Consider the following 57,671-nt stretch of genomic DNA (forward strand, 5'->3'; position numbering starts at 1 on the left):
GCCAAAATTGTTCAAATTGTGGTGAGGGGGTCCCCAAAAAATTACCAGAAAGAACTCATTATTGTGCCAATTGCTGTGTGATTATTGACCGCTATTTGTTTGCGGAGCATGACAAACGGAAATGCAGTAATAAATATTAAAAATAGGGCGGTAGGGCATTCCGTTTTTAAAGCACGCGCTTGTCCGACGGGGTACCGGGACTGAGAAACGAGAAGCCTACGCCATACCTTAAGGTTGGCGTGGGAGTATGTCACATATCATACATCATTTCAGGAGCGGTTTTAAAGTAAACAGATAGTTCAAAGCCGCTCCTACCATAGTAAAGTTTTTCAGTATTTACCGAAAAGCGACGTTGAATGCCCCCGTGTTTTAACCGGGGGATGAAAACAAGGGAGTCGTTTAGACTAGACAACTAAAGTTTTCCTGTGCTATCATTTTTAACAAAAAGTAAGTAGAATGCTAGGTATTAGCCTTAGCCAACTGTGTAGGGGCACTTTTACCTGTCCCCAAAGAATATATCTTTGGTCAGCTAAGAATAGACGAAGCAACAGGATAAATCCGTGTTGCGTGGTATCTACTTAGAATCCCTGTGACTTGAATCCGGGGAGTAGTCAATCAGAATCACGATTTACAGTATGAGGGGAAAAAGCAGGCAGACAAATGGCAACATATTCTGCTCCCTCAGCACCAGGTGTACTGTATTTTACCCATTCTCCTTTGCGAGCTATTACTGCTTGGCCAGCACTAACTTCTAACTGACCGCCTTCAAACTCAACACATAGTTTTCCCTTTAGTACCAGAGTAAATTCATCAAATTCTGGCATTTGACCTGGTTCCATCCAACCACTTGGAGAGCGCATTTGAGCAATACTAATAGCATCTGTTTGACTATTGACACGACCAATATACTCATCAATTTGCTTCGGTTTATTACCTGTAGGTTCAATCCGAGTTGGTTTTTCAATCAATTGTGGCATGATTTTTATACACTCTAGTTGGGGTTAACTAACATTAAAGGCTGATTATATTCTACAGGTTGCCCATTTTCGATTAAAATTTCTACTATTTGTCCAGATACCTCTGCTTCAATCTCATTCATAACTTTCATCGCTTCAATAATACAAACTACTTGGCCAGAAGTAATTCGATCGCCCACTTCTACAAATGATGGTTCATCAGGAGCAGGAGCGCGGTAAAAAGTGCCCACAACTGGAGATAAAATTTCTTCAAATTTGCTTGAGACTGTAGGAGGTGTTCCTGGAGTCATAGGAGAAGTTTTGGTTGCTGTTGTGTTTAATTGGGTAGCACCAGGAGAAACAAATTCGGAAGGGTCAGTCCCATCGGCAGAAGACAATGAGAGGCGATCGCTAAATGAAGTTCCTTTACGTACTGTTAATTCCAAATCTCCACTTTTTAAAGTCAACTCCGAAATATTAGTTTGGTCTATTGCTGTTAGTAGTTCTCGCAGTTGATGTAAATCTAATTGCACTGTTTTTATATCCTCATTTAATCGGCGTTCAACTCAATTAATTAATATTGAATAAAAAGAAGAGTTTATTACTGTCTTAGTATAGATGTAGAAGTGTGAAATTCAAAGCCATAATTTTTTTTACTTACAGAAGTTAGCTTGAAATTTAGGTGATAGCATAATTACCATATACTTATTAATCAAAAAACAATGTAGAAGTTTCTAGAAAAATACAAGGGGCTTAATTCCTGCCATAAATACTGAATTATACTTCTTAATAAAACCAAAATTAAAATGAATTCTAATTTATTTAATTAAAATTTTACCTATTTTTTCTCTCTCTCAAGTACATCTGAAAATATGATCAAGGGGCTTTGTGCGGCAGTAATTCCGCACATTTATTAAGCCCTGTAAACAGACCTCAGAATTACGCAATCAATGCATAACTTACCTTCTACAATAAATCTAGTTTTCTACTATTACTCTCTACCCAAATAAGAATCATTTCGAGTATCGATCTTAATCCGTTCTCCTTTAGATATAAATAAAGGAACCATAATTTGAGCCCCTGTTTCGACAATAGCAGGTTTACTACCACCAGTAGCAGTATCTCCTTTAACACCAGGGTCAGTTTCAGTTACTTCTAAAACTACTGATTTGGGTAGTTCCACTTCTATTATTTGTTCGCCCCACTGAATAACATTAACCTCCATACCTTCAGTTAGATACTTAACACCTTCGCCAATTTGTTCTGAACTTAAACTGGCCTCCTCATAGGTTTTCATATCCATAAACACAAATTGGTCAGCATCTTTATAAGTATGCTGCATTTCTCTCTTGTCCAAAGTAGCTTGAGGTACTGTTTCACCAGCTCTAAATGTTCTTTCCACTACACTACCAGTTTGTGAATTTTTGAGCTTTGTTCGGACAAAAGCAGAACCTTTGCCTGGTTTAACGTGCAGAGATTCTACCACCCGCCAAACTGAACCATCCAATTCAATAGTCACACCGGGGCGAAAATCATTACTAGAAATCATATAACAACGTTATTGCGGTTTTTAATTAAATTATCAGATTAGAACTTAACATTAGACATCGTACAATATTCGGGAGTCAGAAAAATTGTCAAATATCGTGGGAGTAGAAAGCAATTTTTAGCACCTCGTCAAAATAATTTTATGTAAAATCTCTGATGTCTGGCGATCAAAATCAAAAGTTTTTTTCTCTCAGACATATTAAGGCATATAATAGTACGTTATGTTCTTAAGACAATAAACTTGAGTTATTTGCGCAGCATTCCCCTAGGAAAAGGCAACAACTCTAGAAGGCAAAATGTCTTAACCTTAAATGCGTAATATCATGTCCGGGTAATTAGTGATTAAAAAAACTTTCTCCTTCTATTCTTCTTTCTTTTCTCCTGACTCCTGACTCCTGACTTCTGAATTCTAACTCCTGAGTCGTTTATTTATAACCCACATTCCGCACTTCAATTTGTAATATTCTAAGTAATATATAATTCTGTAGCTTGGTAGGTATTTATACTATGCAAATCATCTCAATTACTTTTTCGTTGATCAAATTCTGAGTAAACAATTAATCATAAATACTTACTTGATTGTTTACTCAATCACGACAGCTATGATTTTCTCCTAAATTCTGAGTTCTGAGTTCTGAGTTCTGACTCCTTCTTATAAACTACATTTTGTGGTGCGGAATGTGGGTTATAACTGTTCAACCGGACATGACATAACACTATATCTCTATATCTATTGCCTATTGCCATACATCAACAAAACTAACTGGCGACCAAATCTAAAACCTAATTTTTCCCCCCAAAAATCCTATGAGTGTGGACAGCCATGTAATATTAGTAAGGGAATAAAAATTCATAAGTATGCTAAATCTACACAATTCCGTAATTAACACTTGTAAACGCTTGCTTAAAACTGGCATTCTAGCACTATTACTTTTCACTTTGTCTGTTGGTCTTAGTGCTGCTTGGTGGGACTTTGGTGGTGGCACAACAACTCGTGAAAGCCGTTTGCCCCAGGGCGATCCGATTACCGATGGTAAGGCATTATTAAGGTATGCTCTACCGATAGACAATGAACCAGTGCGTAAAATACAAAGCAGTCTGGAAGATATTTCTAATAGACTGCGAGGTAAACGTTGGACTCCTGTTAGTAGTGATATTGCTGCTGCATCTAGGGTTCTTAATATTAGTAAATCTAAGTTATTAGCTAGTGTTCCTGAGTCGAAACAATCTGAGGCAGAGGCCATAATTGAACAACTTGATCAGGGCATTATTAATATTCGAGAAGTTGCTGAAGCTAAAGATGGGGAACAAGTATTGGAGCAACGGGCACAACTACTGGCATTAGTGGGTCAGCTTGAAGAGTTGATGCTAGAAGGGTTTCCGTTTGAAGTTCCTTCAGAGTTTGTTAATTTACCTCAACTCAAAGGTCGCGCTACTATTAAGATGGAAACGGAAAAAGGTTCTTTGACTTTGGTTGTTGATGGTTATAGTGCCCCTATTACTGCTGGTAATTTTGTAGATTTAGTTCAGAGGGGTTTTTACGATGGCCTAGAGTTTATTCGCTCAGAACAGTCTTATGTTTTGCAAACTGGAGATCCTCCTGGCCCAGAAGTTGGTTTTATTGACCCTGATAGTGGTGAGTATCGTAATATCCCACTGGAAATTTTGGTCAAGGGAGATGAGGAACCAATATATAGTTTTACTTTAGAAGAAATTGGTCGTTTTCGGGAACAACCTGTTCTACCTTTTTCTGCTTATGGTACAGTGGCAATGGCTCGTCCTGAATCTGAAAATGATGGTGGTTCTTCTCAATTTTTCTTTTTCTTATTCCAACCAGAGTTAACGCCTGCAGGAGTAAATTTACTGGATGGTCGTTATACGGTTTTTGGTTATGTTGTGGAAGGGAAAAAGATTTTGGAAAAATTAGGTAAAGGAGACAAAATTATTTCTGCGAAGGTAGTTGCTGGATTAGAAAATCTTGTTGAACCTGAAGCTTAAAATAATTAGGTCAAACTGAGTCTAAAATTAGGGTAATTGGATAATTTAGTGACTAAAATTATCTTGAGATTTTAAGACTAAGCTACCAATTACTCTAATTAGTTTAAATCATAAAATTTCTAGCTATAAAAATAGAAAAAATTTAGGATAACTAGGGCAAAGATAATAAATATTCATTTATTTTATTGCACTACTCTTAATAAGCTTAATAGGTAAAAAAAAATTACTATACATCCATAGTTTTGGTAAGGATTCAGCCATTATTTGAGTAATATTGAGTTATGAGCAAGTAGCTAATTTATTTCAAACTTTTAATTCTGTTAAATCTTTTAACTTTGACTCCTTCTTTAAGGGCAATTAAGTTAATAGTTTATGGCTGATAGCTGACACCTGAATGCTTATTAGTTTTGTTTTTTATTCTGCATTTTGCTCTACCTAATATTCTAAATTTATCCCTCGGATTTTTGGTTTATTCTGATTTATTACTTCTTACTTCTTTCTCTTTTTGATCGAATGGCTATTATCGAATTCGTAATACTCACAGGATTAGGAATTATATTAGGTGGATTTATTTTTAATATATCTAATGATAGGCAACAACAGCGTATTTTAGATGATGCTTTTTACAGATTACTAGAACTACAAAATGGTAAAATTTCTTTGATTCAATTAGCTGCTGCTGCTAAACTTGATGCTCAAATAGCTCAGAAATATCTTGAACGTCAAGCACAAGTTTTTACCGCAACTTTAGAAATTGACGAGCAAGGAGATACATTCTACAGATTTCCTAAACTAAGTTTACCTTCTGTTTTAGATAAACAACAATGGTAAGGAATTAGGTCTGAGGTGTTATTATTGAGATTTTATAACAAGTCTGAAACAAAGCATTTTACAAATAATTTGAGTAATTAAAAGATTTTCATTCGTTATGTCTGTTTGACTGAAAATAGAGATTACCCTCATAAATTTTGAAAGACTATTTACCGAAAAATTGTGATTTAAAGCATCCCCTTTTAACCTACATTCCGCACGACAAAATGTAGCAACCGAAGAAGGAGTCAGGAGACAACCCACCCCCGCCCCTCCCAGGAGGGGAACTCAGGAGACAGAATTTTAGAAGAAAATCATAGCTGCCGTGATTGAGTAATCATGTATAGCAAGTATTTATGCGTAAATTTTTTACTCGGAATTTGATCAACGAAAAAAGTAATTAAGATGATTTGCATAGTATAAATATCTACCAAGCTACGGATTTATATACTACTTTTAATGTTACGCTCTTGACGTGCGGAATGTGGTTTTTAAAGCTATCCCTGATCAGGAACTCCTGAAAATCTTGTGGGAAGCAGGGGAGCAGGGGAAAAGGGAAGAAAGAATCATAGTAGATAGGAAAAACTACTTAAGTTATCAAAAAAAATGTACTTTTTCACACACTTTTTCTCTCACAAAAACCTTGGAAAGACTTATAGATAACTTGTCTATTTTGTCAATCTTTATGTTAATAAAAATGTTTATAAAGCATAGCCTTTTAAAAGGATAAAAGCGGTCGAGGGATGTCGAGGTTTCCTTGCTATATCCAATCGACCAAGAGAAGAAAAATTTTCCTTTTAGTCAATCCTCTTCTTTTAAAGGAAAGAATTGTTAATAATTAATTATTAATTATTAATTATTAATTATTAATTGTTGAACCCTACTCCCTAATTAATAGTCCAAATCTTGGATAAGGCCAAAAGCGAAATATAGCCCTACCTATAATATTTTTCTTAGGCAAAAAACCCCAAACATGAGAGTCATTACTATTATTACGATTATCTCCCATCACAAAATATTGATTTTCAGGAACTTCGACTGAAATTGGCAAAGTATATTCAGGAGGTTCAGCAATATAATTTTCAGTCAGCGGTTGGTCATTTATATACACTAGACCATTCTCAATTCTAATAGTATCTCCTGGCAGGCCAATAACTCTTTTGATAAAAGCTTGATTTTTAACATAACCATAGCGTTGTAACTGTTGGGGTGGTTGAAAAACAATAATATCCCCTGCTACTGGTGGATGAAAATGATAAGATACTTTTTCCACCACTAGGCGATCGCCTACTTCTAAAGTAGGTATCATTGAGTCTGAAGGTATATATCTTGGCTCTGCAATGAATATTCTGACTAATAAAGATAAGCATAAAGCGATCGCCAAAACTTTAATATTTTCTTTTTGTTCTTGCCATATTTTTAACCACCAGGGAGTTGTTGAGTTAGTTGTTATTGGTTGATTTAAGGATTCTTTTTCTGATGTCATTTCTATAATTTTATTCTTGAGTATTTCTATACTATAGCAAAACTCCTGGGAATGAGAATTTATCTATTCTAAATATATATAGTAATCCTATTTCGGTTGCTGGTAAAAATATCTTTGAATTTAAGAAACAGGAAATAGGGGTAAAAGCTTGAGAGTTTTTATATATCCTAAAATTTTTTACAAATGATTTATGATTGCTATAGTACTATGATTTTTACCTACTATATACAATACATATATTAAAATTGTGGCGTTGCTGAGGGGCGGGATGAATCTTTTTTAAACAGGTAAATCTCATGCTTAATACTTCTTTTTTATCCAAGCATACAATTCATCCCACAAATATGCAAAGCCTCTCCTTCTATTCCTCTTTCTTCTTCTTTATTCCTTCCTGAGGACTGAGTTCTGACTTCCCCTCCTGGGAGGAGCGCGCGGGTGGGTTGACTCCTAAGTAATTAAGGTTAATATCATACACGCTATTCAGCAACGCCAAAATTGTTTATATAATCTGAAAGATTAAAATATTGGCTATATATTTTCTCCTTTTTCAGGGGGTTATGTGAGATATTCCGTAGCGATAATTATTCTATTTCATATAAAGTAATCATCAATAGTATAATTAGTGTAAATTTGTAATTTTTTCACAAATTTACCACTCGATCTATTCTTTATAATTCTATGCTGATTCAATTCAGTGTTGGTAACTATTTATCTTTTAAAAAAAATGTCACTTTGAGTATGGTGGCGACAGAGGTGACTGCCCAAAATAACAGTGTTGATGAAAATAATATTTTTCAAGTTGATGATGAATTAAATTTGCTGAAAAGTTGTGCTGTTTATGGCGCCAATGCTAGTGGCAAAAGTAATCTAATTAAAGCATTAGATTTTATGCGTCGGTTTGTGCTTAATTCTTCAAAAGAAACTCAGATAGAAGATGCTATTAATATAGAGGAGTTTAGATTAAGTACGGCAACGGAAGGAAAACCTTCTTTTTTTGAAATAGTTTTTATTTTAGACCATAAATTATATAGGTATGGTTTTGAAGTCGATAAAAAACAAGTGGTTTCTGAATGGTTATTTTATGTGCCAAAAGTTAGGGAGACTAGACTATTTGAACGTGATGAAAATGGCATCGAGATGACTAATGTATTTAGTGAAAATCAGTATTTTGGTAAATTAATTGCTGATAAGACGAGAAATAATGCTCTTTTTCTGTCTGTAAATGCTCAATTTAATAGCAAAATCTCTACAAGTATTTTGCGGTGGTTTAGAGATTTGAATATAATTTCCGGATTACATAGCAATTTTTATCAACAAGTAACAGTTGAATATTTTAAAGATAGTAAATACAAAAATGAAATTATTCAATTAATTAAGGAATGGGACTTAGGTATTGATGATATTAAAATTGAGACCAAAAAGGTTTTACAAGAACAGTTACCTAATTTTATTTCAGAGGAATTTAGAAAATTCATGCTAGATTCTGGAGCACTAACTGATGATATTCAAAGTTTTCATAAGAAGTATAACTCTGAAGGAAAAGTGGAATCTTTAGAAGTATTTGATTTTGAGAAAAATGAGTCAGAAGGAACTAAAAAATTGTTTGCTTTTGCCGTGCCAATTTTAGATACTTTAAAGAATGGAGAAATTTTAATAATTGATGAACTTGATGCTAGGTTACATCCAATCATCACTCGCGCAATTATTGATTTATTTAACTCTAAGAAAACAAATCCTAAAAACGCCCAACTTATTTTTACGACTCACGATACTAATTTACTTAGTAATAAAATTTTTAGACGAGACCAGATATGGTTTACAGAAAAAAATCGGCAGGGAGCGACTGATTTATATTCTTTAGTTGAATACAAAGTACCGAATGATGCGACTTTTGAAAGTGATTATATTAAGGGTAAATATGGAGCTATACCTTTTCTTGATAATTTCACTGAATTATTTGAAAAAAATGGCTAAAAAAAAAGAATATAAGAGAAATTATCAACATTCTGGGAAAAGTAAATATAGTCGTTATTCAAGAAATGAGACAGTAGAAAAACGAGAAGTTATTCAGCGTTTTTTGATAGTTTGTGAGGGAGAACAAACGGAACGAAATTATTTTCAGAGTTTCCGTGTACCTAAAGATGTGATTGATGTGAGAGGATTGGGTCAAAATACAATTAGTTTGGTCAAAGAAGCTCTAAAGATTATGAAAGAAGACGGTGATTACAATCAAGTTTGGTGTGTATTTGACCGTGATTCATTTCCGGTAAAAAATTTTAATCAAGCGATAAAAGATGCTGAAAATAATAATATTAAAGTTGCTTATTCAAATGAAGCATTTGAAATTTGGTATTTGTTACATTTTGAATATCGAGATACCGCCATGTCTCGCAAAGATTATAAAAAAGCTTTGACTAAAAAGCTGAATAAAAAATATGAAAAAAATAGCAACAAAATGTATGAGATATTGGAAAGTAAGCAACCTCAAGCAATTAAAAATGCTGAGAAGTTATTAGAGCAATATAATCCACCTAATCCTGTTAATGATAATCCTTCCACAACTGTACATTTATTGGTTAAAGAACTTAATAGATTTGTTCGTCCATAGATGGGAAAATAAGTACCTGGGCAAAAATTAGCAGTTTTGACTAATGACTATTGCGACATCCGCACTAGAGAGAGGGAGTAGATATTTTCCTATTACACACTCTCAAGTTATGCGCTTCATAAAATGATTTGACTATTGCGGATGTGGCAATAGAGAGAGGGAATAGATATTTCCCTATTACACACTCTCAAGTTATGCGCTTCACAAAATGATTTGACTATTGCGGATGTGGCAATAGCAATAGAGAGGGGGAATAGATATTTCCCTATTACACACTCTCAAGTTATGCGCTTCACAAAATGATTTGACTATTGCGGATGTGGCAATAGCAATAGAGAGGGGGAATAGATATTTCCCTATTACACACTCTCAAGTTATGCGCTTCACAAAATGATTTGACTATTGCGGATGTGGCAATAGAGAGGGAGTAGATATTTTCCTATTACACACTCTCAAGTTATGCGCTTCACAAAATGATTTGACTATTGCGGATGTGGCAATAGAGAGGGGAGGTAGATATTTTCTCTACTACACACTCTCAAGTTATGTGCTTCACAAAATGATTTGACTATTGCGGATGTGGCAATAGAGAGGGAATAGATATTTCCCTATTACACACTCTCAAGTTATGCGCTTCACAAAATGATTTGACTATTGCGGATGTGGCAATAGAGAGGGGAGGTAGATATTTTCTCTACTACACACTCTCAAGTTATGCGCTTCACAAAATGATTTGACTATTGCGGATGTGGCAATAGAGAGGGAGTAGATATTTTCCTATTACACACTCTCAAGTTATGCGCTTCACAAAATGATTTGACTATTGCGGATGTGGCAATAGAGAGGGAATAGATATTTCCCTATTACACACTCTCAAGTTATGCGCTTCACAAAATGATTTGACTATTGCGGATGTGGCAATAGAGAGGGGAGGTAGATATTTTCTCTACTACACACTCTCAAGTTATGCGCTTCATAAAATGATTTGACTATTGCGGATGTGGCAATAGAGAGAGGAAGTAGATATTTTCCCTCCACATTATCCGTATTATTTATTATTCAAAAATTTTTCTAACTTTAATTATAGTAGTCGAAAGAAAAGGCGCGGACATATTAACAGCTTAAAACTCAGACAACACCAGATTTTTCCCTCTCTCCTAGATCGCTAAACATCTTCTTCCTTATCTACTTCCCCCTTATTTCTTCTTCCATCATTTTTGAACGCAAACTTTATCCCGACCACTTTCTGTACAATCTTCAAACTTCAGTTTTCCAGCTAACATTTGTTGCTGAACTTCTTCCACTTTTTGCTGAACTTCCTCTGGCAAAACATCATTAAAACGACCCAACTTAGTAATATCTGGATTTTCAATTCCTAAAATATATTTTTCTCCCTTAACTTGATTATTATTAACAAGATTAGCAACATAAGCGATCGCCCCTCCAACATCCTGTACTGCACTGGTCAGCACCGCTTTTGGCGCAACATCAAGCTGGTCTGTTGTATTACCCACCGCATAAATTCCTTTTTCTTGTGCCGTTTTCAAAACTGCTGGAGCAGCATTATCTAATAAGTGATAAATCACATCAACCCCAGTAGAAATTAAAGCCAAAGCAGCCTCTTTTCCTTTAGCAATATCATTAAAATCTCCAGTGTAACTAATTACAACTTCAACACTAGAATTTACTGACTTAGCACCTAACTCAAATGCCTTACCTTGTAAATTAGTTCCTTTAAAAGATAAACCTGTAAGATAAGCAACTTTATTATTCTTAGTCATCAAACCAGCAATTACACCAGCAAGATAACCCATTTGGAAATAATTTGTTGTCACTGAAGCGTAATTTTCACCAGCAATATTACCATTAACCCCCAAAAAAAATGTATCAGGAAATTGACTAGCTACTTGTTGAATAGCTGCATCAAATTGTCCGCCATGACCTACCACTAAATCATAATTTTTTCTAGCAAAATCAGAAAGAGTTTCTACCTGGTCTGGTTGGGCAATATTTTCCACATAAATCATCTCACCATTGAGAATTTCAGCTGCTTTTTTTACCCCTTCATAACCAGATTTATTCCATCCTCCATCGGTAATAACTCCAGGTAAAGCAATAGCAATTTTAAAAGTTTCAGAATTATTTATAGAATCATTACTAGGATTTTCTGTCAGAATCATTGTAGAGGGAGAATCAGCACAAGCTTTTAATAATAAGCTAGTTACTAAAGTTGCTGTACCATAGGAAATAAATGAGCGTCTATTTAATTTTTTAGTCATATTAAGGTAGTCCTATAAATGTAGTAATTTACATTGGATTTAAGGAGTAGAGAATATCTCTAATTCAAAATTTAACAGCAATAGTATTTATCAATGCAGAAGGAAAAAGTAAGAAGGAAGAAGAAAGAAGAAGGAAAAATATTGAATTGTCTGAGTTTTCAGCTTTTGATATTTCCGTGCTCTTTCCTTCGACTGCTATATCTACTAATAAATAGTAACTATTGGTATTTCTCTTAGTTCTATGCAGAAGGAAGAAGGAAGAAAGAAGAAGGAAAAATCTTGGGTTTTCTGAGTTTTAAGCTTTTGATATGTCCGCGCTCTTTCCTTCTACTGCTATATCTACCAATAGTAACTGTTGGTATTTCTCTGAGTTTGATTTTAAAGTTTAAAGACAACTATAGTCGGAGAAAGAAGTCATATTAATTGGGGTTATATAGGAAAAAGTAGACCAGAAAATTGGGCAGAACGATCGCCAGAATCTTAGATTTTTCAGACTGGTCAAAATAAATTACCAATTAATATCAAATCACCTATATCTATTGAAGCACCTCAAATTTCAATTAATATCAAGTCCAGCAGCATCGGTATTATAAAGTTCAGGAAAGGAAGAAAGTTTTAGTTATCTAGGAGAGAAGATTTGAAAGAAAGAAAAAGTAGATATTTCCCAAGTTTTTTACACAAACTATACCAACAGATATAATATAATATCATGTCCGATTGAATAGTTATAAATAAACGACGAAGGAGTCAGGAAACAGGAGACAGGAGTCAGGAGGAAATAAAGAAGAAGAAAGAGGAGTAGAAGGAGAAAGTTTTTTGATCGCTAATTATCCGGACATGATATAACTACAAAAAATATCCCATAAATATTATTGATAATACTCATATAATCCAGGTAAATTATACACCTGGAAGTAGACTAAATATTTAGTGACAAATCTATTGAGAACGGAGTAGCAAATCGAAAAATTTGCTCAATTATATCCTAATAATACTAGACCTGCTAAATCACTAGGAAAACAATTTTCACTAAAATTTGATGAAAGAACCTGACAATCAATTAATATTCTAATTATGGGGTTTATGGGGTAATTTAATCTCTGTGAAACTAAGTAGATTTAACATGACTGTAAAATGAAGAGAAAGTAATAATTTTACCAACTCTAAATTAGTAAGATATTTAGAGCTACTACTAATTAATTTTGTCCTCTAGCTAATAGCTCCTTGTTAAAATTAATTCGATCAAAGAATATGACAAAAAAACTGTGTTTATAGCCAGCTCAAAAACTAGAATTTTTAGCAAATATTTATAGCTTTATCAAATGAGATGTCAAACAAGAGTAGGTTATTTACTAACAGTAAAAAGTCTAACAAACCTTCTTACATATTGACCCCAGCCTTTTGCCTAAAAGCGACCAATTTTTTTATGCAACTCAAATGAAATTACGATATCCACATGATATTAGTTAATATAATTAAATTTAACATTTTATAGTCTAGCTAAAAATAGCGATCGCCTAGCCAAATCAATAACTAACTTATCGGTAATAGTCATAAATTTAACTATATCTTTTTTTCAAGTCTCCCTCTTCCCAAATTTGGAGTTGCCTTTCAGCAGCAATAAAATTATTAATTGATTTGGGCGGGTAAACAAAATGGTCATAAGCGAGAGCCATTTGTCTAGCTGCTTCTTGGTAAGAAACTTTTCCTATTCCTGTACCCAAACCTGGACAGACAACATTTTGAATTTGTTGCTGTTGCTGACGGTTGTAGTGTCGCACTGCCAGTAACATTGCCCACATTGCTATATAAGGAATATCAGTGCCAGCAATGGACATAGGTACGCGCATAGTGGGGGTATGGGCAAGAAAAGGATGTTGAGGATGACCAGTTTCGACAATAGTAGATGTGCCAACTGGTTGTTCACCTAGATATTCATCTAATATTTTTTGTTGAACCGAAGTCATTAAAAAATCACCAAAATATTTGACGATCGCTGCATCCATACCACCATCCATAAGTCCAAAAGAATTTCCTGGACTTACTAAACAGTCATATTCTGGTACATTCTCGAAATAACTATTGATGATTTCTAGATTGGGTAAATAATAGAAATGTTCTTGAAAAGCATCATATAATAATTTATTTGGAGCAACTAAAATCAGTTTCATATTAGTCTCTATTCTGGAAGCTTTAGAATCATCAAGAATACCAATATTTTTTCAATTTGAAGAAGGAAAAATATCAGCCTTAAAAAATAATTTATGGACATAGTTTACGGGCATTGAATTGAGTCTCAAATATATTTTCTGTTTCCTCTTCAAAAAATTGTTATAGCAGAAGTAAAGAAGGAAGAAGGAAGAAGGAAGAAGGAAGAAGGAAAAGTATTACGTTGTCTGAATTTTTAACTTTTTACCGAATAATTAAGGTAAAAATCCTCTCCTTTAAAGGAGAAAAAATGAATTGATTTTACTTTCATTCAATCCTCTTCCTTTTAGGGAGAAGTAATTATCAATTATCAATTATTGAACTGTTCTAACCTTTGCTTCGACTGCTATAAATAATTTTTTTATTCAATCTTGAATCTACCACTTTGATTTAAAGATTGAAGGGTGTATCTCAATATTTGCCAGAATACTTTTTTCCTATTCCCTATTCCCTAAAAGCGATAAATTTTTGGCTTTATTCATGCATTGAGATGCACCCAGATTGAAACATACCTCGCACAACTTTTCGACGAGAAATGGATTCAGTAAATAAATTAACTCAGAATATTTTTCATTTCTATTTTAAAAATATTTTCAATAGTTTTTCCGGCAGTTTTTTCCTCCCAGTTAAGGATATTGAGAAAAGTTTCTGCTGAGTGAGTTTCCACAACATCAATACCCCATTCTCCTGTTTGGAGAGTATCAGGAGAATCACTTAATGGAGGTGTTTTTTTCAAACCTCCGAGAATCAAGACATCAACAATTAAATCCTTGTCATTTTTTTGAATTATTCGCTTTTCTATTAAAGCTTCAGCACATTTTTCACCAACTTTAGGTGGGGAAAAAACTTGAGTTTCAAATAAAACTTCTACCATCCAATGAGGATGATTTAATTGCCGACATTTAAGTTGTGGGTATTTGCTTAAACCATTAATGAAAACTTGAGCAAATTCTTCCCTATTTAATTCAGGCAGAGTATTTTCTGAGAGTTCAAAATTGTGGGAAAGCAACATTCGTCCAGTTTGAGATTCAGTCATTATTTTATTTATCCTATGTTCTAGAAATTTTAATTCACAATTTTACAGCAGAAGGAAGAAGGAAGAAGGAAGAAGGAAAAATATTACGTTGTCTGAGTTTTAAGCTTTTGATATTTTCCAGTCCTTTTCTTTCGACTGCTATATATCCTATCAGACCATAGATAAAATTGATATCTCTATAAATTTCCAATAAAAACTGTATAAATCATCAGAAAATATTGTTAAAAAACTGCTACTGCTTCCTGACACTTCTCACAAGTTTAATAACTCAATAGTTTTGGTATAGTCTCAGACTTAGGAATTATGATTGGTAATTTCAGTTATTAGTTATCAGTTATCAGTAAAAATTGATTATTTATCTCGTTGTACAAATATCTTCTTACTGGCACTCTGAAAAATTAAGAATTTTCAACAATTAACAATTACCTCTCCTTTCAATAATTGAATTATTTCAAATAAAATTTTTCCTTTTGATAGTTGATGGATAGAGGGTTGAAAAATTAATTATTAGATAATAGTAGCGCTATCAACTTTGAACAGATAGATAATTTCTGAATGATGTGAGAGAAATTATTCAATTTCTCAAGGAAGCTCATACCAAATATCAGGCATTTTTGCTAAATATTCTTGAGAGTAGGGAGTAGGTAAATAATGCATAAAATATTTTTACTTTATACAAATCATTGCTAAAAATATTATCGAATAATTAAGGTTTAAAGCCTCTCCTTTAAAGGAGAAACAAGAAAAAAAATTCATTATTAGTAAATCCTATCCGTTTTCAAGGAGAGGTAATTATTAATTATTAATTGTTGAATGAGCCTTACTTCTTACTTAATAATTGAAAAGCTCAATAGGTAGAGAATGATTTTTAGGAATTGGTATTAGGCAAAAATTATTAGTTATTCAGACAATATTTGGATTTTCGATAAATTTTTATAGGAATTTTCCATGGAAAATCTCTACATTCTTTTTCATACCTATATTTATGTCAAGGAAGCTTAGATAAAAATTATGATTTTCCATTTTTTTCTGGAGGAGCAAATTCAACATAAATTAGACTTATTTTGTTTTGATTGCGGATAAATGATGCTCCTAAATTTAAGTCAGTTAAGTTTTGTAGTAATCCTTCTGCTAGTCCTATTTTTCCTGAAATAGAATAAGAATCATCATTGGTTAATTCAATAGAAGCTGTTAAACATTTTCCGTATAAACGACTATGAGCAACTGCTGTCCATGCTGGTTCATAAGCAAGCCAACTATAATTTTTTTCGTCAAATTTTTCTACTATTTCCGAACTCCAGGGTTGTCCTCCAAGTGATAAATTTCTGATTGATTCATCTGATTTATTAATATCTCCTTCTATTTTGCTTTCTACTCCACCTACTCCGGTAAGTTTAGCATTTGCTTCTATTTCTGTTGCTGTTTTACCGACTTTTTTTTCTTTAATTGTAATTTGAGTTGCTCCTAAATCTACCAATAAGCGAATTAGTTCCGCTTCTCTTTCTGCATAAAGCAAAGAGTCAAATACTTCTATAGGAATATATTTATTACTTTTAGATTTTAAGGGATGCGCTCTATATAATTTTCCTGGTAATGGATGACCTGGAGGAAAGTCAAAATCTTCTGGTATATCTGAGTAGGGAGTTTCTGTAATAAATTCTGACCAACCTTCTAAATTAAATTCACTTAAAGCTAATTTTGTATTTTCGTCGGGTTTTGCCTGTTTGCTACCTTGAGTATTTTGTTGGCGAGCAAGAATTGTTTTTACTGCTGGTATTAAAATAAAAGGAGATAAATTTATATCTATAAAAATTTCCGACATTAAAATTCCCGCTCTTAAGATAGATGATAAATTTGATGTCAGATTACTTGATTTATCATCTTCAGTAGTTACAGTAGTAATTGCTGAAGATAGAGATTGTTGTAAACTGGATTTATTATTAGGGGTAATATAAAGTAATGGTTTATATTTTTTGACTTCTTGAATTTCTGAAGACTGATTCATAAAAAATCCTCCTGCAAAGCTTTTAACAAAAATCTTAGAGGTTGATTGATGATTCGATACTTATAATTTACAGATTTTACAGTCAAGTAAATTATAAGTACAAACTCATACTTACTTTTGCTTTACCTCCTAAGAAAACTTCAATAGAGAATTTACTATTTCCGGATTTTCCCCTTTGACCATTAAAAAATTTCTAGAGAAACTCGTACTTAGTCTTGCTTTATCTTCAGAAAAAATTGACATTTCGGCAGAATCTGAAAAACCCACTGATGGAAAATCTACTACTCCTGAAATTTTCCCTCCGACCATCAAAAAAATTCCAGACTCATTCATACTTACCCTAGCTTTAGCTTCAGAAAAAATTGACATTTCGGCAAAATCTGAGAAACCCATTGATGGAAAATTGACTACTCCTGAAATTTCCCCTTCGACCATCAAAAAATCTTCAGAGTTACCTATACTTACTCTGACTTTACCTTCTAAAAAAATTGACATTTCGGCAAAATCTGAGAAACCCATTGATGGAAAATTGACTACTCCTGAAATTTCCCCTTCGACCATCAAAAAATTTCCAGACTCATCCATACTTACTCTGACTTTAGCTCCTGAAAAAATTGGCAGTTAGGCAAAATCAGAGAAACCCAATGATGGAAAATCTACTACTCCTGAAATTTTCCCTCCGACTACCAAAAAATTTCCATACTCATCCATACTTATTCTTGCTTTATCCCCTAAAAAAATTGGCAGTTCAGCAAAATCTGAGAAACCCAATGATGGAAAATCTACTACTCCTTAATTTTCCCCTCTAACCATCAAAAAATTTATAGAGGAACTCATACTTATTCTTGCTTTATCCCCTAAAAAAATTGGCAGTTCAGCAAAATCTGAGAAACCCAATGATGGAAAATCTACTACTCCTTAATTTTCCCCTCTAACCATCAAAAAATTTATAGAGGAACTCATACTTATTCTTGCTTTATCCCCTAAAAAAATTGGCAGTTCAGCAAAATCTGAGAAACCCAATAATGGAAAATTTACTACTCCTGAATTTTCCCCTCCGACTATCAAAAAATTTCCATACTCATCCATACTTACTCTAACTTTAGCTCCTGAAAAAATTGGCAGTTAGGCAAAATCAGAGAAACCCAATGATGGAAAATCTACTACTCCTGAAATTTCCCCTCCGACTATCAAAAAATTTCCATACTCATCCATACTTACTCTGACTTTAGCTCCTGAAAAAATTGGCAGTTAGGCAAAATCAGATAAACCCACTGATGGAAAATTGACTATTTCTAGATTTCAGAAAAAATTTCAACCAGTCAAAATCAGATAAACCCAATGATGGAAAATTGACTACTCCTGAAATTTCCCCTCCGACTATCAAAAAATTTCCATACTCATCCATACTTACTCTGACTTTAGCTCCTGAAAAAATTGGCAGTTAGGCAAAATCAGAGAAACCCAATGATGGAAAATTTACTACTCCTGAAATTTCCCCTCCGACTATCAAAAAATTTCCATACTCATCCATACTTACTCTGACTTTAGCTCCTGAAAAAATTGGCAGTTAGGCAAAATCAGAGAAACCCAATGATGGAAAATCTACTACTCCTGAATTTTTCCCTCTAACTGTCAAAAAAGTTCTAGAGAAACTCATACTTACTCTGAATTTACTTCCTGAAAAAATTTCAACCAGTCAAAATCGGATAAACCCACTGATGGAAAATTTACTACTTCTGAAATTTACCCTCTAACCATCAAAAAATCTTCTGAGAAACCCAATGATGGAAAATCTACTACTCCTGAAATTTCCCCTCTAACCATCAAAAAATTTCCAGACTCATCCATACTTACTCTGACTTTACTTCCTAAAAAAATTGGCAGTTAGGCAAAATCTGAAAAACCCACGGATGAAAAATTTATTACTCCTGAAATTTCCCCTCCGACCATCAAAAAATCTTCAGACTGACCTATACTTACTCTTGCTTTAACTCCTGAAAAAATTGGAACTTCGGCAAAATCAGAGAAACCCACTGATGGAAAATTAACTATTTCTAGATTTTCCCCTTTGAGCATCAAGAAATATTCAGAGGAACTTATATTTACTCTTGCTTTAGCTCCTGAAAAAATTTCAATCGACCAAAATTCGAGAAACCCAATTATGGAAAATCTACTACTCTTGAAATTTCCCCTCTAACCATCAAAAAATTTCCAGACTCATCCATACTTACTCTGACTTTAGCTCCTGAAAAAATTGGCAGTTAGGCAAAATCTGAGAAACCCACTGATGGAAAATCTACTACTCCTGAAATTTCCCCTCTAACCATCAAAAAATTTCCAGACTCATCCATACTTACTCTGACTTTAGCTCCTGAAAAAATTGGCAGTTAGGCAAAATTTGAGAAACCCACTGATGGAAAATCTACTACTCCTGAAATTTCCCCTCTAACCATCAAAAAATTTCCAGACTCATCCATACTTACTCTGACTTTAGCTCCTGAAAAAATTGGCAGTTAGGCAAAATCTGAGAAACCCACTGATGGAAAATCTACTACTCCTGAAATTTCCCCTCTAACCATCAAAAAATTTCCAGAGGAACTCATACTTACCCTGACTTTATCCCCTGAAAAAATTTGCACCAGCCAAAATTTGAGAAACCGACTGATGGAAAATTTACTATTTCTAGATTTTTCCCTTGAAGCGTCAAAAAATCCCCAGAATAATCCATAATTACTTTTACTTGATCCTTAAAAAAATTCTCACAAAGCAAAATTTAATAAATCTACTAATAGATAATTTAGTAGTCGGGATTTTCTACTTCAATAATCAACTAAAATCCCGACTATAAACTAACACTTACCGAATAATTAAGGTTTAAAGCTTCTCCTTTAAAGGAGAAAAAACGGTCGAGGGATGACGAGGTCTCCTCGCCATATCCAATCGACCAAGAGAAGAAAAAAAAATCCTTAAGCGTCAATCCTCTCCTTGAAAAGAAGAGGTAATAATTAATCATTAATTATTAATTATTAATTGTTTAACCCTCCTTTTCAATTATCCCTCCACCTAACAAAATATCTCCCTCATACCAAACAGCAGCTTGCCCAGGAGTTATACCAAAAACCGCCTCTTCAAACATTAACTTAACTCGAAAACCATCCTGTGGTTTCTCCTCATTAATACCCAAAGGAATAATATTTGCTGCTACAGGTAAACTACGATATCTCACTTGCACCTCCCCTCGTATAGGTATAGTTGGTGGGACAATAGAAACCCAATTAACCAGCTTCACAGTGGACTCCATTTTTGACGCACTGTCGCGATCGCCCACTATTACCCGATTCATCACTGGGTCCAAATCAATTACATATAGAGGATGAGGGGCCGAAACTCCTAAACCTTTTCTTTGGCCAATTGTATAATGATGGACACCATCATGCTTTCCTAATACTCGCCCCTCTTGGTCAACTATTTCACCTTGATGGGGTGTAATATATTTATCCAAAAATGCCCGCATCGAACCGCTAGCTTCCACTAGACATAAATCCTGACTTTCCGGTTTATCAGCAGTTTTCAAACCATATTCTGCTGCAATGCGTCGGGTTTCACTTTTTACAACTTCCCCTAGAGGAAATACGGAACCAGCTAATAAGTCCTGTGTTAGATCGTACAGAAAATAAGATTGGTCTTTGTTACGGTCAACAGCACGTTTTAATTGATAGCGATTGCTTTCTGAATCATAATCAATTCGCGCGTAATGCCCCGTGGCAATTTTGTCAATACCCAATTTTTCACGGCCATAAGCCAACATCGGGCCAAATTTCACAGCTTTATTACATTGAGAACAAGGTAGTGGAGTAATTCCGGCACTGTATCCTGTTACTAAATAATCAACAATATTTGCTTGAAATAAATCGCGACTATCCACAATATGATGGGGAATACCTAACTGTTCACAAATATGAGCCGCATCGACCATTCCCTCGGAACAACATTGACCTTTTCCTTTCATTAACCAAAGAGTTAAACCCTCGACTTGATATCCTTGATGATGTAGTATTGCTGCGGTTGTGGAACTATCAACTCCACCGGAAAGACCGACTATAATTTTATTCATTGAATTTGAGGTTATAAAATCAAAACTATATGTATTTATCTTGATTATAGATTTTTTGAAGAAGGAAGAAGTGAAGAAGGAAGAAGGAAGAGGGAAGAGGGAAAAATATTACTTTGTCTGAGTTTTAAGTTCTCGATCTTTGTTAACCTTTCTTTCGACTGCTATATATGAGACTGCATAGAATTATCAAATTTATTAATAAGAAGGAAGAGGGAAGAGGGAAGAAGGAAGAGGGAAGAGGGAAAAATATTACTTTGTCTGAGTTTTAAGTTCTCGATCTTTGTTAACCTTTCTTTCGACTGCTATATATGAGACTGCACAGAATTATCAAATTTATTAATAAGAAGGAAGAGGGAAGAAGGAAGAGGGAAGAGGGAAAAATATTACTTTGTCTGAGTTTTAAGTTCTCGATCTTTGTTAACCTTTCTTTCGACTGCTATATATGAGACTGCACAGAATTATCAAATTTATTAATAAAAAGGAAGAGGGAAGAAGGAAGAAGGAAGAAGGAAGAGGGAAAATATTACTTTGTCTGAGTTTTAAATTCTCGATCTTTGTTAACCTTTATTTCGACTGCTATATATGAGACTGCACAGAATTATCAAATTTATTAATTTGTCTGTCTTAATCTCAAGTCAACTCCGATTAAAATATTATTCTATGCAATTTATTATGAATTTGACGTTAGACTTTTAGAGAAAAGTAAATAGGGAATGTCAAATAGCAAGCAATAAAATTTTCACGATTTAAAAAGGAAGAGGGAAGAAGGAAGAAGAAAGAAAAAATGGATGGGGACTCAAACCCCAACCAATTGTCAACACCGTGTAGATGGTGGGGTATTAAACCCAAAATAAAAAGATAATTTAGGATTGCTATATATAATTTCACTTTGTTTTGCCCATGTAATAAACTATGTTTGATCGTCTGCTAAAAATCATCATTTATTCGACTGACTCACCATGCTAAACCAATTATCTTTAATATTAGAATACAGAATTTCAAAAATCTCATTCTTATCAATTATATTAGGAGGATTTTTAGCTATAAATCACCAAACTATCGCCCAGGGAAAAGTAATTAAAACTCAAATTTCAGCCACAAATCAAAGGCAAAGCAAAACCAAGAATTTTAGCTCCAATAGCAATACAAAAAAACAGACACCATTAATAACAGAAAATTCCAGTTTTCCAAAATATCCTGAAGCATTACCTCCATCAATAATCAGACCATCAATTCCGCAACAAGAACCAATATTTAATCCCATCGAAGTAAATCCATTTCCCAATTTACGATATGTTGTCTATATTGAATCAGACAGTGCATTATTGTTAGGAATTATTCGGCGAAAAATCGAACCAAGAGCAGTATTGCGTTCTTTTGCAGGCGATACTGTAATTCAAATAGGAAGTTTTTCTCAGTTATTTTTTGCTTTAGATTTATTAGATTATTTAGAAGAAAGAGGAATTAATGCCCAACTAGAAAAACTTGATTCAAATGAAGCTTTTGGTGAACCTGTAAAACCTGCAATTTTAGCAGCTAGTGTATATCCTCCAGTTAAACGTTCAATTGCTTATGGACTAAATAATAGTAAATCTTATTATTTATTAATTCCTAGTAAGTCAACAGATTTAGCTTTAATTACATATAAATTGCGATTATTAGGAGTTCCCAACCAAGGTATTCAGGTGACAGAAATTCCCGAAAATGTAGCTATAGGACCTTTTGAAAAAGAAGAAATAGCAGAAAAGTGGCAACGCTATTTATTAGATTCGGGGTTTGTTAATGTGGTTATTTACTTTGGTCGTTAAAAGTCAGTAATTTCAGTTATCAGTTATCAGTTATCAGTTATCAGTACCTCCTGTAATAAGGAGGCTTTAAATCTGGAATATTCTCTTTCTCTTGGTCAATTAGATATGGCGAGGAGACCTCGCCATCTCTCGACCGCTTTTTATCCCCTTAAAATAGCAGGGTATTCACAAAAAAAATTCGGGAATATATAGCAAAAATGCGTAATAATTGGTCTTATACCAATTATCATGTATGAATGCTACAAAAAAGAAAGTTCAAATTTTTCACCTAAGCTATTGAGAATTTAAACTATATATATAACTTTTTTGTCAAAGAAAACGGAAAACAGAAAACATATACAATTAAGGCTTTTAAGTAAACAAATTATGTCCTAACCGTAAGCATTCAGCAGTCAGCTATCAGCTATCAGCTTCATTACCTTAAGTTAGCAACTCAAACTCGTTATCATTGTGTTTCAATTCCCTAGTTGAAAATGTAGTAAAAGTTAAGCGAATGCTTGCTTCATTCATTAAAAAGCTGTTTACATAGCATTCCGCAGTAAGAGCTGACTGCTAATAGCTGTTTGCGCAGCATTCCGCAGGAAATGCTTACTCCTAACCTACCTTGGTAATGCGATAAAATCTAAGTTGGTCTTAGCTTAAAATGAGCTATTTATAGCAGCCGCTATTACTGTATTTGACATATCAAATAAAATTCAGACAATACCAGATTTTTCCTTGTTGCTTTTTGCTTTTTGCTTTTTCCTTCTGCTATATTTCTATCATTATTTCTGTTTTTTATTATTCCAACTTCAGTTCTTCCTTACCGAATAATTAATCATTAATCATTATTAATTAAATAATTCAGCTAATTCCGCCTCCCCTTGGCTGCGCCGCGAGCTGTCGCTCTACAAGGGGAAAATCAAGAAATAATATTTCCTTATATTCAATTCCGTAACGGTTAAAACCCGAGGTAATTATCCATTATCCATTAATGAACTTTCCTTTTTCTAGTGAATTAAATTAGAATAATATATCAGTAAAAATATGTCTTAACTTAGAAGTAGCTGATAGGATTAGAGAATCTATTTATTTCTATCATTATTTTTGTTTTTTTTATTCCAACTTCAGTTATACCAATTCCTAAAAGTAACCCTATACTTTGGTAAGACTTTAGTTATTAATTAATCAAAACAAGTATAATTACCTTTTTGCTAAAAATAGCCCAGTTAATGTTAATTATTCTTACTTTTTACTTCTCTCCTACTCCCCTGTTCAATAAAATGTAGAAAAGTTTTTGAGAAATGGTATTATTCCCTCTTTCTTAGCTTTACTTTTTTCTAGTGAAGAGAATTAAATTAGAATAATAGATCAGTAAAAATGAACAATACTAAAGAAAAATTTGTAGTTACTGCTGCACAAATGCGACAAATAGAAGAACGAATATTTGTTGCCGGAATGCCAGTAGCGGCATTAATGGAAAAAGTTGCTGGATTAGTAACACGAAGAATCGTAAAATTATTCAATTCTAATATTAGTAAAATTGGTATATTAGTAGGTCCTGGTCATAATGGCGGAGATGCTTTGGTTATAGCTAGAGAATTATATTTCCAAGGTTATGAAATAATAGTTTACTGCCCGATGCAAAAACTTAAAGAATTAACAAATGCTCATAGTAATTATCTCCAATCTTTAGGAGTTGATTTTGTTAATAATATTTCTCTTCTCAAAAATTGCGACTTGCTCATAGACGGTTTATTTGGCTTTGGTCTAGAACGAGAAATTACCGGAGATTTAGCTAAAGCAATCAATGAAATTAATAGTTGGAAAAAACAGATATTTAGTATCGACTTACCTTCTGGAATTCATACAGATACAGGAGAAGTTTTAGGAACAGCAATTTCTGCTAACCACACATTTTGTTTAGGTCTGTGGAAACAAGCATTTTTACAAGACCAAGCCTTAGAATATATAGGTACATCCGAACTAATAGATTTTGATATTCCTCTAGCAGATATTACAGCAATTTTAGGAGAATTTCCCACTATTGAAAGAATCACAAAAACATCTGCCACAGCAAATTTTCCCTTACCTCTTTCTCCAACAACCTATAAATATAAAAACGGTAATTTATTATTAATCGTAGGTTCCCATCGTTATAGCGGAGCAGCAATTTTAACAGGATTAGGTGCCAGAGCAACAGGTGTCGGAATGTTATCAATTGCCGTACCAAAATCAATTAAACCCATACTAAATAATCACTTACCAGAAGCACTAATTATTGGTTGTCCCGAAACAGAAACCGGAACAATAAAACAATTACCAAAAGATATAGATTTAAGTAAATTTGAAGCGATCGCCTGCGGACCTGGTTTAACAACAGAACCTAAATCTATAATAGAAACAATATTATCCGTAAATTGTCCGATAGTTCTAGATGCTGATGCTTTAAATATTTGTGATAATTTAGAAAAAAATTATTTAGTTAGTCAACGTCAAGCACCAACAATTATTACACCCCACCAAGGAGAATTTAAACGTCTTTTTCCCCAACTAGAAAATCAATTCAATAATCGGATATTAGCAGCTCAAAAAGTAACTAAAAATAGTAACCTGATTTTAGTTTTCAAAGGAGCAAAAACAATTATTGCCAATAGTCAAAAAATATTGATTAATCCAGACAGTACCCCTGCATTAGCAAGAGGAGGTAGTGGAGATGTATTAACAGGATTAGTTGGAGGTTTATTAGCTATTACTTCAACTAAAACTCCACCACTCGAAGCTGTCAAAACAGCAGTTTGGTGGCACGCTCAAACAGCAATATTAGCAGCAAAAAAACGCACCGAGTTAGGAGTAGATGCTTTTACCTTAACTCAATATTTAATCCCCGCACTAGAAAAAATATAACCTTTTTTAGTGGGTGCATCTCAATTTTAGGGAATAGGGAACAGGGAATTGGAAATTGGGAATTGGGAATTGGAAAAAAGTATTTTTGCAAATATGCAAATATGGGATGCACCCTTCTTCGTTTGATAAAAAAACAAAAATCTGGAAACATAAATACCTTCTTATCTATGCCTCAAAAATGGAATAGGGAATTGGAAATTGGGAATTGGGAATTGGAAAAAAGTATTTTTGCAGATATATAAATATTGAGATGCACCCTTCTTAGTTTGATAAAAAAACAAAAATCTGGAAACATAAATACCTCCTTATCTATGCCTCAAAAATAGAATTGGGAATTGGGAATTGGAAAAAAGTATTTTTGCAGATATGCAAATATTGAGATGCACCCTTCTTAGTTTGATAAAAAAACAAAAATCTGGAAACATAAATACCTCCCTATCTATGCCTCAAAAATGGAATAGGAAATTGGGAACAGGGAACAGGGAATTGGAAATTGGGAATTGGAAATTGGGAATTGGGAATTGGAAAAAAGTATTTTTACAGATATGCAAATATTGAAATGTACCATTCTTAGTTTGATAAAAAAACAAAAATCTGGAAACATAAATACCTCCCTATCTATGCCTCAAAAATGGAATAGTGAATAGGGAATTGGGAACAGGGAACAGGGAATTGGAAATTGGGAATTGGGAATTGGAAAAAAGTATTTTTGCAAAGATGCAAATATTGAAATGTACCATTCTTAGTTTGATAAAAAAACAAAAATCTGGAAACATAAATACCTCCTTATCTATGCCTCAAAATTCGATCCTTACTTATTAATTAGGTAGGCATAAAAATATATATCAAACTTGGATATAGTGTTAGGTTTTGAGGAATTAAAATCATCCTTTTTCTCTTTATATGTTGGCAAAAAAATCCCGTCTCAACCCTCATCTTTATAAAGGGATAAAAAAAGAATGTTACTATTAATAATTGTCATTAATGTAAAATCCGGTTATATAATATATGTTGATAATTCTATAATTAGAGTTTGCTGAAAAAGCCTTTTAGTAGGGGTAGGAGACAGGAAAAAACCCACCCCTAACCCCGACCGTGGAGGGGAAGACAGGAAGAACGGGGAATGAGCGAGGAGGTAGGAGTAAGAATTATCAGAGTGATTTTTCTGCCCAACTATGCGCCAAAATACGCTCCATGCATGAGCATTTTAGACTGAAATAGGCGCACTGCAATTCGACCCCAAAAAGGCACTTGTCTTTATATGTCAATGCTTTTAGATTTAATCAGCAAGCCCTAATTACTTCAAGCCTTCAATCTCCCCTACTCCCCCACTCCCCCACTCCCCACCCCCAACTATTTTATTCGGAGGAAAAACATCAATGGCAGGAGCTAAACTTAATACAAACTTATGGTTCGCTGAACAAATTACACCTTGGGATATTTATAAACATGGCATTGATCGGGTGCTGGTTTATCAAAAAACTAAATATCAGGAAATGTTTATTGTTGAAGGTATTTATGGCAAAGCTTTAATACTAGATAATAAGTGGCAGTCGTGCACCAGAGAAGAATTTCTCTACCATGAATGCTTAGTACATCCACCTATGATTTTTCATGGGTCTCCACGCAAAGTCTTAGTACTTGGAGGTGCAGAAGGAGCAACATTACGAGAAGTACTACGCTGGAAAACTGTAGAAAAATTAGTTATGGTTGATATAGATGGGGAAGTAGTAGATGCCTGCAAAAAGTATTTGCCAGAAATGCACCAAAATTCTTTTGAAGACCCCCGCGTAGAATTAATTATTGATGATGCCCAGAATTTTTTAAACTCTTCTTCAGAAACTTGGGACGTGATTATTTCCGATCTAACTGACCCTATTGAGTCTGGTCCATCTTTTCCTTTATTTACTCAGGAATACTTTCAAAAAATTCGCCAAATTTTATCTCCTGATGGAGTTTTTATTGTACAAGGAGGCTCAATTTCTCCTGCCGAAATGTACCTTCATGTCCGCGTACTTAAAACTTTACAAACTGTGTTTAACTATGCTCATTCTGTAGAGCCTTATTCTACCAGTTATGGATGTCCATTAGGATTTGTTGTTGCTTCTCAGCAAGAACTTTCCTCTACACCAAACCCAGAAAAAGTAGACCTTTTATTAGCAGAAAAAACTATCGGTGGTTTAAAAGTTATGGATGGTATTTCTTTGTTGGGAATGTTGCAAATACCTTTGAATTTACGACAGGCGATCGCCACAGAAACTCAGATATATACTTTAAAATCTCCACCAAAATCTATTCAGATTTCAGATTAAAAATTAACAAGAAAATTACTACTCAATCAAGGAAGTTATAGCGCTACGCGCATAGGGAATCCGTCGAATTGGCGACGTACAGAAGTCAGAAGTCAGAAGTAATCACTGACTAACTTTGACTATTTATAAATGTCCGCGCCCCATTTGCATGCTATAGGTAATCCTAAATAGGGTTTGCGCTCAAAAGTCTTATGGGTGAGGGTAGGAGTCAACCCACCCGCGGGGCCCGACCGTGGAAGGGAACTCAGGAGGACCGAGTCAGGATGAATGGGAATTACAGAGGATGTAGTTGGAAGAATTGTCCCTTAATTTTTCTGCCCAACTCTTGCACAAAATGCTAGTTTTTTGAGCTTTCTTGAGCGAAAAGCTGGCACTTTTTTTAACCCTAATAAGGCTGAAACCTTTATATGTCAATACTTTGATAGTTAATCAGCAAGCCCTAAATTTATTAAAATTTTGAATATACCAATATTATGTGAACCTGCATATAATTATGAAATTCATTAATTTATCAGTCTTTATCTACAGTCAATTATTCTGGAAATCTTTATTCTATGCAACCTCATATTAAATTAAATTAAATTAATATAACTAACCCATCCTAACATGACGTTATATATACTTTATACCGCAAAATTTTGGGTATGCGCCTCCCCTTTTAAGGGGATAAAAAGCGGTCGAGAGATGGCGAGGTCTCCTCGCCATATCTAATCGACCAAGAGAAAGAGAATATTCCTGATTTCAACCCTCCTTATTGCATAGGTACTGTTAGCCCAGTTCCTCCGCAGGAGGCTAACTGATAACTAATAATTGAAATTGCTGGCGCTTTAGGGCAACGAAAATTTTTTTTTCTTTCTTTTTTCTTTCTATAGATAAGTATAAAACCACATAGAATAATCCTCTAACAATTCAGCATTCTCAGAATCTTCCATAACAGCTTCTAATTCAGCTAGTGGCAATGTAAATTTCTGACTATCTGTAGTGCGCTCCAATTCTGCTAAAACTCCAGACTCTAAATTTAATCGGTCGTCTAATTTCAGCAGATTAAACACATCTGTATAAGATGGTTTTTTCTTCTTCAACTTTTGATATTCTTTTTCACTTCCTGGACCCATAGTATAATATTCTTCCCACTCAAATTCTTCTATTCCTGTCACTAAACAAGGAAAATCAATATTTTGCTTGAGATATTTAAAATATTTTTTTAAATTACTTTGATTAACTTTTAAATTACTTGTATTGAAAATTTCCTCTAACTTTTGCTCAAAAACTTCTAAATTAATTTGTTGTGCTTCATCTTCTTCTGCCATCCCTTGAAAAGCACCGATCTGTTGTAAAAAATCCTCAATAGGTACACTAATAGTTATATTTTCTCCATTATTCAGCTTACCAGTTTTCCCTGATATAATAGTCTCATCAATTTCAATTGGTTTGAGTTTTCTGGTATCAGGTTGAGACTTATTTTTATTTTGTTTTTGATTAGATTTTGGCATGAAGTTCTCCCCTTATCCAGGTTTATGATTAAAAATATCTATAAGTAAAAAAAATCAGTCGATCTATATTTCTTTAGGAGTAAATTATGACACAAATACTACAATCTCCAGAACCCATAGTTTATCAAGGACATTTTGGAGAATTTACTATCACAAAAAGCGATCGCCTTAGTGTCCTTATTTACCGTAGTGGCCTGATGATAGCTGCCCTGAGTTTTGCATTAGGTAGCGCCTTAGTCTTATGGCAAGGCAACAACCCAGCAGTGATTAAAGCACTAACACCTATCTATGGCTGTTTTTGTCTAGCTTTAGGTCTAAGTTTAGCCACTATTCATATCTATATGGCCATTTTACACCGACTACTCCAACTATTTTGGATTATAGGGACTATTACTACAGTAATCTTAGCAATTAATAGTACTCAACCCCTGTTCTTAGTAGTGTACACCAATCCAATTACCATTTTAGGTGTTGGTTTTACCTTTGCGGCCTTGACTGGTATTTATTTCAAAGAAGCTTTTTGTTTTAACCGCCTAGAAACAAAATTTCTCACACCTTTAGTACCTTTTTTACTCCTATCTCATATGGCTGACTTTTTATTACTTGAAGTCAAAGAATTTCTATTAGGAATTTGGGCGTTTCTATTTATAGTTTTTGCTATGCGAAAGGTATTCCAAGCAATACCTCCAGACATTGGAGATAAGAGTGTTTTTGAATATTTACACAAAAAACAGGAAGAAGTAGCTCATAGCTAGCGCCGCTACGCGGAAGTTAAAAGTTAATCATTTTTGATTGGTAAGGCTTTTAGGATTTTGTAACTGGTTAGTTATTTCTGCTATCCTGCACTAGAAAGAGCTATTAACAGTCAATATTAGACATCTGGAGAATAAAGATATATACTTTTTGCTCATAGTAGGGAATAGGAAATATGGAACAGGGAATAGATTTTCACGGCAAAAGACTACAAAAAATGATTTTGTAAATTACTTTTACAACAGTAGCTTATTTTAAATAAATAGCAAGTTTATTTTCTGGAGATATCTATTATCTCATGTTCGCACTTTATTATTTGTGTAAAAGTTAGCGTGAATATCTACAAATAAATTTAAGTTTTTTCTTGCTTTTAAGCCTTCTTTCCTCTTTCCTCTTCCTTTGATATTACCTAAAATTCAGTTCAAATAAATTACTTATATAAAGTCAATAGTAAAGAATAGAAAAAAATATAAATCTATTTTATTAACTGGATTTAGTGTTATATGGAATCTATGTTGATCACTTAAATGCCTCAAAAAAACATTTTCTTACAATGGCAGGAACAATTAATTTTAATAATCCAGGTATGGATATTAATTCTAGGATTAATTATCTTTCTAATTACGATTTGCTGCTTTAATATTTATTCATTCTTAGCAGTAAACTCCCCCATAAAAGCGGATATACTAATAGTTGAAGGTTGGATGTCTGACTATGCAGTAAAATTAGCGATCGCTGAATTTTATCAAGGTGCTTATCAAAAATTAATTACCACAGGTTCGCCCATAGGTAAGGGATATTATCTATCAGAATATAATAACTTTGCCGAACTAACAGCCGCAACTTTAATTGCCTTGGGTGTCGATCCAGACCGAGTTGTTGCAATACCTACTCCTCAAGTGGTTAAGTATCGCACTGCTGCCTCTGCTATTGCGGTTAAAGAATGGCTAGCAACTTCTAATCTCAAAGTAGACTCTATCAATATCTATACTTTAGGACCTCACGCTCGTCGTAGCTGGATGATTTACCGAAATATTTTCAGTCCAGATATTCAGGTAGGTGTGATTGCTCTTGAGCCTAAAGGGTATAATCCTAACAGATGGTGGCAGTCCAGCGCAGGTATGCGGACTGTTGTTGGAGAGGCGATCGCTTACTTTTATACCCGTTTTGTCAATTGGAAGTCTTGAATAAGGATGTTATGAGTTAGTAGACAGGAAAAATGATGAATGAGCCGGCACTATAAGACTCGTCACTCATTCAAGACTAACAAAAATTAAGATTTGGTAGGGGGTACTCAATGGACTTGCGAAACACACAAAAATTACAGAATTCAATTCAAAATTCTGCACTTTGTTATTGTTAATCCGATGCTTCCCCTACCTGAATTGTTTCTTGATAATTAACTTTTCATTAAAATGAATTAAATTTAGTAGCGACGAGAGTTGTTTCTGCGACCACCACCACCAAAGGAAGGTCTTTCCTCCCGTGGCTTTGCTTTGTTCACTTTTATTTCGCGATCCATCCATTCAGCACCATCAAGTGCAGCAATGGCCGCTTCTTCTTCTGCCTCAGTATCCATTTCCACAAATCCAAAACCACGAATGCGTCCTGTTTCACGGTCAGTTGGTAAATGAACCCGTTTGACAGAACCATATTCCTGAAAAACTTCAGATAGGTCATCCTGCGTAACCTCGTAAGATAAGTTGCCTACATAAATTGACATAGATATTCTCCAAAATTAAGATTTTTGTAGAGATTTAGATTTCGGAGAGAAGCTTGTCAATAGCGATAGGAAAGTAGCTCTCAATATAAACAAACATTATAACCGAATTTATTCTCGTATTCTATAATAGCACAATAGATATTTATATTCAGAGACTTTTTTGAAAATATTGAAAATATTTAAGATGAAAAAATGGCCAACTAAGTACGTTTCACTAAAGTCAGAAGTCAAAAGTCAGAAGTCAGAAGTGATATTTTAGACACTTATATAAAATCCGGTCATACAGTTATCGCACTTTCTACTTCCATTCAATGCAGACATAAAATGCCGGAATATCCCCAGATAATTCCAACTCTCATCCTTTCTTCTTACTGACTCCTCTCATCATACAATAACTAATTATCCGAATACTATATTAAAACCTGCTTCATAAAACCGATATAAAACGTCATCGGGAAGTGACATTTTAATGTTTACTTCCTGCTTCCACTGAGGCCGTCGGCGGTTACTCATCCACAGGCATTCACGGGTCTTGCCCGACCGCATCTCTCAAATTGATACTGGCGTTTAAATCTTGGCGAAGATTGACAAGCCACATTCAGGGCAATCATAAGTCCTTACATTTAATGGCATATCTTGAACGTGACTGCAGTGTGAGCAAGTTTTTGATGATGGAAAAAACCTGTCAACTACTACTAACTCTGAACCGTACCATTGGCACTTATATCCAAGCTGTCTTCTAAACTCATAAAATCACTATCTGCTAACTGATTTTCGCTAGTTTATGATTGCGTAACATTCCGCTGACATTGTCATACTTCAATTGATACAGTGCCGTGGTTTTTGGCTAGGTATGTTGTCAATTTATGAAGTGCGTCTTTACGGATGTTTGCTACTTTTATATGCAACCTGGCTATCTTTAGTTGTGCCGCCCTACAGAGTCTGTTTAAAAGTACGCTTTATAACTTATTATATCGTTATTCTTGGATTAAGTCAATCCTCTACTCCACAATTTTAGCTTATTATTTGATTTCATCAGTTACCAACTATTTGTGAGATTTTTTAAGTGAATTGGTATAAATTCGTGTAGCTTCTATAGGGAATGGCAAAAACAAACAAAATAATGAAAAATAACTTGCTCTGGAAAACTTAAAACGAGCATTGCTCAATGAACAATGCTCAGTATCAAAGGGTTAGAGGTAAGAGCTTTGAGACAAATATTATACGCTTACCACAGCTAGATCCAATGTTAAAGTTGCTTAACCTCAGAAACCAACTTAGCAACCATATCCTTAGCACTACCAAACAGCATCATAGTTTTATCCTTGTAGAACAAATCATTGTCCACACCAGCAAAACCAGTGCTGAGACCACGCTTAATCACAATAGTATGCTTTGCCTTATCAACATCAAGAATAGGCATCCCATAAATTGGACTATTCTGATCCGCACGCGCCGCTGGGTTGACAACATCATTGGCTCCAATTACCAAAGCTACATCTGCCTGGTCAAACTGAGGATTAATGTCATCCATATCATACAATTGGGGATAAGGCACATTAGCTTCTGCCAACAATACATTCATGTGTCCAGGCATCCGTCCTGCAACTGGGTGAATAGCATACTTAACCTCAACACCCAATCCTTCCAACTGGTCTGTCAACTCACGGACTGAGTGTTGTGCTTGAGCAACAGCCATACCATAACCAGGTACAATTACCACAGAACGCGCATAACCCAACATCATTGCACCCTCTTCAGGGTCAATGCTGCGGACAGACTTATCAGTCGTGCCACCAGCAGCAGCAGGACCGCCACCTTCACCAGTACCAAATGCAGCAAACAGTACATTAGTCAAAGAACGGTTCATACCCTTACACATAATTACTGTGAGGATAATACCAGAAGCACCAACCAATGCACCAGCAATGATCAACATATTGTTCATCACCACAAAACCAGCAGCACTAGCCGCTAGTCCAGAAAATGAGTTCAACAAAGAAATCACAACTGGCATATCACCCCCACCAATAGGGATAACAAACATTACACCTAATATTAGGGATACACCTACCAATGCTAAAAACACGGGTAAGTTGAATGGCGTGACACATAGATAAACGCTACCAACAATAAACCCACCAAATAGGAGAGCATTAACAGGTTGTTGCAATGGGAAAGTGATTGGAGAACCACTCATAATACCCTGTAGTTTAGCAAAAGCAATTACAGAACCTGTAAAAGTTACACCACCAATTAATACGCCCAATAAAGCTGTAATAGTAGTAGGCAATGGAGGAGACTGAGCAACAGCCAAATACCGCCAAAACTCACCTACTGCCACCATAGCAGAAGCAGCACCACCCAAACCGTTGAATAAACCAACCATTTGAGGCATATCAGTCATTTCTACCTTGTAAGCACCGATCGCTCCAATAATAGAACCGACAACAATTGCTACCAAAATCATCTCATAGTTGATTACTTCCTTTTCTAGCAGGGTTGCTACAATAGCAATCAACATTCCCACTGATGCCAACAAATTACCATTACGAGCTGTAGCGGGAGAACCCAACTTTTTCAGCCCCACGAAAAACAAGGATACCGCTACCAAGTAGCTTAATTGGATTCCGGTTGGTATAAAATCGCTCATTATGCAGCCTCCTTTTTCTTGAACATTTGCAACATCCGGTCTGTAACCAAAAATCCACCAACTACGTTAATGGTGGCAAAAACGACAGCAATTAAACCTAAAATTACAGTGACATTCCAATCTTTGTCACCAGCGATAATTAGTGCGCCCAAAACTGCAATCCCTGAAATAGCATTAGCTCCAGACATCAGGGGTGTATGCAGAGTTGGTGGCACTTTATTAATTACTTCAAATCCGGCAAATGATGCCAAGACGAATACAAATAAAGCTGCAATTAATGTTTCACTCATAGTCCTTTTACTGTTAATGGTTGACTTTTATGGGGCATTAGCAAGGTTTTAAATTCCTTCTCAACAAGAAAAAATGTTCTTCCTGAGTGCTGAACGCTGAGTGCTGACTGCTTAACTAACTACCAACAGCAACACCTAAAGCATTTTTGACTCTTTGATTGCGAATTTCACCACCATGGGCAACACAAGCACCAGCAATGATATCATCCTCAAAATCAAGATTTAGCTCTCCATCCTTAATCATCAACTTGAGCAAAGCAGAAATATTTTTGGCATACAATTCACTAGCATGAACTGGCATAGTTGCTGGCAAATTGACCGGACCAATAATAGTCACACCATTCCACTGTACATCTTTGCCTGCTTCAGTACATTCACAGTTTCCACCCTGTGATGCTGCCATATCAACTATGACTGCACCTGGTTTCATTTGGTCTACCATTTCTTTAGTTACTAGCAATGGTGCTTTTTTACCAGGAACTTGAGCAGTAGTAATTACAATATCTGAAGCAGCAACGTGCTGGGTGAGAACTTCGCGAGTGTGTTGTTTAGCTTGCTCAGAAAGTTCTTTAGCATAACCACCCTCAGCAACAGTATCTTCCTGGAGAGTTACATCTACAAACTTTGCTCCCAAACTTTGTACTTGCTCTTTAACTTCTGGACGAATATCAAATGCTTCTACTACCGCACCTAGACGACGAGCAGTAGCGATCGCCTGTAAACCTGCAACCCCTGCACCCATTATTAATGCTTTGGCAGGTTTAATAGTACCTGCTGCAGTAGTTAACATTGGGAAAAACTTGGGTAAAGCAGCAGAGGCCAGCAAAACTGCTTTATATCCACCAATATTAGCTTGGGAAGATAAAGCATCCATAACTTGCGCTCTACTGGTACGAGGAATCAACTCCATACTGAATGCAGTTATTTTCCGTTCCGCTAAACGCTGCACGATAGCAGGGTTGCCTAAAGGATCGAGGAAACTAATTAAAACAGTACCCTCTCGTAATTTATCAATTTCTGATTCCTGTAATACCCCAATTTTTAGAAGTACCTCAGTTTCACGCCACAGGGCGTCACTATCAGAAATTATTTTTGCTCCAGCTTGTTCGTAAGCTCCATCAAAGAAGAAAGACTTTTCTCCCGCACTTGCTTCTACCTGGATTTCTAATCCCTGTTTGACTAATCGTGCTATCACATCGGGAACTAAAGCCACACGGGATTCATCAACCAGAGTTTCCTTAGCTACTGCTATTCTCATAAATTCTCCTTGTCTAGTGACATATTCCAACACTAACCATTCGGTATAGTGTGGGCTTCTCGCTTCGCAGTCCTGCTATTGCATCGGACTCCACAAGCTTTAAGGACGGGATGCCCCGCCGCCCTTTTTGCAGAGCGAAAAACTAAGCGCCTAGCTCCGCAATCAGATTTTACGCTTACCGCCGATTCATCTCACACCAAATTGAAAATTTCGCGCGCAGGTTTCTCGATGGTTTAGCTAAAGTTTGATTTTCTTAACTAGGAACCGTACCTAAAATAATTGGCCTGAGTTAGCTAGCAATTTTATTGTTCTTTTTAGCTGTTATCTAATTATTATTAGATTAGGCTGATATTTAGTTGCTTGTTGCTATCTTTAAACTTGTCTTATGAATTCAAGGTGGCCATCAAGAAGTTATGTAATTTTTAATACTAAATATTGGTTATTATTGAAGCTGTAACAAATTCAAAAAAATTGCTAAAGAGGATATTAAAATTGTGGAGACCGCTCTCAAAGTCAATATTTTTTTGTCAGCTTGAATAGAGATACTATTCCTTACTCCCTACTCCTTCCTTTGGTGGAAATTTCTAATAGACATCTGGTAAAAATCAAAAATAAAATCAATTATTATCTATAAATTCTCAATTGTTCCTCCCTTTTCCCTGTTCCCTCTTTTAGACATCTAGTAAAAATCAAAAATAAAATCAATTTTAGCACATAAATCATCAATTCTTTCCCCCCTACTCCCTACTCCCTACTCCCTACTGCCTACTGCCTACTGCCTCAGATGTTTATTGTAAAAATCCTGTGCTGTACTTATAAAATATTGATAAAGTTTTAGTTAAGATATTTTCAAGTTAGAGGAAATTTTATGAAACGTATACTTTCTACTTTGCTAGTTAGTAGTTGCTTATTAACAGGTATCCCAATTGCTAGCTTGGCTCAAGGGATGCCAGGATTTACACTATTTGGTGGCCCACAACAAAAAAATCAGTTAAACTTCCGTTTAGATTCTGGTAGGTCCGGGACTTGGGATCGTTATCGACTGCGGATACCAGCAAACAAATTAAATTTAGCAGTTGCCCAGTTATCAATTTTTTATCCCAATTACTACAAAGGTTCATTTGATACAGACAAAATAGAAATTCGTGTTGGGGGAGGAAGCTCAAAAAAACCAGAATCAATACCTATTGATGAAATAGTATGGGACAAAGAAAATAATTTTGTCGAAATTTACCCTGCTGAACCTATTCCTGCGGGTAATAAAATTGAGGTAGTTTTCAGTAATGTCAGAAATCCAAGATTTGGTGGAATGTACCACTTTAATGCCAATATTAGGACTCCTGGTGATGTGCCTTTACTGCGTTATATTGGCACATGGCTTTTGACCATAGAATAGGATATTTGATTGAGAAATTGACAATAGATTTGCCCTGTTTTACTTTATATGATATATGTGCTACGATTAGGGATTGTGACTTTAAATTGTGATTAGATTAGTGGCTAAGGAGTAGAAAAAATGACTCAAAGGACTTTACATGGTACAAGTAGAAAAAGAAGAAGAGTATCTGGCTTTAGAACAAGAATGCGTACTAGAAATGGCCGAGCAGTAATTAAAGCACGTCGGCAAAAAGGGCGGGAGCGTCTAGCAGTCTATTAGAAAAAGAAAATTAGAAATAGTTCTGATGATTATAGACAAGTTTTAAATAATCTCAATATGTTGCCTATCGAAAACAGGCTGCGTCATTATAAAGATTTTGGTGTTGTATATCAGAAAGGAATTCGCAAGAATAGTTCTTATCTGACATTAAAGGCTCTGCGTCATCAGCAAGAGCCTAAGTTACCTCAAAGTGTAGATAACTTAGAACCTCTGCGACCTACTCGGATAGGCATTACTATTAGTAAAAAAGTGAGCAAAGGAGCAGTAGTCAGAAATCGAATTAAACGCCAAATTAGAGCAGGTTTACGTCAAATGTTGCCATTTATATCCAAAGGATGGGATATTGTGATTGTAGTTAAACCAACAGCTCAACAGTGCAATTATTCTCAATTTCTGCAACAATTAGAAGAGTTATTGACACAACTGGAGGTGTTGGATGGGTATTCGAGAGGAAGCCTTTTATGAAGGTGGTCCCCACATAGGAGATTTAATTCTTAACTTATTAATTGGTTTAACAATTATTGGCCTACCTCTAACTGTTGCTGCTATTGTTAGAGCTTTATGGTTACGGTATAGGATTACTAATCGTCGAGTTTCCGTGATCGGAGGCTGGATGGGACAAGATCGAACAGATATTGTTTACTCAGAAATTGTCAATATAGCAAAAGTCCCCAGAGGATTAGGAGCTTGGGGGGACTTGGTAGTTACTCTCAGAAATGGTACTCGTTTAGAACTCAGGGCAATACCAAGATTTAGAGAAATTGAATCTTACATAACTGAAAAAATGGCTGCAAAAGCCCAAAAAACTAATAGTTCTAGTAATTGATAGTTATTTAACTATTATTTTTCATTCGTTATGTGTCTTTCAATTAGCTACTACTATAATATCGACCTAGTAAATTTTCTTATAAATGACTAATTTATATGTATTGAACTAGATACCTTTATTATATAGTAATCAAAAATTAAAAATAGTCGAAATTAGAAATATCACCAGCCCCAAGGTTGACATAAAATAATGGATTTTGGTATAGGGTTTCTTTCCAACAATATAATGCTGCCGATCCTAGATTTTTTCTACGGGATCGTACCAAGTTATGGTCTAGCGATCGTAGCTTTAACTCTTGTAATTCGCGCAAGTCTCTACCCCTTAAATGCGGGGTCAATTAGAAATATGCGTAAGATGAAAGTTACGCAACCTTTGATGAAAAAGCGACAAGAGGAGATTCAAAAACGCTATAAAGACGATCCACAAAAACAGCAGGAAGAAATGGGTAAACTGATGAAAGAGTTTAATCCATTGGCAGGATGTTTGCCACTGCTATTTCAAATGCCTATACTGTTTGCCTTGTTTGCAACTCTGCGTGGATCGCCCTTTACTAATATTAATTACACTGTAGATATACAAATATTTCCTCAAGAACAACTAGAGCGAATTCAACCACAAGCTTATATAACTTCACCTCAAAATATATATGTTAATGATGGTGTCCACTTTCCTATTTTTGCCTTGATGCCTAGTGGTAATAAGTTAGTTGTTGGAGATAAAGCTCAGGTCGAATTTCAAACAGTAGAGGGTAAATCTCTAGAAACTCTCAAACAGGAATATAATCAAACCGAAGTTAAACCTACATGGACTATAACTAAAGGTTCAGAAAGAGTTCAAATCGATCAAGATGGTAACTTGGTAGCTTTACAATCAGGTGAAGCTACAATTCAAGGTACTATCCCAGGAATTGCAGCAAATAAAGGATTTCTATTTATTAAAGCTCTAGGTCGTGTCGGTGCCTTTGATGAAAATGGGGCGATTCATTGGGATATATTAATTATGGTGATTGGTTTTGGAGTTAGTATCTATGCTAGTCAGACTATATCAGGAAAAGGACCTGGGGCTAACAATGCTAATCCTAATCAAGACTCAATCAACAAAATCACTCCCTTTTTGTTTTCAGGAATATTTCTGTTTACTCCTTTACCGGCAGGTGTGTTACTTTATATGCTTATCGCTAACATATTTCAAACGGTTCAGGCTTTTATTCTATCTAAAGAACCATTACCTGAAAACCTACAGAAATTAGTAGAAGAGTCACAACCAAAAACAACAAAAACAGGAAAGGGAAGAGAAGCACTACCCTTTGAACCAGGACGTTCTAAGAAGAAAGCTTAATGCTAGTAATGAACGATAGTTATTATATAGAGCAAGGACTAGACCAAGGAAAGCAATGGCTAGAGAAACTGCTGATTTTAGCAGAAATTCCAGCAAAAGTCATAGGTCAACAACAAGAAGACGGCTATTGGTTAATCATAGATGAGACTAATCTGACACAAGAACAAATTTCTATTCTAGTAGGATTCGATGGCAAAGCAATTGATGCAATTCAGTACCTTGTTAATACAATTCTGAATATAGGTAATGATTCAGAACAACATTTGTCCTACACTGTGGAAATAGCTGGTTATCGAGCTCGTCGTCAAGAAGAACTCCTATTAATAGCAGAGTATGCAGCCAAAAAAGTACGTTTGACTGGTGAAGAGCATGAGTTAACATCTCTATCTTCTGCCGAACGTCGTCAAATACATACTATGCTTCAAGACTGTGAAGATTTAGAAACTTACAGTCATGGACAGGAACCAGACCGCCGTTTAGTAGTAAAAATTAGAAGTTAATGACCAATAGAAAATATATAGAAAATATTTGGAGAAAAGAATGAATTATAGAGATTAAAATCATTAGTTAGGTAAAGCAAATTCAGAATTCTGAGTATAGAATTCTGAATCGCTGGTATGGAATAAGTGAGGTAAAAGAAGATGGAAGTAATACATATTCCCAGTCTACTAAAAAAAACTGACCAGACTGAGGCTATTAAGTTTGAGGAATTTATATCAGACTTGGAAACACTGACTCCAGTTAGGGGCTATTTACAAGTAACTAATCATGGCAATTATCTGGAAGTTAAAGGAGAATTAGAAACAATTATTACTCTCACTTGTGATAGATGTTTAAAACAGTACAACTACAAATTGGCGATCGCTCCAAAAGAATTAATTTGGTTTAAAGAAATTCAAGAGCAAAAAGATTTATTTCACATAGAAGTAGAAAATTCTGTGGAAGATTTGGTAGAAACTTTACCTCCAGATGGATATTTTAACCCTAGAGAATGGGTATATGAACAGTTGTGTTTGGCAGTTCCTCCAAGAAAGTTATGCGATAAAAATTGCCAGGGAATTAAATTATCTGATATAAATGGCTCCTCATCAATTCTAGACCGACGATGGGCGGCTTTAGAGTCTATTAAAAAACAACTAAATAATAGTTGAGAGTGAGCGATTAAAGTTGGTTATTAAGTATTAACAAAAAAACTTTTTACCAAATAAAAGATTATGAATAATAGATTGATCGAAAATTTAATTGATTTTTTACCTGCTTCATTTCGGAAAAAATATAGCCCTTTAAAAAAGGAAGTGAAAATTATTTATGGTAAGCTAACAAGACAAATTTTAGGACGGCCTGCATTGCCAAAATTAGATAATGGAGCTATCAACCTTCATGTTGGATGTGGTTCTATTAATCATCCAACTTTGATGTCGGCAAGGGGTCTCCCGTTATACGAATGTTAACGGGAGGGGAATTGCCGACCAACAAATAAACCGCGTAGCGTCCGCTTGAGCGGGATTTTTCGGTAAACCCTTGATGTAGTCTCGAATGATTTGGGCAACAGATAAGTCTTTCCTTTTAGCGTATCAATTAATTTTTTCATAATTTACTTGATTTACTCGAATTACTATCCGTTTATTTCTTGTCATTGTATGCATATTTGTGTTATGGTGATTATATCAGGAGTGGCGGTAATACGCACCTGATAACATTACATAGAAAACAACATAGAGTATGGGGTTCAATTCAGAAGTTCTAGTCAGCCCGTGAAAAGGTAAAACTCTTGAGGGTCCTGGATGAGTACAGAATTGTTCAGTACAAAAAGGCGGTTGGTCCTATCGTCTCTGTCTGCGGAGGGCTCGCGTGGTTGCACTCCCTGTGTTTCGCTCCGCGACATGTAACGCGCAGCGTTGCGCCAGCAAAACAGAAAGCCCGCGTCCGTGAGGTGGGGAAGCCTACATCATAATCTTTGATTTGATGTAGGAGAACGTGACAATTTATTAATATTGATGGATTACTAGCACCTCATATTCACTACATAAGCCCAATAGATAATTTAGCTCCTCTTAAAGATAACAGTGTAGACTTGATTTATGGTTCTCATTGTCTAGAACATTTTTCCCATCGTATGGTTTCTCAAGTCTTAAATGAATGGTTCCGAGTCCTGAAGGAAGGTGGTATTCTGCGTCTTTCTGTGCCTGACTTTGATTTGTTAATAGATAAATACAGAGCAAGTGGAAATAATATTAATAAGATTATCATTTTTTTAATGGGTGGACAAAACTATAAGTTTAACTTTCACATGACAGTATTTAATCAATCAAATTTAGAGTTACTTCTCAAAAAAAACAGGATTTAAGGAGGTTGAAAAATGGCAGGCAGGCTAATGTGAAATGACTATATTTAATGATAACTATAGAAATCCAATAAGCCTAAATATTGAAGCAGTTAAGTAATTGTTTTTATTATTTAGTCTATCTAAATTACTATTTATATTTATGATGATTGATGAATTTTCAAGAAGAATTTGAACTACTACTCCGCTCGCGCTACTCAATAATTTATATTCAGACGAGGGAAGAAGAACGAGTAGAAATTGCAATTACTGAATCAGCAAAAAAACAAGGTAATAGAGCAGTTTATACATGGGATTTTGTCGAAGGATATCAAAATAATCCTAACGATACAGGGTGGGGAAAAAGAAATCCTCTCCAAGGTTTAGAGCTTGTGGAAAAATTGCCAGAATCTGCTCCTGCGGTCTTTATTTTGCGTGATTTTCAAAGATTTTTGGAAGATATTTCTATTTCGAGAAAATTACGAAATTTGGCAAAAAAATTAAAATCTCAACCTAAAAATCTAGTTATTCTTGCTCCTCAAATATCTGTTCCAGAAGATTTAACTGAAGTTTTAACAATCATAGAATTCCCACTGCCAAATAGTCAAGAAATTGCCCAAGAAGTAGAACGTCTATTAGTGGCAATGGGTCAATCTTTAGACAAACGTTTATTAGATGAAGTTGTTCGAGCAGCTCAAGGATTATCTATTGAAAGAATTAGAAGAGTTTTGGCTAAAGCAATTGCTACTCACGGAGAATTACAGCTTAATGATGTTGATTTAATCTTAGAAGAAAAACGCCAAACTATCCGCCAAACTCAAATATTAGATTTCTATCCTGCTCGTGAAAATATTTCTGATATTGGGGGTTTAGATAATCTTAAAGATTGGTTATTGCGACGTGGAGGAGCATTTTCTGAGCGAGCGAGACAATATGGTTTGCCTCATCCGAGGGGTTTACTTTTGGTAGGAATACAAGGTACTGGCAAATCTCTTACCGCTAAGGCGATCGCTCATCATTGGCATTTGCCTCTACTACGTTTGGACGTGGGACGTTTGTTTGGAGGGTTGGTCGGAGAGTCGGAGTCTCGTACCCGACAGATGATTTCTATTGCGGAAGCTTTAGCACCTTGTGTTCTCTGGATCGATGAAATTGATAAGGGTTTTGCAGGGTTGAAAAGTCAAGGAGATGCTGGTACTACGAGTCGTGTTTTTGGTACTTTTATTACTTGGTTAGCTGAGAAAAAATCTCCTGTATTTGTAGTAGCTACTGCTAATAATATTCAATCTTTACCACCTGAGATATTAAGAAAAGGCAGGTTTGATGAAATATTTTTTGTTGGTTTGCCTAACCAAGAAGAAAGAACAGCTATTTTTGAGGTACATTTATCTCGGTTAAGACCTCACAATATCAAAAATTATGATATAAATCGTCTAGCTTATGAAACTCCAGATTTTTCTGGTGCAGAAATAGAACAATCTCTCATTGAAGCTATGCACATTGGATTTAGTCAAAATCGTGAGTTTACTACTGAGGATATTTTAGAGTCTGCTAGTCAAATTATACCTTTAGCTAGAACTGCAGAAGAACAAATTAAATTTTTACAAGATTGGGCAGCAGCAGGTAAAGCACGTCTTGCTTCTAGATATGGTGGCTTAAAAGGTAATTTTTAGAATAGCAGAAGAAGGAAGAGGAAAGAAGGAAGAGGGAAGAAGAAAATAGTGATACTAAATTATTTAGGACTTACGCAAATTATTAGACAATACGCTATCTGTAGGGGGCGAATGCCATATCTGTAGGGGGCGAATGCCATATCTGTAGGGGGCGAATGCCATATCTGTAGGGGGCGAATGCCATATCTGTAGGGGGCGAATGCCATATCTGTAGGGGGCGAATGCCATATCTGTAGGGGGCGAATGCCATTCGCCCCTACTGGATATGACGGTTCTGCGTAAGTCCTGTTATTGATAAATGTTTCCTACAAATAACTTTCTAGTTGTTAGGTGTTATACCATTTTTATGTGAGGCTGCACAGAATTATTAATTTTTGAATTTATCTGTTTTTATCTGGAGTTAATTATGATTATCTTTTATTCTATGCAGCTTCATATTAAATTGGTATTAGGCAAATTATTAATTACTAATTGTTAATTATTAATTATTTACTAGCCAGTTGATTTTTAACATTCTTTTTTCAGCCTTGGTATTACATCTTAATTTGTGATTGATTCCTACAATAAAAAAATCTATATTTCATAAAATCAAAAAAATAAACCTTTTTGATTATGTTTTTCTTTCTCTGTTCCCTATTCCCTATTCCCTGTATTGTGACTGTAGTAATATTTTATGAAATTGGTTATTAAAATTATGAATTTTTATAGCTTATTCAAATTTTTAGTAGGGTTTATTTTAGCAATACTATTGCTCATTGGTGCTAGTGCAGCATCAGTTCTCTACTTTGCCGCAAAACTAACGAAAATGCCTGAAAAACCAATATTTACTAATGAAAAACCTGTTGCCCAAAAAGTGAGTACGTCTTCTGCAGAAGCTACAAATAAAAATTTATCTAATCAATTAGACCCTGGAGCTTACAGAGCTATTGTAGTTGAACCTATTGGTTTGATTTTACGGGATACTCCTAGCAGAGATGCTAATCGTATTGGTGGTGTTTCTTATCAAGAGAAAGTTATAGTTTTGGAAGAAAGTTCAGATAAAAGATGGCAAAGGATTCGAGTAGATGATGGGAGTAATCGTACAGGGTGGGTATCAGGTGGTAATACTGAAAAATTGGAGTAAATTCTCTATTCTTTAATATCATTGAAAATTTACCTAATAAATATAAATTTTGAGTATAAAAACATATTTCTAGGTAATTATTTAATTTTTTTATCTTCTCTGTTACCTTTTCCCAACTTCTGCAAAAAATTTATCATTAAATAGGGCTTACTGATTAAATCTAAAAACATTGACGTATAAATACTTGAGCCTTTTTTAGGTCGAAAAAAGTGTTTGGTTTTCAGCTCTTTATGCTCAAAAAGTTAGTATTTTAGGCGCATAGTTGGGCAGAAAAATCATTCTTACAAAACTTAGCTCCTATCTCCTCACTCATTCCCCGTTCCTCCTGTCTCCTGTCTCCTACCCCTACTAAAAGACTTTTGAGCGCAAACCCTAAATAGTCTTGATTTGTTAAGAAATTTAGAGAAATTTTAATCTTAATTGCAAAACCAGGATAATTTCCATCTTAATTATTAATTCAGTGATAGGTTGAGACAACGTTGTTAGTTATGAATTGTTTAAAAAATCTATCTGGGATTAATAATTATGTACAAAAATCGTTCAAACCGCGATCCATTAGTTGCTGCCGTTACTGCTGCTCTAGGAGCTGGTGTAGTGACTTCCTTTGCTGTTAGTCAAGGTCAAAATCCTTTAACTGCTTTAGGAATAACTATTTTTGCTGCTTTAGTAGCTCTGATTTTTGACCGGGCAGGTTTAGTTTAAGCATTTTATAGTACAACAAAATGATAGAACATTAGATAGGAAAGTTTAAATTAAATTAACCTATATATGTTCTTTCAGTACGTTATTCTACTAATAATTTAATACACTAATAGCAGTTTAATAACGAATAAACATAAACTAAAATAGAGAAGTCTTTACCGAATAATTAAGGTAAAAATCCTCTCCTTTAAAGGAGAAACAAGCGGTCGTTTTGCTGGCGCACAACTCCGTTAACGCTACGCGACATGTTGGCGGAGCATTCCGTAGGAAAAAGCGCAGCTTCCCGTAGGGTGGGATGGCGAAGAAACCTGCGCCATATCCAATCGACCAAGAGATAAAAAATTTTCCTTTTATTCAATCCTCTTCCTTTTAGGGAGAGGTAATTATCAATTATCAATTATCCATTATCCATTATTGAAAAGGAGAGAAAAGTGCCTCTCTGTTAATGGGGAAATTTGTGTGAATATTTGAATCTATCACTTCAAATACTTCCCTCTCTTGATGAGCTAGAGATTTTATTACTTTTATATATAAAGTATCAATTTATATTCATAATAATTTTCTGATTATACTCTGTTGAGAATTGCTGTAATACCAAATTAATATGAAGTTGTTATAGAATAATATTTTAATCAGAGTTAACTGTAGATTGAGACAGACAAATAATAAATTTCATAATTTTGTGCAGCCTCACATAAAATTGGTATAACTTCTTTAAGATAACAAGCTCAATCAATTTAGTTTGTTAGTATTAAAATGTTAAATTCCCCCAGGAAAATTTATGGAATCCCTTGCATATATAGAAGTTTTTCTGGCTAATCAAGAAAACAAAGACTTCAAACTTATTGAAGGACTTAACTGGGAAAAACTGTCTAGCTTCGCTTACATAAACTTTTTATCAGCAGTAATTATTAATTTAATTATTATTGATTCTAGTTGGGCTAGAGGGCCAGAAATTCCTAGTCCTGAAACAAATAGTTATTTTAATGTTAGTCAAACAAACCAAGGACAAATAGCAACAAACTCTTTTTTTTCTGGCTCTTCTAACTCTAGACCAGAAAGCGATGCAATTCTTTCTCCTAATAGTGCAGTCTATCTAAGACGTGGAGATAGAGCCGCAACAGTATCTGCAGTTCAAAGAAAACTTAGAGAGTTAGGCTATTTTTCTGCTAATCTAACTGGTTTTTATGGTCCTATTACAGAAAGAGCTGTAAGACAATTCCAGCAAGACAAGGGTATTGCAGCTACAGGTCAAATTGAACCTACTACCTGGTCATTACTATTTGCAGGTAAGAGGTCTAACAAAATTAATTCTTCCCTATTAAATTCTTCAACAAAAGTATTATCTTTTGGACAAGTTAGCCCTCAAATAGCAATTATTCAAAGAAGGTTAGCAGAACTAGGGTTTTACAGAAGTCCAATCAATAGTATTTATGACCAAAATACTAGAACTGCAGTTATCAGATTTCAAAATGCTCACAGAATTACGCCTACGGGTCAGGTAGGTATTACCACGAGAGAATTTTTGTTTGGCACTAGACCAGTTCCTGTGGAGAGAGTATTTCTTCGACCTGGAGAAACAGGTCTAGAGATAGGAAGATTACAACAACGTTTAAAAAATTTAGGTTATTATCAAGGACAAATAACTAACTATTTTGATCGAAGTACTGAGATAGCAGTAATTGAATTTCAAAAGAGAAATAGAATTACTCCTACAGGTATAGTAGGACCAACAACTAAAGCATTTCTATTTAATCCTAGTCAAGTTCTGCCACCAGGACCTGTGTCTTATTCCAGACAAAACTACACCACCAGGCAATACTCCTACTCAAGTGTCCTCAGAAGAGGCGATCGAGGTTTGGCTGTAAAACAACTCCAGATTTTATTGACAAGATTGGGTTATTATCCTGGTGTAATTGATGGTGTTTTTGGATCGGGGACTGAGTTTGCTGTAAAATGTTTTCAGCAAGATGTGGGAACAAGCGCCAGTGGAGTCGCGACAAGAAATACATTACAAGCTCTAAGACATCCTATGGCGATCGCTTCGAGTGATTCTCATCACCGAGCTACTTATATTGGTAGTAAAGCAAATGTTTTAGAACTACAAAAGAGGCTTCGACTACAGGGATTTTATTTTGGTCCATTGAATGGAGTTTACAACTCACAAACAAGAGCAGCAGTGGCAAAAGCTCAAATGCGTTATGGCTTAAGTACTAAAGATATTGGAAACTAATTATTAGATTTATAAATCTTTTTTTTATCAAAATAATTGGGTCGCGCAACCCCGCCTTTTAAGGCAAAATGTTTTTGGAGGGGGGATCAAATCCCCTACTTCCTCTCCCCTCCTGGGAGAGGGAGGGGCGAGGGGTGGGTTGGGAGGGTAACTTCTGACTTCTGATTTTTGACTTCGTTAATCACCCCATTTAATCTATTAAGTGGGGTTGTTTATTTTTTTATTTAGAGTTTTTTTATTCAGAGTTTTCTGCATCTGCAAGTGCTCGTGGACAAGACCATTCACAAGATACGAGAGAAGGCCAGCCCATTCTTAGGGCTTCATAACAAATTGTATGAATAGTTAATTGACAATCTAATAGATGTAACCCTGATTTTTCTGTCTGCTTCAGACCAATTTTTAAAATAGAATCATTCTTAAATTCAACAGTTTTATTACATTGTACGCAGACAAGATGGTGGTGATGATGAGGATAAGGTTGATTTATCTCATAATGTTTATGTCCCTCCGCTAGTTCTAGTTCTCGTAGAATTCCCATCCTTGCCATTAACTTTAAAGTTCTGTAAATGGTAGATAGGCTAATTCTTTCGCCCCGATGTTGTAGCATATTATAAAGATCCTCGGCACTCAGATGATTGCCTTTAGGAAGATTTTGAAAAACGTGCAAAATGGTCTCCCGTTGGGGAGTCATTCGCCAACCTTTGTCATTTAGTTCTGCTTTAAATGAAGATGGTGTGTAAAGGGCCACTGTACTTTATCAAAAATGTACGCCTATTGATAATCATACACAATAACTAAACGATTGTCAAAAAAAGGTGTTATTGAAAATTGGCTTCTCTACTAGAATTTTGCTGTGCTGGAGATAATTAAGTAGGGCTTGCACTCATTAAAGCTAAAACTCAGGATAGTTAAGGTAATTGAGCTTTTTATATTCAATTGATCTCCTAAGTTATTGGCTCTTATTTGGCTCAAAATACTGAAATTTTCTGCTGAAATTCAAGAAAATTTATTCACATAAAATGGCGAAACCATTGCCTGTTCCCCACAAATCGACCCGTCCCCGCGTCTCCGCATACGTAATAGAAGAAAAATTTGACTATTCATCTCCTCTGAATGGGTGCTTCAGTAAATGAATTAATTATTGCTCTATACGCAATAGAAGAAAAATTTGACTATTCATCTCCTCTGACTGGGTGCTTCAGTAAATGAATTGACTATTGCTCTATACGCAATAGAAGAAAAATTTGACTATTCATCTCCTCTGACCGGGGTGCTTCAGCAAATGAATTGACTATTGCTCTATACGCAATAGAAGAAAAATTTGACTATTCATCTCCTCTGGCCTGGTGCTTCAGCAAATGAATTGACTATTGCTCTATACGCAATAGAAGAGAAATTTGACTATTCATCTCCTCTGACTGGGTGCTTCAGCAAATGAATTGACTATTGCTCTATACGCAATAGAAGAAAAATTTGACTATTCATCTCCTCTGACCGGGGTGCTTCAGCAAATGAATTGACTATTGCTCTATACGCAATAGAAGAGAAATTTGACTATTCATCTCCTCTGACTGGGTGCTTCAGCAAATGAATTGACTATTGCTCTATACGCAATAGAAGAGAAATTTGACTATTCATCTCCTCTGACTGGGTGCTTCAGCAAATGAATTGACTATTGCTCTATACGCAATAGAAGAAAAATTTCAATAGTCAATGGTCTAATTTTAATGTTTAAAATATCTATATATTAAGTTGAGAAGTTGCTCCAGAGTATAGAAGCCGATCGCTATTTTTCTCTGTATTAAATAGCGATGCTTTTTTTAATAACTTACACAGAGATTCCAGTTTTAGAATACGTTAGAGTGCACCCTAAACTACAGCTAGCATATAATAAGGTCTATTGAAAATAAAATCAAACTATGATAAGGTCAAGCAAATATACAAAATATTTTATATATTAATAATTTTTGGTAAAAATGAAAATCATAAAAGACATTTTAGATGACATAAAAAAAGGCGAAAATATAGATGGGTATTTGGCTTTAATTCTAGGATTGATTTGTTCATTTATAGGAATCTTTGATGTTTCACAAGATTATGTTCTTACAGCTATTTCCACAGTGCTAACTTTCTTAGCATTAGGAATTTTAATTGATAGAAAAAATACTCAAAAAGTATCAAAACTATTGGAAGGTTTAACTATCAAACAAAATGATATTTTGGCTCAAAGGAATAAAGCTTTTTTTTATAATAATATTTTAGAATCTATCAGTAATGCAAAAGAAGAGATTTGTATACTTGTTCGCTCTGGAAGTACATTAAAATCTTTTGATGAGGAGATTAAAAAAGCTATCATGAGAAATTGTCAAGTACGCATTATTTTGTGTGCTAGAAATCCAGAAACAATTAATTCAATGGCTTTTAGAGGTCATAAGACAAACAACCCCAATAAAATATTTAGCGATATAGAAAATTCTATTAATAATCTAACAAGCTTAAAAGAAAAAATAAATGAGTCTCAAATATATCTTTTAAAAATACGAGAAATACAATACTTGCCTTCTATTGGTTTTTCCATTTCCGATCCAGAATCAAGCGATGGTAAACTATTTGCTTTATTAGCTTCTTTTCGTTCTGAGTCTAGTGTAGCTCCTAGTATCTTATTGAATAAAAAAAATGATATTGACCTATTTAATTATTTCAAACAGGAATTTGATAACTACTGGGAAGCAGCAAATGAAATTACAGAATTAACATAATTTATTTTCAGTACTTACGCAAATTATATTAGTAAGCATTCAGCTATTAGCTTTCAGATATCAGCAATAATACTCTACTTTTGTAGTAAGATTTAACTTTGGTTCAATAAGACCCTAGCTAATTGAGTGAGGTTTCAATAAAGCCTTTATAGGCAACTAACAGCAATAGCTAATAACTGATAAAAAAAAGAAGTAATAAAAAAGTAATTATTCATTATAGTTTATGCTCAACTTTATCCGGCAAATCCTTAATAATATCCTTGTCAGTTTTTACTCGCCTGAGAATAAAAGGTTGAATCAACTTCTTTAAAACAATTGACTGAACCTGACTATTCTCTTTCTGAATTGGCATCTCAAAATTCCGACGAAATTTAGCCTCCTTTCCCATAGCAATTACAGCACTTTTGAGGATAGTGAGGTACAGTTTAATACTAAACTTTCTTCCCTATTTCCTATTCCCTAAACTCGTAAAACTCTGTACCCTATCAACTGCAAAACTGCTGTAAGAATTAGGGTTTACTGAAAAAGTCTTTTAGTAGGAGATAGCAGACAGGAGACAACCCACCCCTAACCCCTCCCAGGAGGGGAGAAATGGGAATGAGCGAAGAGGTAGGGGTAAGAATTGTAAGAGTGATTTTTCTGCCATAATAGTCCCAAAATACTAGCTTTTTGAGCGTTTTAGACTGAAACAAGCGGACTGCAATTCGACAAAAAAAAAGACTAAAGTCTTTATATATAAATGCTTTTAGATTTAATCAGCAAACCCTAATTAATAACTATTAACACAGCAGTATAAATAATTTATAATAAACTATTCAGCTCTTTAACTATTAAATCATGTCCGGATAATTAGTGATAAAAAAACTTTCTTCTTCTTTCTTCCCTCCTGAATTCTGTTTGCGTAGCATTCCGTAGGAAATTGCAGAATTGCTGAATTCTGAGTACTTTATTTATAACTGTTCAACCGGACATGATATTACAAACTTTCTACAGGAATAGGTTCCCAAACTTCACCATATTTTTCTTTCAAAGCTTGCCAAGTTTCTACCTGTCCAGGTTCATATTCTCCTGGTTTTCCCCACTGTAAAAATGCACTCAAAGCAATTTTATCTTCACTATCCAAGAAACGAATTGCATAAGTAGTAAAATTTCCTCTTTTTGCCTCTCCACTCTCAAACTTTACCTGTTTAATCAGATCCATGTTTAGATGAAACTCAACAATATCAGTGTGCATATTAGCATACTTACCTTTAGGAAGTTCAGCATAAAATAACTTTTGAATTTTGCCCCTAACTTCCAATACCGCAGCACTACTTGTCACAATTAAGCGTAAAGTTCCCAGTTGTTCGCAAGCTTCTAAAAAATCTTTTAGGTTAGTACTCATAAGATAGAAATATTATTTAATTATTTATTTTTGGCGTTGGTGATTTGAGGTATGATTTCATGTCCCAATAATTAGGGTTTGCTGAAAAAGTCTTTTATATCATGTCCGGATAATTAGTGATAAAAAAAACTTTCTCCTTCTTCTTCTTTCTTCCCTCCTGACTCGGTCCTTCCCCTCCTGGGAGGGGGAGGGGCGAGGGGTGGGTTGACTCCTAAGTAATTAAGACTAATATCATACACTAATTCAACAACGGCTCAATTTTCATACTGCTCATAAGCAGCAACTATTCTCTGTACTAGAGGATGTCGTACCACATCTGCTTGAGATAATTCACAAATAGCAATACCCTCTACATTTCGCAGAATTTTCATAGCAACTGTTAAACCAGATTTTTGACTTAGAGGTAAATCTGTTTGAGTAATATCTCCCGTTACCACCATTCTTGAGCGGAAACCCAAACGAGTTAATACCATTTTCATCTGAGCAGGAGTAGTATTTTGAGCTTCATCCAGAATCACAAAAGAGTTATTCAGAGTTCGACCCCTCATATATGCTAAAGGCGCAACTTCAATAGTACCTTTCTCCATCAAAGTTGTCACCTTTTCTGGTTCAATTAATTCATAAAGAGCATCATATAGAGGTCGTAAATAAGGATTAATTTTCTGTTGCAAATCACCTGGTAAAAATCCCAATTTTTCGCCAGCTTCTACAGCAGGTCTAGTTAAAATCAAACGTTCATATTGATTATCTAAAAGTGCTTTAACAGCTAAAAGTGCTGCCAAAAATGTTTTACCTGTACCAGCAGGACCCACACAAAAAGTCATATCGCGGGTGCGGATAGCTTGTACATATTTTCGTTGACGGAAAGTTTTCGCACGAATTTCTAACCCACGACGGGTTTTAACCAGAACGTCTTGTTGAAGTTCTTGTAGGTCATCTTGACGGTTAGTATCAATAGCATGGCGAGCAGTGAGAATTTCTACTCCAGTAATGGTTTTACCATGTTTCCAGAGGCTTTCGAGCGATCGCACAATTTGTTGACATCGTTCTACTTGAGTTGCTGTACCACTGATCAATAATTCTTGTCCACGCAGTACAACATTTGCCCCTGTGTGTCGTGCCAATAGTTTAATATTTTCTTCCTGATAACCAGAAAGAGCGATCGCGCTATCAATACTAGGCAACTCTACTCTTAGTGTCTCTGTCATGCGAACATGGTTCTCCATTCCATATTTGCTAAGACTCGCTAACAAATACTTTCTACTTTTTTCTCAAAGTGCTAGCACTAGATAACTCAAAGGCTTTCACAGTTGTTGGCAGTAGTAAAGCAAGTTGTTTATTTACTGCCCAACAAAAATATATCCTATAAGTTTTTCAATTAGAATATCATCTATCTACTTTGACCGATAAATAATCCTCCTAATTTTAGAATAATTAAAGTAATGCCCCACTATTCCTAATGAAAGCTTTAGTGGTGGCATTCTGATAATTTTTACCTCATTCCATGCTCGTCTCGTTTATATCTAATTGGACTTGGAGTTGTACTACGACTACGAGATACTCTTTGTCTGTTGTAGGATGGGCGAGTAATTGGCATAGTCCTTCTATCATAAGTCCCTTCTTCTCGATTGTTATAAGAGTAAGAAGGAGAAGGGCGTGGTGTCTCTGAATGGTCTTCGTATATCTCCAAATGCACAGATTGACCTGCTGTTTGAGCTAATGCTGCTAACACAGTACGAACCGCTTGGATATTACGTCCTCCACGACCATATACTCGTCCTTTTTCAAGTTCATCAAAAGCTAGACGAATCCAGGCTTTTGCTTGCCGAGGATTTACTTCACAGTCCACTCGTAAAGACTCTGGTGATTCTAGAAATGGCTCAATTAAACATCTCACTATTTCCGCGTAATCAGGGTTAGCTGACTGAGAATTATTCCTCAGGCTCGGTAACTGCTGTTTCAGTTGACTCACTGTCACTGGTTTGGCTGGCTTCGGTATTGGCAGTTTCTTCGCTTGGTTGGGTATTGGCAACGGCTTCTGTCGATTCTGCATGGGAAACTGATACATTCTCTTGGGTGTTAATTCCGGTTCTTGGTGATTCAAGGACATTAGCTTTTCTCAATATGTCACGCACTGTTTGTGTTGGTTGAGCGCCTTGTTCAAGACGTCTGGTAATTCCTGGTACATCTAGCCTAGTTTCATCTGTTCTAGGATTGTAAAAGCCGAGTTCTTCTAATGGACGGCCATCACGTCGGGAACTGCTATTCATTGCTACTATCCGGTAGCTAGTCTCCCGTTTTTTTCCATATTTCTTTAATCGCAGTTTGATCATTTCGAGTGATTATACTCCTGTTTGGAATTGTAAGCTATTGTGTTTCATGGTAACGAAGAAAGTATTAGGCATCTTTTGTCAAATTTACAGTTTGCCACTAGATATTTTAGGACTCTTACTACCTGCTACCGCATTCTTAAAGTTGCCCAAAGCCCTTTTTCTTTTTCTGCTTCTTTTTCTTTTTGCCACCACCCATACCGGGGTAGTTTGGCATTCCTGGAGGTGTTCTACCTCCTAGCATTCCTGGCATTCCCATACCTGGCATTCCTGGCATTCCCATGCCTGGCATTCCTCCTTGGCCCATTTGTTGCATGAGCGATCGCATTTTTTGGAAGTCACTTACCAGTTTACTAACATCTTTCTCAGCATAACCTGAACCACTGGCAATACGTTTTCGTCGGGAAGGAGATTTTGCTAAAAGTTCTGGGTTTTGGCGCTCTTGCTTTGTCATTGAATTAATCATAGACTCACAGCGCTTTAGTTGAGTTTCTCCCTGCTGCAACTGATCGTCACTCAATTTGTTCATTCCTGGAATTAATTTCATAATTCCTCCCAGAGAACCCATGTTCTTCATCAGTCGCGTTTGCTTCAGGAAGTCAGTAAAGTCAAACTTAGCTGAGAGAATTTTCTCTTGCATTTTTTCTGCATCAGCTATGTCAAACTCTTCCTGAGCTTTTTCTACCAGGGTCAGTACATCTCCCATGCCCAGAATTCGAGAAGCCATCCTCTCTGGGTAGAAAGGTTGTAGAGCTTCTACTTTTTCTCCCACCCCCACAAATTTTATTGGCTGACCAGAAATTCGACGTACTGATAAAGCTGCCCCACCTCTTGTATCCCCGTCCATTTTCGTGAGGATTGCCCCTGTTATCCCAATTTGATCGTTGAAGGTACGGGTTAATGTTGCCGCCTCTTGACCTGTCATTGCATCCACTACTAGCAATGTTTCTTGGGGCTTAACTGCTGCTTTAATCTTGGCGAGTTCCGCCATCATCTCTTGGTCAATCTGTAGCCGACCTGCTGTATCTATAATTACAGTATCTATGCCCTCTTTCTTGGCTTTTTCAACACCTTTTTGAGCAATTTCTACAGGATTTATATCTATGCCTAATTCGAATACAGATACATCTATCTGCTTACCTAGAGTAACTAGCTGGTCTATAGCAGCAGGTCTATAGATATCAGTCGCAACTAGCAAGGTACTTCTATTTTGCTTCCGTAGATGTAAGGCCAATTTAGCTGAGGCAGTGGTTTTACCTGTCCCTTGTAAACCTGCCATCAGAACAATAGTTGGTGCTTGTTCAGCTTTTGCTAGGGGAGCATTGGTTTCTCCCATTACACGCACTAGCTCATCGTGGACTATTTTGATGAACTGTTGATCTGGCCTTACTCCTGTTAATACATCTGCCCCTTTAGCTTTAGTGCTAACCTCGGCTATAAAGTCTTTCACAACCTGTAAGTTAACATCTGCCTCTAATAGAGCACGACGGACTTCTCGTAGGGCTTCTTGAATATTGGAGTCTGTTATTTTATCTTGACCCCTTAGTTTTTTCCAGGCGACTTCTAAGCGGTCGGCAAGGGCTTCAAACATAAAGCAATTTCAGCTAGCTAGTAGTAGTTTTTTATTATATATCATCTGAAAGGTTTTTTCTTTTTTTTGCCTAATTTTTTTTCCAATTGTACAACCCAAAGTGTTCTTATATAGACAGTTAGGTTCTGTTGAAATTTTATTTATTGCTTCTTCAAAGTTTTAAAAATATTTCCGTTAAATTCTTGCTTTTTCTCTTTTATAACAATATAATCCTTTATTCCTGACCTAATTTCCTATTCCCATAATCAATAAATATTTTGGTTCTTTGTTCAACTGATAGTTCTATAGCAAATTCAGCGCATATTCTTTTTTTCACATCTGTCAGTTATGTCATCACTGATAATTTACTTCTTCAAAGCCACATAAACCATATTTTTTTAACTTGAAAAAGCGTTTCCTGACGGAATGCTGTGCAAACAGCATTTCAGCAATCAGCTTTTTATAAAGGGGCTTAAATCCCTCCTAAAATTAAAAGACAAGCTAGAAGTCGGGGATGTTTTACCCCAGCTTTTCAGTCCGGAATACTCCACAAACAGATACCATTATCCATATCAAATTTTGAGGCTGATAGCTGATAGCTAGTTAAGTCTACTCAATATTAAACCAAACCGTAAATATTAATCTATTTTTTTATTTAATTAAATCATTCATATCATAATATATATCTTCTGTCAATAGTTTCAATTTTGTGGGGTTTGACCCATAATATTATTAACCTATCAGTAAATCTTTGTCCAGTATCAAGCTTGCTTGTCCAGATATATAGCTTCCATCTTGGATTTTATGGCCTGTTATTAAAAACTTGGCCTGGTTAATATAATGGATACATAAAATAAAGATTCAAAACATCAGGTGCAAAAATATGCATATTTCCAAACAAAAAATTACAGACAAAAATCATAAATATAATACAAAAGCTTTACCAGGAAAAACTTCTGCCATCCCAAACCATCAAAACAGTGAGGATATAAATATAGAGCAACTATTGCAAGCTCTAACATCTCAACTATCCAATCATCAAAATCAAGTCGAGCAACTAAAAATTTGGAGACAAATAATAGAGCGACTTGAAAATTTTCCACATCACAGCAGAATATTAACAGCAATTGTAGAGCCAAGTAGCCTCAGCATAAAATATGCCAATCATGCTTTTTGCCAGCTAATGGGAATAGATCGGATCGATGAAATAGAATCAAAGCAAAACATTAAGCTCAATGAGTCGGTAAGTGATTGGGAGAAAACAGAACTAGGAAAAATTTACCGCCTACAAGTTTTGCGCTGGGTACTCAAAGAACTTTATCAAATAGACACAGCAAATCTACAATTTCAACATTATTCAATTATATCAACTATTAATTGCCCACAAAACTCAGAACCACGGCATATAGAATTCTGGTTTTGTTGCTCACAACAAAAAGTACAAAGAGTTGGCAAAATTGTAGATGATTTTACAGATGTCAATCTCCAATCAATGTCAAAATCTGAACAAATAGCTTGGCTCA

General features: G+C 35.1%; 48 protein-coding genes and 2 pseudogenes (1 of these 50 running past the window's edge). 25 read left to right on the forward strand and 25 right to left on the reverse strand.

All coding sequences use genetic code 11. The features are described from left to right. Positions 1-611: 611 nt before the first annotated feature. The 3 genes from F6K15_RS20505 to efp form a co-directional block, all read right to left on the reverse strand. Complete coding sequence (locus F6K15_RS20505) at positions 612-977, reverse strand: cupin domain-containing protein (RefSeq protein WP_293063718.1); 366 nt, start codon at positions 975-977, stop codon at positions 612-614. A 14-nt stretch (positions 978-991) separates the two neighbouring features. Continuing rightward, positions 992-1,489 carry an acetyl-CoA carboxylase biotin carboxyl carrier protein gene (gene accB, locus F6K15_RS20510; protein WP_293063720.1) on the reverse strand — a complete coding sequence of 166 codons (498 nt, stop codon included), beginning with the start codon at positions 1,487-1,489 and terminating at the stop codon, positions 992-994. A gap of 458 nt (positions 1,490-1,947) precedes the next feature. Next, a complete protein-coding gene (efp, locus tag F6K15_RS20515; protein WP_293063721.1) occupies positions 1,948-2,505 on the reverse strand; it encodes an elongation factor P in 558 nt (185 codons plus the stop codon). Positions 2,506-3,362: 857 nt separating this feature from the next. Here efp and F6K15_RS20520 point away from each other — a divergent pair. Continuing rightward, positions 3,363-4,502, forward strand: a complete 1,140-nt coding sequence (locus tag F6K15_RS20520; protein ID WP_293063723.1) for a peptidylprolyl isomerase — start codon at positions 3,363-3,365, stop codon at positions 4,500-4,502. Positions 4,503-5,015: 513 nt separating this feature from the next. Further along, the gene (locus F6K15_RS20525) at positions 5,016-5,333 is read left to right on the forward strand and encodes a hypothetical protein (RefSeq protein WP_293063725.1); all 318 of its coding nucleotides are present in this window, start codon (positions 5,016-5,018) and stop codon (positions 5,331-5,333) included. Between the two features lie 859 nt (positions 5,334-6,192). Here F6K15_RS20525 and lepB read toward each other — a convergent pair. Continuing rightward, positions 6,193-6,798, reverse strand: coding sequence for a signal peptidase I (gene lepB, locus F6K15_RS20530; RefSeq protein WP_293063726.1), 606 nt, complete (start codon positions 6,796-6,798; stop codon positions 6,193-6,195). A gap of 678 nt (positions 6,799-7,476) precedes the next feature. On the opposite strand from lepB, the gene F6K15_RS20535 reads away from it, so the two are divergent. Together F6K15_RS20535 and F6K15_RS20540 are read left to right on the forward strand one after the other, a co-directional pair. Next, positions 7,477-8,772 (forward strand): ATP/GTP-binding protein, encoded by a 1,296-nt coding sequence (locus tag F6K15_RS20535; RefSeq protein WP_293063728.1) that lies wholly within the window; start codon positions 7,477-7,479, stop codon positions 8,770-8,772. Beyond that, the gene (locus F6K15_RS20540; RefSeq protein ID WP_293063730.1) at positions 8,765-9,406 is read left to right on the forward strand and encodes an RloB family protein; all 642 of its coding nucleotides are present in this window, start codon (positions 8,765-8,767) and stop codon (positions 9,404-9,406) included. Before F6K15_RS20535 ends, F6K15_RS20540 begins: the two co-directional genes overlap by 8 nt. 1,211 nt (positions 9,407-10,617) lie before the next feature. Here the strand turns inward: F6K15_RS20540 and F6K15_RS20545 are convergent. The 4 genes from F6K15_RS20545 to F6K15_RS20560 all read right to left on the reverse strand — a co-directional run bounded on the left by F6K15_RS20545 (position 10,618) and on the right by F6K15_RS20560 (position 16,934). Then, positions 10,618-11,685 carry a BMP family protein gene (locus F6K15_RS20545; RefSeq protein ID WP_293063732.1) on the reverse strand — a complete coding sequence of 356 codons (1,068 nt, stop codon included), beginning with the start codon at positions 11,683-11,685 and terminating at the stop codon, positions 10,618-10,620. Between the two features lie 1,559 nt (positions 11,686-13,244). Then, positions 13,245-13,856 (reverse strand): macro domain-containing protein, encoded by a 612-nt coding sequence (locus F6K15_RS20550; protein ID WP_293063734.1) that lies wholly within the window; start codon positions 13,854-13,856, stop codon positions 13,245-13,247. Between the two features lie 590 nt (positions 13,857-14,446). Then, on the reverse strand, positions 14,447-14,929 hold the full coding sequence (locus F6K15_RS20555; RefSeq protein WP_293063736.1) for a DUF2656 domain-containing protein: 483 nt from the start codon (positions 14,927-14,929) through the stop codon (positions 14,447-14,449). Between the two features lie 1,009 nt (positions 14,930-15,938). Beyond that, positions 15,939-16,934 carry a hypothetical protein gene (locus tag F6K15_RS20560; protein ID WP_293063737.1) on the reverse strand — a complete coding sequence of 332 codons (996 nt, stop codon included), beginning with the start codon at positions 16,932-16,934 and terminating at the stop codon, positions 15,939-15,941. 175 nt (positions 16,935-17,109) lie between these two features. Here F6K15_RS20560 and F6K15_RS20565 point away from each other — a divergent pair, with 175 nt between their 5' ends. Further along, complete coding sequence (locus F6K15_RS20565; RefSeq protein WP_293063738.1) at positions 17,110-17,559, forward strand: hypothetical protein; 450 nt, start codon at positions 17,110-17,112, stop codon at positions 17,557-17,559. Here F6K15_RS20565 and F6K15_RS20570 read toward each other — a convergent pair. The 3 genes from F6K15_RS20570 to mnmA all read right to left on the reverse strand — a co-directional run bounded on the left by F6K15_RS20570 (position 17,556) and on the right by mnmA (position 21,066). Further along, positions 17,556-17,705 (reverse strand): hypothetical protein, encoded by a 150-nt coding sequence (locus F6K15_RS20570; RefSeq protein ID WP_293063739.1) that lies wholly within the window; start codon positions 17,703-17,705, stop codon positions 17,556-17,558. The two genes, F6K15_RS20565 and F6K15_RS20570, sit on opposite strands and share 4 nt — an antisense overlap. A 1,116-nt stretch (positions 17,706-18,821) precedes the next feature. After that, on the reverse strand, positions 18,822-19,013 hold the full coding sequence (locus F6K15_RS20575; protein WP_293063740.1) for a hypothetical protein: 192 nt from the start codon (positions 19,011-19,013) through the stop codon (positions 18,822-18,824). A 958-nt stretch (positions 19,014-19,971) separates the two neighbouring features. Then, positions 19,972-21,066: a tRNA 2-thiouridine(34) synthase MnmA gene (gene mnmA, locus F6K15_RS20580; RefSeq protein WP_293063802.1), complete on the reverse strand. Its 1,095-nt coding sequence runs from the start codon at positions 21,064-21,066 to the stop codon at positions 19,972-19,974. Positions 21,067-22,010: 944 nt separating this feature from the next. Here mnmA and F6K15_RS20585 point away from each other — a divergent pair. From F6K15_RS20585 to F6K15_RS20595, 3 genes are all read left to right on the forward strand, one after another. Further along, positions 22,011-22,859, forward strand: a complete 849-nt coding sequence (locus tag F6K15_RS20585) for a hypothetical protein (RefSeq protein ID WP_293063741.1) — start codon at positions 22,011-22,013, stop codon at positions 22,857-22,859. Between the two features lie 1,359 nt (positions 22,860-24,218). Continuing rightward, positions 24,219-25,745, forward strand: coding sequence for an NAD(P)H-hydrate dehydratase (locus F6K15_RS20590; protein ID WP_293063743.1), 1,527 nt, complete (start codon positions 24,219-24,221; stop codon positions 25,743-25,745). A 1,379-nt stretch (positions 25,746-27,124) separates the two neighbouring features. Beyond that, positions 27,125-28,057 (forward strand): spermidine synthase, encoded by a 933-nt coding sequence (locus F6K15_RS20595; RefSeq protein WP_293063745.1) that lies wholly within the window; start codon positions 27,125-27,127, stop codon positions 28,055-28,057. A gap of 866 nt (positions 28,058-28,923) precedes the next feature. On the opposite strand, the gene F6K15_RS20600 is transcribed toward F6K15_RS20595, so the two are convergent. Further along, positions 28,924-29,550, reverse strand: a complete 627-nt coding sequence (locus F6K15_RS20600) for a calcium-binding protein (RefSeq protein ID WP_293063746.1) — start codon at positions 29,548-29,550, stop codon at positions 28,924-28,926. An 86-nt stretch (positions 29,551-29,636) separates the two neighbouring features. Here F6K15_RS20600 and F6K15_RS20605 point away from each other — a divergent pair, with 86 nt between their 5' ends. Further along, a complete protein-coding gene (locus F6K15_RS20605; protein WP_293063748.1) occupies positions 29,637-30,305 on the forward strand; it encodes a DUF2301 domain-containing membrane protein in 669 nt (222 codons plus the stop codon). Positions 30,306-30,830: 525 nt separating this feature from the next. Further along, on the forward strand, positions 30,831-31,490 hold the full coding sequence (locus F6K15_RS20610) for an ElyC/SanA/YdcF family protein (protein ID WP_293063749.1): 660 nt from the start codon (positions 30,831-30,833) through the stop codon (positions 31,488-31,490). A gap of 239 nt (positions 31,491-31,729) precedes the next feature. Here F6K15_RS20610 and F6K15_RS20615 read toward each other — a convergent pair whose 3' ends face one another. The 5 genes and pseudogenes from F6K15_RS20615 to F6K15_RS20635 all read right to left on the reverse strand — a co-directional run bounded on the left by F6K15_RS20615 (position 31,730) and on the right by F6K15_RS20635 (position 36,227). After that, positions 31,730-32,026: an RNA-binding protein gene (locus tag F6K15_RS20615; RefSeq protein WP_293063750.1), complete on the reverse strand. Its 297-nt coding sequence runs from the start codon at positions 32,024-32,026 to the stop codon at positions 31,730-31,732. A gap of 523 nt (positions 32,027-32,549) precedes the next feature. Beyond that, positions 32,550-32,949: pseudogene (locus F6K15_RS20620) on the reverse strand (RNA-guided endonuclease TnpB family protein); the annotation flags it as partial. A gap of 326 nt (positions 32,950-33,275) precedes the next feature. Beyond that, a complete protein-coding gene (locus tag F6K15_RS20625) occupies positions 33,276-34,679 on the reverse strand; it encodes an NAD(P)(+) transhydrogenase (Re/Si-specific) subunit beta (RefSeq protein ID WP_293063751.1) in 1,404 nt (467 codons plus the stop codon). After that, complete coding sequence (locus F6K15_RS20630) at positions 34,679-34,969, reverse strand: NAD(P) transhydrogenase subunit alpha (protein WP_094678584.1); 291 nt, start codon at positions 34,967-34,969, stop codon at positions 34,679-34,681. The genes F6K15_RS20625 and F6K15_RS20630 overlap by 1 nt, the downstream gene beginning before the upstream one ends. 115 nt (positions 34,970-35,084) lie before the next feature. Next, positions 35,085-36,227, reverse strand: a complete 1,143-nt coding sequence (locus F6K15_RS20635; RefSeq protein ID WP_293063755.1) for a Re/Si-specific NAD(P)(+) transhydrogenase subunit alpha — start codon at positions 36,225-36,227, stop codon at positions 35,085-35,087. 868 nt (positions 36,228-37,095) lie between these two features. On the opposite strand from F6K15_RS20635, the gene F6K15_RS20640 reads away from it, so the two are divergent. The 10 genes from F6K15_RS20640 to F6K15_RS20685 all read left to right on the forward strand — a co-directional run bounded on the left by F6K15_RS20640 (position 37,096) and on the right by F6K15_RS20685 (position 44,047). Then, the gene (locus tag F6K15_RS20640) at positions 37,096-37,623 is read left to right on the forward strand and encodes a DUF2808 domain-containing protein (RefSeq protein WP_293063756.1); all 528 of its coding nucleotides are present in this window, start codon (positions 37,096-37,098) and stop codon (positions 37,621-37,623) included. Between the two features lie 120 nt (positions 37,624-37,743). After that, a complete protein-coding gene (rpmH, locus tag F6K15_RS20645) occupies positions 37,744-37,884 on the forward strand; it encodes a 50S ribosomal protein L34 (protein WP_124147110.1) in 141 nt (46 codons plus the stop codon). A gap of 57 nt (positions 37,885-37,941) precedes the next feature. Next, positions 37,942-38,349: a ribonuclease P protein component gene (gene rnpA / locus F6K15_RS20650; protein ID WP_293063760.1), complete on the forward strand. Its 408-nt coding sequence runs from the start codon at positions 37,942-37,944 to the stop codon at positions 38,347-38,349. Further along, a complete protein-coding gene (locus F6K15_RS20655) occupies positions 38,321-38,710 on the forward strand; it encodes a PH domain-containing protein (RefSeq protein WP_293063762.1) in 390 nt (129 codons plus the stop codon). The genes rnpA and F6K15_RS20655 overlap by 29 nt, the downstream gene beginning before the upstream one ends. A gap of 192 nt (positions 38,711-38,902) precedes the next feature. After that, positions 38,903-40,051 carry a membrane protein insertase YidC gene (yidC, locus tag F6K15_RS20660; protein WP_293063764.1) on the forward strand — a complete coding sequence of 383 codons (1,149 nt, stop codon included), beginning with the start codon at positions 38,903-38,905 and terminating at the stop codon, positions 40,049-40,051. Next, positions 40,051-40,551 (forward strand): R3H domain-containing nucleic acid-binding protein, encoded by a 501-nt coding sequence (locus tag F6K15_RS20665; RefSeq protein WP_293063765.1) that lies wholly within the window; start codon positions 40,051-40,053, stop codon positions 40,549-40,551. Before yidC ends, F6K15_RS20665 begins: the two co-directional genes overlap by 1 nt. Positions 40,552-40,692: 141 nt before the next feature. Next, positions 40,693-41,202: a DUF177 domain-containing protein gene (locus tag F6K15_RS20670; protein ID WP_293063766.1), complete on the forward strand. Its 510-nt coding sequence runs from the start codon at positions 40,693-40,695 to the stop codon at positions 41,200-41,202. Positions 41,203-41,265: 63 nt separating this feature from the next. After that, entirely contained in the window at positions 41,266-41,502 is a 237-nt protein-coding gene (locus F6K15_RS20675) for a hypothetical protein (RefSeq protein WP_293063767.1), read from the forward strand. Between the two features lie 584 nt (positions 41,503-42,086). Beyond that, complete coding sequence (locus F6K15_RS20680; protein WP_363268389.1) at positions 42,087-42,398, forward strand: methyltransferase domain-containing protein; 312 nt, start codon at positions 42,087-42,089, stop codon at positions 42,396-42,398. A gap of 149 nt (positions 42,399-42,547) precedes the next feature. After that, positions 42,548-44,047, forward strand: coding sequence for an AAA family ATPase (locus tag F6K15_RS20685; protein ID WP_293063769.1), 1,500 nt, complete (start codon positions 42,548-42,550; stop codon positions 44,045-44,047). A 94-nt stretch (positions 44,048-44,141) separates the two neighbouring features. Here F6K15_RS20685 and F6K15_RS20690 read toward each other — a convergent pair whose 3' ends face one another. Beyond that, a complete protein-coding gene (locus F6K15_RS20690; RefSeq protein ID WP_293063770.1) occupies positions 44,142-44,297 on the reverse strand; it encodes a hypothetical protein in 156 nt (51 codons plus the stop codon). Positions 44,298-44,741: 444 nt separating this feature from the next. Here F6K15_RS20690 and F6K15_RS20695 point away from each other — a divergent pair, with 444 nt between their 5' ends. The 3 genes from F6K15_RS20695 (at position 44,742) to F6K15_RS20705 (ending at position 48,105) form a co-directional block, all read left to right on the forward strand. Further along, on the forward strand, positions 44,742-45,170 hold the full coding sequence (locus F6K15_RS20695; RefSeq protein WP_293063771.1) for an SH3 domain-containing protein: 429 nt from the start codon (positions 44,742-44,744) through the stop codon (positions 45,168-45,170). Positions 45,171-45,695: 525 nt separating this feature from the next. After that, positions 45,696-45,872, forward strand: coding sequence for a hypothetical protein (locus F6K15_RS20700; RefSeq protein WP_192901198.1), 177 nt, complete (start codon positions 45,696-45,698; stop codon positions 45,870-45,872). A 781-nt stretch (positions 45,873-46,653) separates the two neighbouring features. After that, a complete protein-coding gene (locus tag F6K15_RS20705) occupies positions 46,654-48,105 on the forward strand; it encodes a peptidoglycan-binding protein (RefSeq protein WP_293063772.1) in 1,452 nt (483 codons plus the stop codon). Between the two features lie 235 nt (positions 48,106-48,340). On the opposite strand, the gene F6K15_RS20710 is transcribed toward F6K15_RS20705, so the two are convergent. Beyond that, positions 48,341-48,853: a transcriptional repressor gene (locus tag F6K15_RS20710; RefSeq protein ID WP_293063774.1), complete on the reverse strand. Its 513-nt coding sequence runs from the start codon at positions 48,851-48,853 to the stop codon at positions 48,341-48,343. A gap of 1,228 nt (positions 48,854-50,081) precedes the next feature. Between F6K15_RS20710 and F6K15_RS20715 the strand changes: the two genes are divergently transcribed. Next, positions 50,082-50,864 carry a TrmB family transcriptional regulator sugar-binding domain-containing protein gene (locus F6K15_RS20715; protein ID WP_293063776.1) on the forward strand — a complete coding sequence of 261 codons (783 nt, stop codon included), beginning with the start codon at positions 50,082-50,084 and terminating at the stop codon, positions 50,862-50,864. Positions 50,865-51,078: 214 nt separating this feature from the next. On the opposite strand, the gene F6K15_RS20720 is transcribed toward F6K15_RS20715, so the two are convergent. From F6K15_RS20720 to ffh, 6 genes and pseudogenes are all read right to left on the reverse strand, one after another. Next, a complete protein-coding gene (locus tag F6K15_RS20720) occupies positions 51,079-51,252 on the reverse strand; it encodes an SNF2-related protein (protein ID WP_293063777.1) in 174 nt (57 codons plus the stop codon). Between the two features lie 588 nt (positions 51,253-51,840). After that, positions 51,841-52,248 (reverse strand): ChuX/HutX family heme-like substrate-binding protein, encoded by a 408-nt coding sequence (locus F6K15_RS20725; protein ID WP_293063778.1) that lies wholly within the window; start codon positions 52,246-52,248, stop codon positions 51,841-51,843. 254 nt (positions 52,249-52,502) lie between these two features. After that, the gene (locus F6K15_RS20730) at positions 52,503-53,456 is read right to left on the reverse strand and encodes a PhoH family protein (protein WP_293063780.1); all 954 of its coding nucleotides are present in this window, start codon (positions 53,454-53,456) and stop codon (positions 52,503-52,505) included. A gap of 284 nt (positions 53,457-53,740) precedes the next feature. Next, positions 53,741-54,226 carry a KH domain-containing protein gene (locus tag F6K15_RS20735; protein WP_293063781.1) on the reverse strand — a complete coding sequence of 162 codons (486 nt, stop codon included), beginning with the start codon at positions 54,224-54,226 and terminating at the stop codon, positions 53,741-53,743. 85 nt (positions 54,227-54,311) lie between these two features. Further along, a pseudogene (rpsP, locus tag F6K15_RS38505) lies at positions 54,312-54,581 on the reverse strand (30S ribosomal protein S16); the annotation flags it as partial. Positions 54,582-54,717: 136 nt separating this feature from the next. After that, positions 54,718-56,169, reverse strand: a complete 1,452-nt coding sequence (gene ffh, locus F6K15_RS20745; protein ID WP_293063785.1) for a signal recognition particle protein — start codon at positions 56,167-56,169, stop codon at positions 54,718-54,720. Positions 56,170-57,031: 862 nt separating this feature from the next. Here ffh and F6K15_RS20750 point away from each other — a divergent pair. Next, positions 57,032-57,671, forward strand: the 5' end (the start) of a protein-coding gene (locus tag F6K15_RS20750; RefSeq protein ID WP_293063787.1) for a GAF domain-containing protein. The gene runs 1,718 nt beyond the window's last position; 640 of the gene's 2,358 nt are visible here — the first part of the coding sequence; its start codon is at positions 57,032-57,034; the stop codon falls past the right edge of the window.

Source organism: Okeania sp. SIO2B3, from assembly GCF_010672525.1.
Taxonomy (GTDB): domain Bacteria; phylum Cyanobacteriota; class Cyanobacteriia; order Cyanobacteriales; family Microcoleaceae; genus Okeania.

Bases quoted from the DNA above. Each gene is read 5' to 3' on its own strand.
- F6K15_RS20600 (WP_293063746.1), bottom strand. From the start codon at position 29,550: ATGCCAAAATCTAATCAAAAACAAAATAAAAATAAGTCTCAACCTGAT.
- F6K15_RS20525 (WP_293063725.1), top strand. From the start codon at position 5,016: ATGGCTATTATCGAATTCGTAATACTCACAGGATTAGGAATTATATTA.
- F6K15_RS20555 (WP_293063736.1), bottom strand. From the start codon at position 14,929: ATGACTGAATCTCAAACTGGACGAATGTTGCTTTCCCACAATTTTGAA.
- F6K15_RS20685 (WP_293063769.1), top strand. From the start codon at position 42,548: ATGAATTTTCAAGAAGAATTTGAACTACTACTCCGCTCGCGCTACTCA.
- F6K15_RS20590 (WP_293063743.1), top strand. From the start codon at position 24,219: ATGAACAATACTAAAGAAAAATTTGTAGTTACTGCTGCACAAATGCGA.
- F6K15_RS20725 (WP_293063778.1), bottom strand. From the start codon at position 52,248: ATGAGTACTAACCTAAAAGATTTTTTAGAAGCTTGCGAACAACTGGGA.
- lepB (WP_293063726.1), bottom strand. From the start codon at position 6,798: ATGACATCAGAAAAAGAATCCTTAAATCAACCAATAACAACTAACTCA.
- rnpA (WP_293063760.1), top strand. From the start codon at position 37,942: ATGTTGCCTATCGAAAACAGGCTGCGTCATTATAAAGATTTTGGTGTT.
- F6K15_RS20655 (WP_293063762.1), top strand. From the start codon at position 38,321: ATGGGTATTCGAGAGGAAGCCTTTTATGAAGGTGGTCCCCACATAGGA.
- F6K15_RS20690 (WP_293063770.1), bottom strand. From the start codon at position 44,297: ATGGCATTCGCCCCCTACAGATATGGCATTCGCCCCCTACAGATATGG.
- F6K15_RS20575 (WP_293063740.1), bottom strand. From the start codon at position 19,013: ATGCTCAAAGGGGAAAATCTAGAAATAGTTAATTTTCCATCAGTGGGT.
- F6K15_RS20635 (WP_293063755.1), bottom strand. From the start codon at position 36,227: ATGAGAATAGCAGTAGCTAAGGAAACTCTGGTTGATGAATCCCGTGTG.
- F6K15_RS20625 (WP_293063751.1), bottom strand. From the start codon at position 34,679: ATGAGCGATTTTATACCAACCGGAATCCAATTAAGCTACTTGGTAGCG.
- F6K15_RS20670 (WP_293063766.1), top strand. From the start codon at position 40,693: ATGGAAGTAATACATATTCCCAGTCTACTAAAAAAAACTGACCAGACT.
- F6K15_RS20615 (WP_293063750.1), bottom strand. From the start codon at position 32,026: ATGTCAATTTATGTAGGCAACTTATCTTACGAGGTTACGCAGGATGAC.
- yidC (WP_293063764.1), top strand. From the start codon at position 38,903: ATGGATTTTGGTATAGGGTTTCTTTCCAACAATATAATGCTGCCGATC.
- F6K15_RS20585 (WP_293063741.1), top strand. From the start codon at position 22,011: ATGCTAAACCAATTATCTTTAATATTAGAATACAGAATTTCAAAAATC.
- F6K15_RS20720 (WP_293063777.1), bottom strand. From the start codon at position 51,252: ATGGGAAAGGAGGCTAAATTTCGTCGGAATTTTGAGATGCCAATTCAG.
- F6K15_RS20715 (WP_293063776.1), top strand. From the start codon at position 50,082: ATGAAAATCATAAAAGACATTTTAGATGACATAAAAAAAGGCGAAAAT.
- F6K15_RS20560 (WP_293063737.1), bottom strand. From the start codon at position 16,934: ATGAATCAGTCTTCAGAAATTCAAGAAGTCAAAAAATATAAACCATTA.
- ffh (WP_293063785.1), bottom strand. From the start codon at position 56,169: ATGTTTGAAGCCCTTGCCGACCGCTTAGAAGTCGCCTGGAAAAAACTA.
- F6K15_RS20675 (WP_293063767.1), top strand. From the start codon at position 41,266: ATGAATAATAGATTGATCGAAAATTTAATTGATTTTTTACCTGCTTCA.
- F6K15_RS20705 (WP_293063772.1), top strand. From the start codon at position 46,654: ATGGAATCCCTTGCATATATAGAAGTTTTTCTGGCTAATCAAGAAAAC.
- F6K15_RS20595 (WP_293063745.1), top strand. From the start codon at position 27,125: ATGGCAGGAGCTAAACTTAATACAAACTTATGGTTCGCTGAACAAATT.
- F6K15_RS20610 (WP_293063749.1), top strand. From the start codon at position 30,831: ATGCCTCAAAAAAACATTTTCTTACAATGGCAGGAACAATTAATTTTA.
- F6K15_RS20505 (WP_293063718.1), bottom strand. From the start codon at position 977: ATGCCACAATTGATTGAAAAACCAACTCGGATTGAACCTACAGGTAAT.
- rpmH (WP_124147110.1), top strand. From the start codon at position 37,744: ATGACTCAAAGGACTTTACATGGTACAAGTAGAAAAAGAAGAAGAGTA.
- F6K15_RS20665 (WP_293063765.1), top strand. From the start codon at position 40,051: ATGCTAGTAATGAACGATAGTTATTATATAGAGCAAGGACTAGACCAA.
- F6K15_RS20550 (WP_293063734.1), bottom strand. From the start codon at position 13,856: ATGAAACTGATTTTAGTTGCTCCAAATAAATTATTATATGATGCTTTT.
- F6K15_RS20695 (WP_293063771.1), top strand. From the start codon at position 44,742: ATGAATTTTTATAGCTTATTCAAATTTTTAGTAGGGTTTATTTTAGCA.
- F6K15_RS20730 (WP_293063780.1), bottom strand. From the start codon at position 53,456: ATGACAGAGACACTAAGAGTAGAGTTGCCTAGTATTGATAGCGCGATC.
- F6K15_RS20545 (WP_293063732.1), bottom strand. From the start codon at position 11,685: ATGACTAAAAAATTAAATAGACGCTCATTTATTTCCTATGGTACAGCA.
- F6K15_RS20630 (WP_094678584.1), bottom strand. From the start codon at position 34,969: ATGAGTGAAACATTAATTGCAGCTTTATTTGTATTCGTCTTGGCATCA.
- F6K15_RS20535 (WP_293063728.1), top strand. From the start codon at position 7,477: ATGCTGATTCAATTCAGTGTTGGTAACTATTTATCTTTTAAAAAAAAT.
- efp (WP_293063721.1), bottom strand. From the start codon at position 2,505: ATGATTTCTAGTAATGATTTTCGCCCCGGTGTGACTATTGAATTGGAT.
- F6K15_RS20640 (WP_293063756.1), top strand. From the start codon at position 37,096: ATGAAACGTATACTTTCTACTTTGCTAGTTAGTAGTTGCTTATTAACA.
- F6K15_RS20540 (WP_293063730.1), top strand. From the start codon at position 8,765: ATGGCTAAAAAAAAAGAATATAAGAGAAATTATCAACATTCTGGGAAA.
- F6K15_RS20605 (WP_293063748.1), top strand. From the start codon at position 29,637: ATGACACAAATACTACAATCTCCAGAACCCATAGTTTATCAAGGACAT.
- F6K15_RS20700 (WP_192901198.1), top strand. From the start codon at position 45,696: ATGTACAAAAATCGTTCAAACCGCGATCCATTAGTTGCTGCCGTTACT.
- F6K15_RS20520 (WP_293063723.1), top strand. From the start codon at position 3,363: ATGCTAAATCTACACAATTCCGTAATTAACACTTGTAAACGCTTGCTT.